The sequence below is a fragment of the Photobacterium halotolerans DSM 18316 genome, assembly GCF_000425165.1.
GTDB lineage: Bacteria > Pseudomonadota > Gammaproteobacteria > Enterobacterales > Vibrionaceae > Photobacterium > Photobacterium halotolerans.
Genome location: NZ_AULG01000023.1, coordinates 1 through 57,293, shown reverse-complemented (window position 1 = coordinate 57,293; position 57,293 = coordinate 1). Strand labels below are relative to the sequence as shown.

Here is a 57,293-nt window from a genome sequence, read left to right as displayed (position 1 = left end):
ATTCGCGAAGCCGCGCTGGCCTTTGGTGGTGATGTGGAAGTCGAGAATTTTTCTGCCCTGAAAGGCATAGGTGTTGATCAGGTCCGCCGCAAACTCGATACCTGGTTTGCCCCGGAACTGGCCCGCCAGCAGGCGTTGCTGGAAGCCGAGAATATTGAACAGGACGGTATTGAGCCGGACGCAGAATAACAAGAGTCAATATGCCTGATCGCCCGATCAGGCATCAACCCGCCGCTTTTTTCGCTTTCGCGCCAATCAGACCGTTTACGAACGCCAGATAAAAATGTCCCCACCGGAACGATGGGGCAACGGGAGAGAAATAGGAGGTTTTTATATTTGTTCAGAAAGGATTAATGATTTAACCAGTCAACGCAAGTTTTTTATACGAAATCTGGGCGTTTTTTCCCCCTCTGATTCCTGATTTTTCATAGCTCCCTTCCGACATAACATTCACTTTTGCCCGACTCATTCCAAAAACCCGGCCAATTGTTTCATTCTGCAAATTAAGTCAGTCTCGATGCACCTGACGTTACTATTTGGAACTTTATTACAGAAACATGGCAAAATGACAAAAAAAAGCCACCCAAAAGACGGGTGGCCGGATCATGGATATCGGCTGGCGATGTACTCACTCAGCCCGACAAATATGAACAAGAAGCAGACTGCATTATAAACGTCTCATTAACATAATTAAAGTAATTACTCTAATTATTCTCCCTCGGCTCGCCCGGCAAATAATCCGCAGCAGCAGTGACGCCGGGCTGACGAGTCAGATCAGCCGCGATTCCTGGCCAAGATGCGCAGAGTATCAGCAAATACCGCCAGCAAAGGGATAGTTTGTACGGGAGAGAGTGAGCAACAGCCGGGAGATGAAAGCGGATAGTGATATGGCGGCCACAAATAAAAACGCCCTGGCCAAATGACCAGGGCGGCTAAAAAAAGCCAAATCCAATAACGTGAAACAAAAGGTCTGAAAGATAGAACATCTTACCTCTGTACCCTACGCCGTTAACTGTATATCAAGTGTGCAGAGAAAAAAAGCCCTTTTCGTAGTTTTTTTTCATGTAAGACGTAATTAAATTATACAAAAATTTGATAAACCCTGATTCAGATTGAAAAAAACCGGCCAGCAGGCCGGTTTTTGACAATTTTATTACATCTTGAGCGGTCCACGCTGAGACGGATTAATGCGCCTGATCCCAGTTGTCACCGCTGCCTGCATCAGCGATAAGTGGCACATCCAGCTCGGCTGCGGCTTCCATCAGCTCGCACACTGATTTTGCGACGCTCTCCAGCTCAGATTCTTTCACCTCAAACACCAGTTCATCGTGTACCTGCATCAGCAGACGGACACGCTCGCTGTCTTGTGTCTGAATCCAGTTATCGACGGTCACCATGGCACGTTTGATGATATCCGCTGCCGTGCCCTGCATCGGGGCATTGATCGCCGCCCGCTCCGCCGCTTTGCGGCGAATGGCATTGCGCGATTTGATGTCCGGCAGATAGAGACGACGGCCAAACAGGGTTTCGACATACCCTTGCTCGCTGGCCTGGGTACGGGTGCTTTCCATATATTCCAGCACACCCGGGTAGCGCTCGAAATACACATTCATGTACTGTTGCGCCTCGTTCCGCCCCATCCCCAGCTGTTTTGCCAGACCAAAAGCACTCATGCCGTAGATCAAACCAAAGTTGATGGCTTTGGCACGGCGGCGCTGTTCGCTGGTGACTTCTTCAATCGGCAGGCCGAGGATCTCGGCCGCGGTGGCGGCGTGGATATCTTTGCCGTGACGGAAGGCATCAAGCAGCGCTTTGTCGCCGGACAGATGGGCCATGATCCTCAGCTCAATCTGCGAGTAGTCGACCGCCAGAATCTTGTAACCTGGCGGTGCGATAAAGGCCTGGCGGATCCGGCGCCCTTCTTCGTTGCGGATAGGAATGTTCTGCAGGTTCGGATCGGTCGACGACAGACGCCCCGTTGCCGCGACGGCTTGGTGGTATGAGGTATGTACCCGCTTGGTGACCGGGTTGATCATGCGCGGCAGCTTGTCTGTGTAAGTCGATTTGAGTTTTGCCAGCCCGCGATGTTCCAGCAGCAGCTTAGGCAGCGGGTAGTCCAGCGCCAGCTCCTGCAACACTTCTTCATTGGTCGATGGGGTACCGGAAGGGGTTTTCTTGACCACCGGCAGCCCCATTTTCTCAAACAGGATAGCCTGCAACTGTTTGGGTGAGCTGAGGTTGAACTCCTCACCGGCCACTTCATAGGCTTTCGCCTGGATCTCATCTAACCGCACCGCAATTTCCTGCGACTGCGCGGTCAGCTTACCGGCATCGAGCAGCACACCTGTGCGCTCCATACGCGACAGTACTGGCACCAGCGGCATTTCGATCTCTTCCAGCACACTTTTCAGTTTAGGATCCGCATTGAGCTTGCCGATCAGCAGGTTGTGCAGGCGCAGGGTGATATCTGCATCTTCCGCCGCATAAGGGCCGGCCTGCTCCAGATCGATCTGGTTGAAGGTCAGCTGTTTCTTACCTTTGCCGGCAATGTCCTCGAAACTGATGGTTTTATGTTCCAGATAACGCAGCGACAGGCTGTCCATATCATGGCGGCCCACCACGCTGTTGTACACATACGACTCCAGCATGGTATCGAAACGGATACCCTGCATGGCCACCCCATAGCGCGCCAGAACGCTGGCGTCATATTTCAGGTTCTGGCCCACTTTGGCCTGCTCCGGGTCTTCCAGCAAAGGTTTTAGCTGGGCGATCACCCAGTCGCGGTCCAGCTGCGACGGCGCATCCAGATAATCATGGGCCACAGGCACATAAGCCGCTTTGCCTTCTTCCGCCGCAAAAGACAGCCCGACCAGATTGGCGACCATGTAATCCAGGTTGTCCGTTTCGGTATCAAAAGCAAAGACATCCGACTGCTTGAGTATCGCCAACCACTCGCTAAAGCGGGCCTCGTCCAGCACCACTTCATAGCCGCTGCGGTCAATCACAGGGGCCGGCGCCGAGGATTGCGCCGGCTCACTGTCTTGGGCGGCAATGGTGGCTGCGCCATCAGCGACAATGCGGCCATCGCTGCCGTCGAGCATTTCTGCCAGCCAACGACGAAATTGCAGCTTGCCGAACAGCCGGGTCAGCTCATCGATATCCGGAGTGCCTTTTTGCAGCTCCTGCGGACCAAACTCAAGGTCGACATCCAGCTTGATGGTCGCCAGCTCGTACGACATCAGCGCCGCTTCGCGGTTCTCTTCCAGTTTCTTGGCCATGGTTTTAGAGCCACGAAAACCCAGTGCCGCAATCGCATCCAGGTTGTCATACAGATCTTTCAGGCCGCCAATCCCGGTCAGCAAGGCGGTTGCTGTCTTGTCACCCACGCCAGGCACACCGGGAATGTTGTCGACCTTGTCTCCCATCAGGGCCAGATAATCAATGATCAGTTCCGGACCGATACCAAACTTTTCCCGCACCCCGTCAGGATCCATCACCACACCCGTCATGGTGTTGATCAGGGTAATGTTCTCATCCACCAGCTGCGCCATATCTTTATCACCTGTGCTGATCAGAACAGGCATTCCGGCCTGGGAAGCCTGACGAGCCAGCGTGCCGATGACATCATCAGCCTCGACCCCGGGTTCGCAAATCAGCGGCAGGCCCATGGCTTTGATAATGGCGTGCAAGGGTTCTATCTGAGCACGCAAATCATCCGGCATAGGCGGGCGATGCGCTTTATACTCGGGATATAGCTCATCGCGGAAGGTCTTGCCTTTGGCATCAAAGACAACGGCAATGTGTTCCGTCGCAAATTGACGCAGCATGCTACGCAGCATATTTACCACGCCATACACGGCACCGGTCGGTTCACCATCTGAGTTAGTGAAATTGGGCGAGGCATGATAGGCACGATAAAGATACGAGGAACCATCGATCAGGATCAGTGGATTTTCTGGAATAGTTGCCATAATGGATTGTCTGTATCTGGAAGATAAAAGGATCAGGGTCTTAGGATGCCATGAGATGTGCCGAGTGTTAACAGAAGTTTTTTCCTTCCTGGATCACTCCGCCTGTGGATAAGTTTGTGAGCTTTTGGAATAAGCCTGATGATCTTTTTTTGAATAACTTGAGATAGATGATTTAAATCAACTAAAAATCATACACTTAAAAGATATAACCAAAAATAACCCTTGATCCTGCGAAGATCATCAAGTGTGGAAAAAGTTATCAGATGGCGGTGTAATCGGTCAAAGCGATGCCAGATTCCCCAAGGTTGAACAAAAAGGAGGCCAAGATGAAAAAGGTTGCAGTGATATTAAGCGGTTCCGGCGTCTTTGACGGCAGCGAGATCCATGAAGCTGTGCTGGCGCTGTATGCCATAGAGCAGGCCGGTGCCAGCTGGCACTGTTTTGCCCCGAACGTGGAGCAGCACCATGTGATTAACCATATTACCGGCGAGCCGATGAATGAGACACGCAATGTGCTGATCGAAGCTTCGCGCATTGCCCGGGGCCAGATCCAGGATGTGGCTGAATTAAGCGCACGTGACTTCGATGCCCTGCTGCTGCCGGGCGGCTTCGGGGCGGCCAAAAACCTGTCAGACTTCGCCATCAAAGGCGCATCCTGCCAGATCCATCCCGAGGTCAAGCGTACCTGCCAGGAATTTGCCCGGGCGCAGAAGCCGGCCGCTTATCTGTGTATTGCGCCGGTCCTGATCCCCCAGATTTATGGCAAGGGCGCAAAAGGCACCATAGGGCATGACAAAGAAGTGGCCAGTGCATTTCGCGCCATGGGCGGCGATCATATTGACTGCCCTGTCGATGAGTTTGTGCTGGATCAGGAACGCTGTCTGTTAAGCACCCCGGCCTACATGCTGGCAGGCTCGATCTCAGAAGCGGCCAGCGGGATCAACAAGCTGGTACAGCAACTGGTTAAAATGGCCTGAAAAAGAAAAAGCGGCGCTTTATACAAGCGCCGCTCAGCAGAAGTGGTCATTGTTTTAGCCCTACACCAAAAACCTGACCAAGCTGTATTACTGGAAGCAATGTGAGCAATGTGAGCAATGTGAGCAATGTCGTGCCTTCATACGGAAGCTGTTACTGCTTATTTCCCGCTGAGTGCAAGTTAATAATAACCATTCTCATTACCTTTGCAAGCGTTAATTGATAATAATTTTCATTCATCAATAAATTCAATGCCTTCGCCTGCTTGTCACTGGCCTTGCCCATTCTCTGGCAGATAAAAAAGAAAAAGCGGTGCTTGAAAACAAGCACCGCTAAGCAAAAGTCGACAGCATATTCAGCCCTACACTCAATATCTGCCTTCGCTAAAGTACACTGGAAGCAATGTGAGCAATGTCGTGCTGTCAGACCAGAAACGCCTTGCTGTTCGTTTCTCGCTGAAAGCAAGTTAATAATAACTATTCGCATTTATTAATCAAGCATTATTTGCGAATAATTTTCATTTACACTATTTATCCCAACTTTTCACGAAATGCAGACGGTAATCCTCTATGCCGTCTTTCTTCTCCATATGCTCTATCTGATAACCGTTTCTCAATAACAGTCTCAGCATCGAAGGGTAGCGGTTACGGGATTTGACTCTCAGCTCCAGATAGCCCTGCGCTTTGACCCAGGCTTCCTGAGTGCTCATCAGAGCCTGAGCCACCCCATTGTGGCGTCCTTCGGCGACCACACCGCCAAGCCAGCTGTAATAACAGGTTTCCGACAGGCTGTAGCCAATTTTCACGCCCACCAGCTCCCCCTCATTTTCCGCCACCAGGATCAAAGGACACCGCCCGCGCACTCTGGTGGCCAGGCTGTACTCTGTCTCAGGATGATCAAATTCTTCAATTCTGGCCAGCACGCTGGCCGCCTCAGCCAGACTGGCTTCACGTATTTTCATCACAGCCCCCACTCAGATGCCACCGACAAAAAAGCCGGCGCTTGCCGGCTTTGAGTTTATGACAGCCCCTGCGAGGGCTCAAGCTGGGGGCGAAGACCTGTCAGACGCTTCACCAGATAATTGAGCAGTACACCGTACATAGGCACAAACAGGCCCAGACTGATGATCAGTTTGACGCCATAATCCACCAGGGCAATTTCCACCCAGTGTTCGGCCATGAAGGCATCCGGGCTCTGATAAAAGGCGATGGCAAAAAAAGCGATAGTATCAATGGCATTGCCGAATACCGTCGAGCAAGTGGGTGCTATCCACCACTGCTTGCACTGGCGCAGACGGTTAAATACAGACACATCCAGGATCTGCCCCAGCAGATAAGCCATAAAGCTGGCTATCGCGATCCGGGCCACAAAGAGGTTGAACTCACCCAGCGGCGCAAGCCCCTGAAAAGCGCCCTGATAGAACACCACGGAGAGGAGATAAGACACCGCCAGGGCCGGCAGCATGACCCGGGTGATGATCTTACGCGCCATGCTGGCACCGTAAATACGTACCGTGAGATCAGTGGCCAGAAAAATAAACGGAAAGGTAAAAGCGCCCCAGGTGGTGTGAACACCAAACAGGGTAAAGGGGATCTGAACCAGATAGTTGCTGGAGGCAATGATCACCAGGTGGAACATTACCAGAATCCACAGAGCCTGGCGCTGCTGGGCCGGCGAGAAAGGAGAAGTCGTCATCAACAGACCTTTTTGTCAAATGGGGGCGAGGGAACCCAAACACACCAACAGCACATTTTATGTACAGTGCTGTCACCAAAGGCGCTGATTATACAGTAACCAATCCGGCTGCCAAGACACCACAGGGTATGGTAAACGTTTGCTGTTAAAATTTGATTACTGAGTCAACTTTTCCAGCCAGCCCGCCAGAAAGGCCAGAGTGTCGCCGTCATCCCGGCTGAGCAATTCCAGCCACATCGCTGAGCTGTAGTGCTCGCCTTTCAGCATCATCCGGCAGCCTTCAAAATCGATCAGCCAGATATGTAAATCGGCATTGGCCTCTTTTTCTACCACGCTCGCCCCCAGCACAGTGACCAGTGCCAGCGCGATACCGGCAAAGCTGTCGTAGTCAAATTCCGGGGTCTGCAGATGCAAACAGCCCTGCGCGCTGTCCAGTTCGCGCACGCCAAAACGGATGTCAGTCGGATAAGTCATTGGGTGTCCTTCCCGTCTCCGGCGCTGCCGGGCAGTTATGGTGTAAGTAAGTGTGTATTAGCGTATCAAAGCATAAGCAAGGCATAGCAATGGGCGGGGATTCGTGGTCTTATCGCCCGGTTGCCTTGACGGCCAGGAGGCCTAGCCGGGTAACACTGTGGTGATGAATTGCATTCTCACCTCAATACGCAAGCTGTTTTGTAGTAAACAAAATCCTGGATTTTGTTTCTGCTACACTCTCTGCCGGATAATCGACGATTGTCCGGTATTTTTTTGCCTCCGGTTCAGACCGCTTAGTACTCAGCGGCGGCCAGCAAATGCTCTTCGATCACCGATAAAAATACCTTGCCGTATTTTTCCAGCTTCCGCTGACCCACACCGTTGACGGCCAGCAATTCACCTTCAGACGTCGGTAAACGCTCGGCCATTTCCATCAGGCTGGCGTCATTGAACACCACATAGGGCGGCAGCGATTCTTCGTCGGCAATCGCTTTACGTACCATCCGCAGTTTGGAAAACAGTTTCTTGTCGTACTGGCGTTTGAGCCGGTTGTCCTGCCGGGCATTGCCGCGCGAGCTGCTGTCAATCCGCGGCACCGCGAGCTGGAGACTGATCTCCCCGCGCAGCACAGCGCGCGCTTTCTCGGTCAGCTGCAGAGTCGAACTGTTGACTATGTTCTGGGTCAGGAAGCCGCGGTGGATCAGCTGACGCACAATACTGACCCAGAACTCATGGCTGTGCTCGCGGCCGATGCCGTAGGTGCTGAGCTTGTCATGCCCCTGCTCCCGGACTTTTGCATTTTGCAGGCCGCGCAGTACATCAACCACATGGTGAACCCCAAAACGCTGATTCACCCGGTAGACACAGGACAGCGCCTTCTGCGCCATTTCCAGTGCCTCAAAATGCTGCGGCGGATCAATACAGATATCGCAGTTGCCGCAGGCGTGCTCACTGTGCTCGCCAAAGTAATGCAGCAACACCTGGCGACGACAGGTCTGCGCCTCGGCAAACGCCCCCATGACATTGAGCTTGTGGCTTTCGACCTGCTTTTGCGGGCCTTCCTCTTTCTCATCCAGACAGCGGCGCAACCAGGCCAGATCCGCCGGATCGTAAAACATCACGGCTTCAGCAGGCAGGCCATCACGCCCGGCACGGCCGGTTTCCTGGTAATAAGATTCGATATTGCGCGGAATATCAAAATGCACCACAAAGCGGACATTGGGTTTGTTGATCCCCATACCGAAGGCTACCGTAGCGGCCACGACCTGAATATCATCACGCTGGAACCCTTCCTGTACCCGGATCCGCTCGTCGTGTTCCAGTCCGGCATGGTAGGCCGCTGCGCGTATCCCCTGCTCAGCGAGCTTCTCCGCCACCTGCTCCACTTTTTTGCGGCTGTTGCAGTAAATGATGCCGCTCTGGCCGCGCACGCTGGCTAAAAAGCGCACCAGTTGCGCCATCGGCTTGTACTTTTCCTGCAGGGTATAGCGGATATTGGGCCGATCAAAGCTGCCCAGGTGGGTAAAAGGATCATCCAGTGCCAGCCGGCTGATAATGTCCTGGCGGGTGGTATCGTCGGCCGTGGCGGTCAGGGCAATAACCGGCATAGCGGGAAAGTGCTGCTTGAGCATACCCAAAGACGCATACTCAGGCCGGAAGTCATGTCCCCACTGGGACACACAGTGCGCTTCATCCACGGCCAGCAGGCTGACCGGCAAGCCACTGAGGCGGTCAATGAAATCCCGGCTCACTACCCGTTCCGGCGACACGTACACCAGCTTGAGCGTGCCGTCTGCCATCCCCTGCCAGGTGGCCTGTATCGCGTCCGGTGACATGGTTGAATTGAGGCAACCCGCCGCGACGCCATTGGCTAGCAGCTGGTCAACCTGATCTTTCATCAGTGAAATCAGCGGAGAGATGACCAGGGTCAGTCCCTCGCGCACGAGGGCGGGGATCTGGTAACAGAGCGACTTGCCGCCCCCGGTCGGTAAGATCACCAGACAATCACGGCCAGACGCCACGGCCTCGATGACCGCCTGCTGGCCGGGCCGGAAAGACTGGTAGCCAAACACCTGCTGCAGAATCTGCTCGCTGTTGGCGGATGAAACGGCACGGCTGAGATCAGGGGTTGAGGCGGACATGACTTCACTCTTGATTAACACAGCCGGCTATTCTATACCATTCAGATCCCGGATGGGAGCGCCAGCCACACTGCAACCGGATCCGCCAAAGAAGTCGCTGGTCATTTTGTTCTGGCTGGCATTATACTGCCCGTTCGGGCATATCTAGCGCAATGCCCATACCTTCCTGTCAATATTTACCATAACGTACTGGAATAGCATGGACGAGCAAGCAAAAACCACCCAACGTGGGGTCATACTGGCGATCGCCGCCTACACCATGTGGGGCATTGCACCAATTTACTTTAAGATGCTGCAAAGCGTCAGTCCGATGGAAATCCTCAGCCACCGCATTATTTGGTCTTTCTTTTTTCTGGCGGGATTGATCTTTCTTGGCAAGGGCTGGGGCAAAGTCCGGCAGGTGCTCAAACAGCCTAAAGTCCTGCTGATGCTGCTGGCCAGCTCTGTCATTATAGGTGCCAACTGGCTGATCTTTATCTGGGCCGTCAACAGCAACTACATGCTGGATGCCAGCCTGGGCTATTTCATCAATCCGCTGCTGAACGTGCTGCTGGGCATGGTGTTTCTGGGCGAACGGCTGCGCCCGCTGCAGTGGCTGGCCGTGGCGCTGGCCGCCGGTGGCGTACTGGTGCAGTTAATCCATTTCGGCTCCCTGCCCTGGGTGGCACTGGTACTGGCTGCCAGTTTTGGTGTCTACGGCCTGCTGCGCAAAAAAGTCAATCTGGATGCCCAGACCGGCCTGCTGATGGAAACCAGCATCCTGCTGCCACTGGCACTGGGTTATGTATTGCTGTTCGCCAGCAGCCCGACCTCGGACTGGACGCTGAACAGCACAGACACCAACTTGCTGCTGATGGCGGCAGGGATAGTCACCACCTTGCCCTTGCTGTGCTTTACCGGCGCGGCCACCAAACTCAAGCTGTCGACGCTGGGCTTTTTCCAGTACATAGGTCCCAGCCTGATGTTCCTGCTGGCCGTCGCCGTGTACGGTGAGGAATTCAGTGCCGACAAGAGCCTGACGTTTGCCTGCATCTGGGTCGCGCTGGTGCTGTTCAGCTTCGATGGCATCAAGGGCCACCGCCAGAGCCGCAAGAAAGCCCAAATCGCCTGACACGGCCCGCCTCCTGGCCACTTCGCACACAGATTGCTCACACCCGCGGGCAATCTGTGTTAAAAACACCTAATCTTATTGACTGATTCCAAACCATTTTCAGAAGGATAAGCCATGAAAAGGACTTCCCTTGCGCTGGCTCTGACCTGCGCCTTGCTCTCCGCCTCGGCCTACAGCGAACAAGCCACAGATCTCATCGCCCCGGAAGGGGCCACGGGCTTTCAGCGTAACGCGCAGGTCACAGGCAAAGAGTGGATGATTGCCACCGCCAATCCCTATGCCAGTGATGCCGGCGCCGCCATTCTGGCCAAAGGCGGCAATGCCATTGATGCCATGATTGCCGCGCAGCTGGTGCTGGGCCTGACCGAGCCGCAGTCCTCCGGTCTGGGAGGCGGCGCATTTCTGGTGTACTGGGACAGCCAAAAAGAAGCCCTGACCACCTTCGACGGCCGGGAAACCGCCCCGGCCGAAGTCACGCCGCAACTCTTCCAGGACGACAAAGGCACCCCTCTGTCTTTCTATGATGCCGTGGTCGGTGGCCGCTCTGTCGGCACCCCGGGCACGGTCAAACTGATGTGGCATACCCACCAGCGTTTGGGCAAGATCCCCTGGAAAGATCTGTTTGCACCCGCGATCACGCTGGCACGCGACGGCTTTACCGTCAGTCCGCGACTGGCGCAGTTAGTTCAGCAAGACAGCGAGCGCCTGCAGCGCTGGCCGGCTACCAAAGCCTACTTTTTCCCCAACGGGCAGGCGCTGAAAGCCGGGGATACGCTGAAAAACCCGGCCTATAGCGATACCCTGCAGCAAATCGCTGAGCGCGGCGCCAGTGCCTTTTATCACGGTGATATTGCCAAAGACATAGTCAAAACCGTGCGCAGCGCCGAAGGTAATCCCGGGGTGCTCAACACCATGGATCTGGCTACCTATCAGGTCAAAGAACGTCCGGCGGTCTGCGCGCCGTATCGCCAGTATCAGGTCTGTGGCATGGGGCCGCCCAGTTCCGGGGCGCTGACACTGGGTCAGATCCTGGGAATGCTGAGTCATTTCCCGATGAAAGAGCTGGGGCCGCAAAAAGCGCTGAGCTGGCATTTGATCGGCGATGCGTCCCGGCTGGCGTTCGCTGACCGTGGCCGCTATATGGCGGACAGCGACTATGTCCCTATGCCGACCGAGGGACTGCTAGACAAGGATTACCTCAGCCAGCGCGCCGGCCTGCTGAAAAGCAACCAGGCCTTGCCCGAGGTCAGCGCGGGACTGCCGCCCTGGTCGCACGCCGTGCATTACGGCCAGGATAATGCGCTTGAACTGCCTTCCACCAGCCATCTGGTGATTGTCGATAAAGACAGGAACGTGCTGTCGATGACCACCACCATAGAGAACGGATTCGGCTCCCGCCTGATGGTGCGCGGTTTCCTGCTCAACAATGAGCTGACCGACTTCTCATTCAGTACTCATGACAATGGCATCCCGATTGCCAACCGGGTCGAACCCGGCAAACGGCCGCGTTCGTCCATGGCGCCGACCATAGTGCTGAAAGATGACCAACCGGTGCTGGCGATCGGCTCGCCCGGCGGCAGCCAGATCATCGGTTATGTCGCCAAAACCCTGATCGCTCACCTCGACTGGGGATTGAGCCTGCAGCAGGCGATCGATCTGCCCAACATGAACAACCGCTTCGGCCCGTTCGAGCTGGAGCAGGGAACCAGTGCTGAGCACTGGGCGCCGGAGCTGGAAAAACTCGGGTTTGAGGTTCAGATCAAGCCGCTCAACTCAGGGGTCCAGGCGATCGGCCTGTTCCGCGGCCAGCTCAATGGGGCCGCCGACCCGCGCCGTGAAGGGAAAGTGGTTGCTCAGTAAAGAGCTCTGGTTTGGCTCTCGATCAAACCATTACCAACAGACGTATTCGCAGTCTGTTCCGGCCTGTGTATAAGTGAAATAACTTCGCTGTTATTCCTCCCCCTTTGCAAGGGGGAGGTTAGGAGGGGGTCTATGGCAAGAAAAGCCAAAGGAAATCATCACATTGCTTCGAGCTTGGCGTACTGAGTCACCAGCCACTTGATGCCTTCCCCGTTGAAAGCCACCTGAACCCGGCTCTGGCTGCCGCTACCTTCGAAGTTGATGATGGTGCCTTCGCCGAATTTGGGATGCTGCACCCGCTGGCCCAGATTAAAACCGGTCTGATTAAAGTTATCGTTGACCTGGGTCTGGCTGAAACGGCCGCCCGTTGACGGACGCGACACCTGCGCTTTCATCCGCACTTCTTCGATAAACTCTTCCGGGATTTCCCGGACAAAACGCGACACTTTATGGAAATTGTCTTTGCCGTACAAACGCCGCATTTCGGCATGGGTGATAAACAGCTTTTCCATCGCCCGGGTCATACCGACATAGCACAGGCGGCGCTCTTCTTCGAGACGGCCATGCTCTTCGGAGGTGCGAAAGCTCGGGAACATGCCCTCTTCGACGCCCACCATAAAGACCACAGGAAATTCCAGCCCTTTGGCGCTGTGCAAGGTCATCAGCTGAACGGCATCATCGAATTCATCGGCCTGACCTTCGCCGGCCTCCAGCGCGGCATGCGACAGAAAGGCCGCCAGCGGGCTCATTTCCTGGGCTTCTTCCGGCACTTCAAACTGACGGGTGGCGGTCACCAGCTCTTCCAGGTTTTCAATCCTGGCCTGGGCTTTCTCGCCTTTTTCCTGCTCGTACATGGCCCGCAGACCCGAGGCGCGGATGACTTCGTCAGTCTGCTGATACAGCGGCAGGTCACGGGTGTCGTCTTCCAGCGCATTCACCAGCTCGACAAAGCGGCGCAGGGAATTGGCCGCACGCCCTGCCAGGACTTTTTCGTCCAGCAACTCAACACTGGCCCGCCACATAGTGATGCCGCGATCGCGGGCCGCCATACGTATGGTATCTAAAGTGCGCTCACCCAAGCCCCTGGCCGGGGTATTGACCACCCGCTCAAACGAGGCGTCATCATTGCGGTTTGAGATCAGACGCAGGTACGACAGCGCATCTTTGATTTCCTGGCGCTCGAAGAAACGCATGCCGCCATAAATCCGGTACGGCATACCCGCCTGGATCAGGGCTTCTTCCAGCACCCGCGACTGGGCATTGCTGCGGTACAGCATGGCCGTGTCATTGAGCGCGCCGCCGCTGTCCTGCCAGCTTTTAATCTTACCCACCACAAAACGGGCTTCATCCAGCTCGTTAAAGGCCGAGTAAACGGAAATCTTTTCCCCTTCGCTGCCGTCGGTCCACAGATTTTTGCCCATACGTTCATTGTTATGGGCGATCAGGGCATTGGCGGCCTGAAGTATGTTGCCGGTCGAGCGGTAATTCTGCTCCAGAAAAATACTGGAGGTATTGGTAAACTCGCGCAGGAAGCGCTGGATATTTTCGACCTTGGCACCCCGCCAGCCGTAGATAGACTGGTCATCGTCACCGACTATCATCACATGGCATTCAGGACCGGCCATCAGGCGCAGCCAGGCAAACTGGATGTTGTTGGTATCCTGAAACTCGTCCACCAGTATGTGCTTGAAGCGCGCCTGGTAGTGCTCGCGGATATGCTTATTGTATTTCAGCAGCTCAAAAGCGCGCAGCAGCAATTCGGCAAAATCGACTAAACCTGCGCGATCGCAGGCTTCCTGGTAGGCGGTATAGAGCCGCAGCCAGGTCTGCTCAACCGGGTCGTTAAAGGTTTCGACATGCGCCGGGCGCAGCCCCTCATCTTTCTTGCCGTTGATATACCAGGCCGCCTGCCGGGCCGGCCACTGCTTTTCATCCAGATTCTGGGCTTTGATCAGACGGCGCAGCAGGCGCATCTGATCGTCAGAATCGATGATATTGAAATCTTCCGGCAATTTGGCGTCGAGATAATGGGCGCGCAGCATACGATGGCTCAGGCCGTGAAAGGTGCCGTTCCACATCCCGGCGCAGTTGCCCTGCATCAGCGCATTGATGCGTCCGCGCATCTCAGCCGCGGCCTTGTTGGTGAATGTCACCGACATCAGTGAGAAAGGCGAGGCTTCTTCTACCCGCAGCAACCAGGCGATCCGGTGCACCAGCACCCGTGTTTTACCACTGCCGGCACCGGCCAGTACCAAATGATTCCCCAGCGGTGCCGCCACCGCTTCGCGTTGTTTGTCATTAAGACCATCTAACAAGAGTGAAACGTCCATCGCCTTTCTACTGGTTATTTATACACTGGCGGTGATTATAACAGCTCAGCCAGAGAATGCCTGCCCTGTCGCCGGCTTCTTTCTGCATCCCCCCTAACCGGCCCGCAATCACTTTTCAGCAAAAAATCACACCCGGCTGAAATTTATCCGCCCGCCTGCCTTTCTAGTCTTTATAAGAGGGTCTAGTCTGCAAATGAGCCACTCAGTGGTGGCCAGGTACCGCAGGACGGACGTTCGTTCACTGCTACATCTCACTGTCTACTGAAAGAGGAATGATGATGAACAAGAGCCACTTAGCCTTAGCCACCGCCGTCTCCGGTCTGTTAATTCTGGCCGGTACACTCTCTGCCCCCGTTACCGCCGCGGAAGCCAAAGAAAAATGCTACGGCGTTGCCAAAGCCGGTAAAAATGACTGCGCCACCAAAACCGGCTCCTGTGCCGGTACTGCCAAAACCGATGCTCAGAAAGACGCCTTTATCATGGTGCCCAAAGGTCTGTGCGACCGTCTGGCTGGCGGCAGCACGCAAAGCAGTTAATCATGATACGTGATCATGCCTTTGAACAGGTGGGGGTTGGCCTGCGTGCCCCCCACCTGAGTCAGTTTGCCGCGATGAACCCGCCCGAAGTGGGCTGGCTGGAAATTCACAGCGAAAACTATTTCAACCCCGACAGCCCGGCACGCCGCAGTCTCAATCGCATTGCTGATCATACCCCGATCAGCTGCCACGGCATCGGCCTGTCGCTGGGCTCTGCCGATCCGCTGGATGTCCGTCATCTGGCTCAGTTACAGCGCCTGATCGACGACATTCAGCCCATGGCCGTGTCCGACCATTTAAGCTGGAGTTCGATCAACGGCCAGTATTTCAACGATCTGCTGCCCATTCCCTACACGGAACAAGCACTCAATGTGGTCTGTGCCAAAATCCATCAGGTGCAGGAGACGCTGGGACGCCAGTTATTGCTCGAGAACCCGTCCAGCTACCTGAGCTTCAGCCATGCCACGTATACCGAGTGGGAGTTTCTGGATCTTGTCCAGCAGCGCACCGGCTGCGGCCTGCTGCTGGATCTCAATAATATTTATGTCAGCAGTTTCAATCACGGCTTTGACTGCGCCACCTATCTGGCGGCGCTGAACCCCGACGCCGTCAAGGAAATCCACCTGGCTGGCTTTACGGTCAAACAACTGGATGAAGGGGAAATCTGGATTGATACCCACAGCCGCCCGGTCAGTGACCCCGTCTGGCAGCTGTACCGGGACTGGGTGCAAACCCACGGTGCAGTGCCGACCCTGATCGAATGGGACCTCGACATTCCCCCGCTGGCCGTGCTGCTGGCCGAAGCCGACAAGGCCCGGCAGATCCTGCGTGCCACCCACCCTGGCGGAGGCGAGCATGAAAGACGACGCGCCTGATCTGGCCACTCTGCAGACGAGTTTTGCCCAGGCCCTGCAATACCGGCCAAGCGATGTCGCCGGCCTGATCACCGCCAACCATTTCAGCGCCGAGCAACGGCTGCAAATCTACCGCAACAACTTTGTGCTCAGCCTGAGCGAAGTGCTGGAAGCGACCTATCCGGCAGTCAAAGCCGTGGTGGGTGACGCGTGTTTTTCTGCGCTGGCCCGCCAGCATATTCTGACCGCACCGCTGGAACAGGGCGATGTCAGCCATTACGGCGGTGGTTTCGACCAGACGATTTGTGCTCAGCCATCACTGACTGATGCCGTGCCGTATCTGGCCGATCTGGCGGCCTTAGAATGGCTGGTCGACCGGGCGTCGATGTACGATGCGGCCCTGGCGCCGTTTCCGCTGGAAAAACTGCAGGGACTGACAGAGCAGCGTCTGGCCGAAGCCAAATTGCTCCCTCAGCCTGCCTGCTGGTTACTGGACAGCGACTATGCGGTTGCGTCGCTGTGGCTGGCGATACGCGATGAGCAACTGGACGGCTTGACCATCCAGACGAGGGAATCTGCCATAGTGCTGCCCGGACCGGTTGTGATCGCCACCACTCAGGCGGGAACCGCACTGGTGCAGCTGGCGCGGCAGCATCAGCCACTGGGACAAGCCAGCCAGGAGATGCTGACGGTGCTGGGGGAGCTGATTGCTGCGCAGGTTTTTTCCGATATCCACTATGCTGATGATATGTAATCAAAATATTCAGTTCTTCAGTGGCAACGCCACCTCAGCGCTGCACTGAAGATCAGGAGGCTGACATGCTCTACCTTATCAAAGACACAGATACCCTGTTCAGCCGCCTGCTGGCACCGCTGACCCCCCTGTTGCTGCTATTCACCCGCTTGTGGGTCGCCTGGGTCTTTTTCAACTCGGGCATGATCAAATACCAGAGCTGGGACAGTACCCTGTATCTGTTTGAATATGAATATCAGGTGCCCCTGCTGCCGTGGCGGATAGCCGCCTATCTGGGCACGGCGACCGAACTGATAGTGCCTGTGTTTCTGGTGCTGGGCCTGCTGACCCGGCCGATGGCACTGCTGCTGTTTGTCTTCAACATCATCGCCGTGGTGTCCTATCCGCTGCTGTGGGAGAAGGGCTTTTTTGACCACCAGCTGTGGGGCATGATGCTGCTGGTGAATGTGTTCTGGGGCGCAGGGCTGGTGTCGCTGGACCACCTGTCCGGCCAGGCGCGACGGCCCAGCCGCTTACTGGAATAGGCTCACACCAGTGTCAACAGCTGATCCAGAGTGTGGATTTCAACATCCGGCAGCCAGGTTGCCTTGGACTCCTGGTGCATCTGACGTGACTGATCATTAAACCAGCAGGCCTGAAAACCGCTGCGGCGGGCGCCGCCCACATCGCTGATCAGGTGATCGCCGACATGAAGAATATCCGCCGCCGACAGCCCCAACAGTGCCTGAGCCTGGAGAAATAAATCTGGCTCCGGTTTGGACAGGCCGTCACGCCCTGCCACCAGCACCCGGGAGAAATACTGGCCCAGACCGATTTTATCCGCGTCCACATTGCCGTTGGTGATCGCCAGCAGCGGCACCCGCGTGGCCAGCTCACCGAGCACGGCATGGGTCAGCTCAGGCACATCGACCTGATTTCTGACAGTTAATACTATGTGCAGCCCTTCTTCCGTAGCCTCAGCAGCCCGGGTCTGCGAATAGCCGACTCGGCTCAGGCCGGTACGCAGCATGACCCGGCGCCATTCGGTCACGTCGTGGCGCAGCATAGGATTGTCCTTCGCCAGCTGGTATTTGAGGCGCTGCCAGTCCGCCGGACTCAGGGCATGGGCCGCCGGATGCGCGGCGGCCAGCCAGTCATACATCGCCTGCTCGGCGCGCAGAATCACCGGATGGTTATCGTACAGGGTATCGTCCAGATCAAAGGTGAGTGCTTTGGGAGAACGAAAACTGCGGTAAAACTGCATGGCACCGGCTCCTTATTTGGTTTTCTTGGCACGCGGATGTGCCTGATCGTACACCTTGGCTAAATGCTGAAAATCCAAATGGGTGTAGATTTGTGTGGTACTGAGATTGGCGTGGCCCAGCAGCTCCTGCACTGCGCGAAGATCGCCGCTGGACTCCAGCATGTGGGTGGCAAAGCTGTGGCGCAGCTTGTGCGGATTGATATGGCTGGACACCGCTTGCTTCTGGCCCCATTCCGCCATGCGTTTCTGCACGTTACGGTTGGAGATACGCTGGCCCAGCTTGGACACAAACAAGGCCGGTTCACCGGGAGCGGCCAGCTGTCCGCGCATTTTCAGCCAGATCCCCACCCATTCCCGGGCCAGGCCGGCAAAAGGGACAATACGTTCTTTGTCGCCTTTACCTATCACCCGCAGATCGCCCTTGCTCAGGCTGATGTCTTTCACGTTAAGCCCAACCAGCTCCGACAAGCGCAGGCCCGCGCCATACATGAGCTCCATCATCGCCCGATCCCGCACCGACAAGGGATCATTCTCGTCGACGCTGAGCAGCTGATCCATCTCATCGACATCCAGGTTTTTGGGCAGCGGCCGGGATTTGCGCGGGGCTGACACCCCTTTGGCCGGATTGGCCTTCAGCTCTCCCTGATGGACCAGATAATCCAGAAAACTGCGCAGCGCGGATAAGCGCATCGCCAGGCTGCTGGCCTTGAGGCCGTCGCGCATACCTTTGCTCGCCACCTGACGAACCCAGGCGGCATCTAAGGTGTGCCAGTCGGAGACCCCCAGTTCGAGCAGCTGCTCCGCCACTGTGGTCAGTTGGCGCTTGTAGTTCTGTTGAGTGTGCAGGCTCAGCTCCCGCTCACTGCGCAGGTACTCGTAAAAGCGGTCAAGGGAGCGGGTCAGGCTGGCCGGCAAACTCATTCAATAACCTCACGGCTGTATTCCCAGTGGCGGATCAAGCGTCCCAGCACGTCGGCCAACTGGGTCACAAACAGGGTGTCCATCCCGGGCTGGAAATGGCCGCCATCCCGGCTGGCAAAACACAGTACGCCGTCAGGCCGTTCCGATTCACCCAGCTTGAGCACGATGAATGAGCCCAGCTGAGGGGGTTGAGCGAACAGCATTTCGCTTTCGGCACTGCGCAGGCGGCCAAGATAGACATCCTGCGGGTTGAGCCGGGCGCGCCGAAACCCTTCAAACGCCTGCCGGCTCAGCGACAGCTCGGCGTCCATGCTGTCGAACAGGCGCACACTGACCCGCAAATCCAGTTCCGTTGCCAGGGCGGTCAGCACACTCAGTGCCTGGTAAATATTGTGGGTCTGGAACAATTGCTGCTGGGCGCGAGCGAAGGCAGCAAATAACGTGCTGTTACTGGCTGCGACAGACATCATGCTCTCGATCTGCTTTTCCAGCTCCGCCACTTTATGGCGCAGCCGCTCCATCTGGCGCTCCACCAGCGAAACCGACCCGCGTTCCGCATGAGGCAGCCTGAGCTGTTCCAGCAACTCGGGCTGCTGGATAAAAAAATCAGGATTGGCCGTTAAAAAGGCCGCGATCGCCTGCGGATTAAGCGCTGCCCCCTCATCATCCGCAGGGCGTTGGTTCAGTTGGGTCATCTCAGTCATAACTTGCAGATTTGGTTAGGCTCAATGGGGCCAGACAGCCCCACCGGCAACTTGCCACTTACCACACTTCAGAGCGTGATTTGGCCATCGAACACATGAGCAACAGGCCCGGTCATATACAGCGGCTGACCCTCGCCAGCCCAGCGAATATGCAGGTCGCCACCGGGCAGGCTGACGGTCACATTGCTGTCCAGCAAGCCCTGGCGCTGACCGATGGCGACAGCCGCACAGGCTCCGCTGCCACAGGCCTGGGTTTCGCCCGCGCCGCGTTCGTAGACCCGCAGGCGCACGGCAGCGCGCGACACCACCTGCATGAAGCCGACATTCACCCGCTCAGGAAAACGCTCATGGCTTTCCAGTAACGGGCCGAGCGTCTCGACATCCGCCGTGTCCACATCATCCACCACGGTCACACAGTGCGGGTTGCCCATACTGGCGGCACCGCAGAATACGGTGTTATCTTCCGCGCGCAGTATGTAGGTTTTTTCTTCCTGTTTGGCCTTAAACGGAATTTTTTCCGGTGTGAACTCAGGAACGCCCATGTTGACCGTCACCTGATTGTCGTTCTCCAGCTGCAGCACCATCTTGCCCGATTTGGTACTGACCGCGATCCGGTATTTGTTGGTCAGCCCTTTCATGGAGACAAAGCGGGCAAAACAACGGGCACCGTTGCCGCACTGCGACACTTCGCTGCCATCGGCATTAAAAATGCGATAGTGAAAATCCGTCTCGGGATCATAAGGCGGCTCTACGACCAGAAGCTGATCAAAACCCACCCCGCGATGCCGATCCGCCAGACGCCTGATGGCGTCCGGGGAGAAGAAGATGTTCTGGGTGACACAGTCGACGACCATAAAATCATTGCCCAAACCATGCATCTTAGAAAATTGAAACTGCATCGGCGTTCTCTCGCTTATGGGTTAAGGCAACAGGCGCTCAGACTGCCACAGCTGGCTCAGCGTTTCACGCTCACGCACCACGTGAGCCTGATCGCCATCGACCATGATTTCCGCCACACGCGGACGGGTGTTGTAGTTGGATGACATCACAAACCCGTAGGCACCGGCAGAACGCACGGCGACCAGATCGCCCTGCTCCAGTTTCAGCAGGCGCTCTTTACCTATGTAGTCGCCGGTTTCACAGATCGGGCCGACAAAGTCGTATTCCAGCGGCTCACCGTCACGCGGGACGACCGGCACTATCGCCTGCCAGGCGTGATACAGGGTCGGACGGATCAGATCATTCATGGCGGCATCGACGATGGCGAAGTTTTTGTGCTCGGTATGCTTGAGGTACTCAACACGGGTCACCAGCACACCGGCATTGGCGGCAATCGCACGGCCCGGCTCAAAAATCAGCTCCAGATCCATGTGATTTTCCAGGCGCTCCAGCAACGCTTTCGCGTAATCTGAAGGCAATGGCGGCTGCTCATCGTTGTAGGTCACGCCCAGACCGCCACCGACATCCAGATGGCGGATCACTATGCCTTCTGCTTTCAGGGTATCAATCAGGGCCAGCAGGCGATCTGTGGCATCAATAAAAGGCGTCAGCTCTGTCAGCTGTGAACCGATATGACAGTCCATGCCAATCACATTGAGATGCGGCAGGCTGTGCGCCAGACGGTACACTTCCGGGGCGCGGTCAAAGGCAATGCCGAACTTGTTGTCACGCAGACCGGTGGAAATATAGGGGTGGGTTTTGGCATCCACATCCGGGTTGATGCGCAGCGACACAGAGGCCACTTTGCCCATCTCAGCAGCCACCTGATTCAGGCGCTCCAGTTCAGGCTCTGATTCAACATTAAAACACTTGATGTCCAGTTCGAGCGCCCGGCGCATTTCCGCGGCGGTTTTACCGACACCGGAGAACACGACTTTCCCGGCCTCACCGCCGGCGGCAATCACGCGCTCCAGCTCGCCGACAGAGACAATATCAAACCCTGAACCCAGCCGGGCCAGCACATTCAGTACCCCGAGGTTGGAGTTGGCTTTCACCGCGTAACAGATCAGATGCGGGTGATCAGCCACCGCACTGTCAAACGCGCGCCAGTGGCGTTCCAGAGTCGCGCGGGAGTATACATAAAGCGGCGTGCCAAAACGTTCAGCCAGGTCAGTTACTGCGATATCTTCAGCGTATAGCTGGCCGTCTTGCTGATAATTAAAATAATCCAATGTGGTCTCTTCCCTGTTATGGCCGCGGTTATTCGGTTTGCTCTGCCTGTTCGGTGTCATCGGCTGGCATATACAGCGGACCACTCTGGCCGCAGCCTGCCAATGTCAGTACTGTCAGAATAAATGTTGCTATTAAACCTGTACGCATTTTTAAAGCCAGTGATAATGATTGCAATGCCCTCTATAATCGCACCCACACTAGGAAAAGCAATAGGACTTACAGGATGAACGATACTGAATTTCATAAACTGGCTGATCAGGTACTTATGCATATCGAGGAAGGCATCGATCAGTCCGGCGCTGATATCGAATATGAGACCACGGGCAATGTGCTGACACTGGAGTTTGAAAACCGCAGCCAGATCGTCATCAACCGCCAGGAGCCGCTGCATGAAATCTGGGTTGCGTCCAAATCAGGCGGCTATCACTTCAAATATAACGACGGGATCTGGCTCTGCACCCGCAGTGGCGAAGAGCTGATTTCACTGATCAAGCGCGAGTGCTCGGTTCACGCGCAAGAAAAAGTCGACTGGTAAAAACGATGCCGGCGCCGCAGAGACATTCCTCTGCGGCGCCGGATAACCAGAGCCCGATAAGGCACACAGCCTTAAGACAAACTCATCTGGCCGCCTTTACCGGCTTCATCCATAGCGGCCTGGTTATCCGCTGCCAGCCGGCGCTCAGCCTGATAGCCGCTCTTGTAAGGTAACACCTGGCACTCACCCTCCGGGCCATAAACGATATGGTAGAACTGAGGCAGGTTAAAATTGATGAAATTCGAGCTGTAACTGAACCTGTCCTGCGCCGAGGTATAAAACCGGTTCACACCATGGACCATTTCATCCATGTTGCCGCTGCACTGGCGGTAGACCTCAATCCGGTTGGTTTCATCCAGGATATAAATATTGAAGCCGTGGTTTTCACAGTCTTCAAAGAAGAACTGGATCAGGCCTTCACTGGCATACGCATCGACAATGGACGGCGGATGCGGCTCATCGGTTTTTCCCATCACCACACTGGCACTGCCCAGCAGTTTATTACTGGAAATACAGCGGTAGAAATCGACCGAATTTTCCAGCTTCTGCACCGAAACCCCGCGACGCTCAAAGAACAAACCATGAGTCTGGCTGCCAATGCGGATCGCTTTAAAACGGCGCTGCTTCTCCTGCTGCTCCACCGGCATCAGGCGCATCTCAATGCATTCGGCCACCAGCTGGTAGACCAGGTTACGGATCATCCCGCGCATGTGCTTGCTGTAGCAAAACACATCGACCGATTCGGGCGAAATGGCATCCTGGTGCATCTTACTCAAAATGGTTTTCAGCGCATCCATCATGGCGTTTTCACCCTTGAAGTTCAGGGTACGCACTTCATTCCATGAGTTGCGGTAAACCAGATCGACGCTGCCGACCAGACAGGTCTGCTCAGGGCCAAAGCTGAAGATATCGGTATTTTTGAAATCAAACTTCACCGCCCGGCTTTTCATTTCTTCCGTCGGGTCCTGCTCCAGATTGATGAAAATCCCTAACTGACGGATTTCACACGGGCTGGACAGGGCTTTCAGGCCGGGCTTGGGACGGCGGATCGAAAAGGTATTGCGGATATCGCTCACCATCTGGTACAGCTTGTCGATATCCATGGCCGAATCGCGCACCACAGTGTGCAGGTTGGTCGTTTCGGTCAGCAGGCCGTTGAAATACGCCCAGGCCACCAGTTTACTCAGGTAGCGGTTATGCTCTAGCGACGGCTGGCCCAGAATGGCGTACGGATCCAGCGGCTGCTTGTACAGGTACCAGCCCGCGGTGTTGGTCCGCCCGGCAGGCACCTGAATAAAGGTCAGATCCCCTTCGTGCAGGTCAGGTGACACCTGCGGATTGAGCAGAGTCACTTTGCCGGGCAGTACCTCAAAGGCCGCATACAGCTTACGGGCCAGAATGCTGATATCTTCCGGGCTGATCGACGAGGTAATGTCGTTGCGGCGCGCGAACAGGATCAGGTTACGATAACTGAGCATCAGGGCATCAAGCAGTTCGTTGTGAGCGCGCTTGACCTGCTCCACCTTCCAGTTACGGCGGTTATCCAGCTCTTCAATGACCTCACGGGACCATTGCCACTCAGTGGTCAGCTCCGCCAGCACCTCACGGCGCCAGGCGACTGAGCCAATACCGGGCTCGCGGGTCAGTTTTTCGTGGGTCTTGAGATAGAAACAGCGACGCACCAGATCCAGACGACGGTGATCGTTAATCCGCTCCAGATAACGGGTCACTTTTTCCAGCATCAGGTAGTAGGCATCCATCGCGTAGTGCGACGACTGCTCGGAGAAAAAGCGCCGCTTACCGTCCACGCTCAAAAGCTGGGTATGGGGATACTCGCAGGAGTAAGCTTCCAGCAAAATAGCTTTCAGCACCGATTTATAGGGAGAGTCGATACTTTTGTACAGATGCCACAGGCTGGAGCCGAAATATTCTTCGGCCGGAATGCGGCACAGGCCGCCAAAGTCAATCCACTCATCGCGGTTGATATAACCATTGGCCGCCAGATAAGCGACATAATCGTCATAACACTCTTCCATTTCCGGCGGTACCAGATACCACAGGAAGCGCTGCCCCGCCAAATGCACGGCCGAGCGGTAAAACTCGTCCAGCAGCAGCAAATGCTGACTGGAACCACAGTTATCGCCACTCAGGGCTTCCGAGCGGTTATGGCGGAAACGGTTATCGTCGATCAGGAAAAAGTTGGCTTCCACGCCCTGTGTCTGCGCCCAGCCGGACACGGCTTTACACTTGGTCAGCAGCGCTTCACGCTCATCTGACGGCATACGGGTGCGGATACAGACCCAGATATCCAGATCACTGGTCAGGCTCTGGCCCAGCGACGAGGTGCTGCCCATCGCGTACAAACCCAGGATGTCGCCATCCGGAGAGTCATGAAAAAAAGAAGCGGGAAGATCGAAAGCAAAATGCTCACGGATCAGCGTCGACTGACGTGAAGTAGGAATGAATGACGCAATACCTTGCGGTACTTCGGCATCCTGGTAGCCAGGCAATGCGGGATGGTTAACATGCAACAGCACAGGCAGCACACTGAACACCTGCTCAGATTGTGCGTTCATGGCAAGACGCGCACGTTCAACCCGACGGTGGTTATGCTTATCCAACCTGCCTATTAAGGTATTAATATAATTTTGCAAATTACTCTTCCAAGAGCTACCAGCATCCAGAGCGGCCCGAATCTTGTCATCGTTAGGGGACTCTGTGAGCCATTCGTGAGCAAAAACGTGATCAATCTAACACTTTTCAGGCATTCCGTAAAGTCTGTACGGTCTATCGAGCGGAAACCTGCTCCGTGATGCTCAATTCCATTCTGTATCACCACAAAATAGTACAATGACTCGAAATCGCCAGCACCTTGGACTTTGGAAGCTAGATCACATTCAGTAATGTGACATATCTCCCATAAGCGATATCACAGAACCGGACAAATGCGCTTCACCGCACCAGCAACAACATCTACATTACCTTACCCGTATCGGAGTGGTACGATTAGTATATTTAGAGCAATTAGATGGACCCCCAAGCTATGACTGAGATGCCAATCCGGATCGCAACCCGAAAAAGCCCGCTCGCCCTGTGGCAGGCGGAATATGTTAAGGCCGCACTGGAGCAGGCCCACCCAGGCATTATTGTCGAACTGGTCCCTATGGTCACCAAAGGCGACATCATCCTTGATACCCCGCTGGCCAAAGTGGGCGGTAAAGGTTTGTTTGTCAAAGAGCTGGAGCAGGCGATGCTGGAAGGCCGTGCCGATATCGCGGTCCACTCGATGAAGGATGTGCCGGTCGAATTCCCCGACGGTCTGGGACTGGTCACCATCTGCGAGCGTGAAGACCCGCGCGATGCGTTCGTGTCCAACCACTACGCCGATCTGGATGCGCTGCCGCAAGGCGCCATAGTCGGCACCTCCAGCCTGCGTCGCCAGTGCCAGCTGCTGGCCAGCCGCCCGGATCTGCAGATTAAAACCCTGCGCGGCAACGTGGCGACCCGCCTGCGGAAATTGGATGAAGGCGAATACGACGCCATCGTGCTGGCCTGTGCCGGCCTGAAGCGCCTGAAAATGGACGACCGCATCCGCTGTGCCCTCGCCCCTGAAGTCAGCCTGCCGGCTGTCGGCCAGGGCGCCGTCGGCATTGAATGCCGTCTGGACGATACCCGCGTCCGGGGCTTGCTGGAGACCTTAAGCGACCCTACCACCACCACCCGCGTGTTGTGTGAACGGGCGATGAACAACCGGCTGGAAGGCGGCTGTCAGGTGCCTATCGGCAGCTATGCTGAGCTGGAAGGCGATCAAATCTGGCTGCGCGCGCTGGTGGGTGAGCCGGATGGCAGCCAGATTGTCGCCGGTGAAATTCGCGGCCCGATTGCGCAGGCGGAAAGCCTGGGCACTCAGCTGGCCGAAGAGCTGCTCGATCGCGGAGCACGCGAGATACTGACCCGACTGTACGACGAGGCAGAATGACAGTCCTGATCACCCGACCCGCCCCGCACGGCGAGGCACTGGCACAAGCATTGGCCGCCAAGGGCATCAAGGCGCTGGTTCAGCCACTGCTGACCATCGCCCCCGGTGCCGGCCTGCCGACTTTGGGTGATCAGCTCGCCAGACTGAAAAAAGGCGATTGTCTTATTGCTGTCAGCCCCCACGCGGTAAAAATGGCACATACTTACCTGACAGAAAAAGAGATTTGCTGGCCCGCTCACCTTCATTATATCGCCGTCGGCCAGCAAACCGCCGCCACACTGGCAGACGCCTGCGGTCAGCATGTCGAGGCACCGCAGCAGGAAGACAGCGAGGGGCTGCTGGCCCTGCCAGCACTGATGACACCGGCAGGGCGCAACGTACTGATATTACGTGGCAACGGCGGCCGCGAACTGATTTTCGAGACACTGGCCGAACGTCAGGCCCATGTCTCTTACTGTGAAACTTATGCCCGACACTGGCTGGCCCTCAATGGCGCTGTTTTGAGCCGGCAGTGGCAACAACAAAATGTGGACTCACTGGTGGTCACCAGTGGTCAGCAACTGGAATACCTGTACCGACTGATGCCGGCGCAGGCAAAGCCATGGCTGATGACATGCCACTTGCTGGTACCCAGCGAGCGAATTGCCCGTCAAGCCAGGGACATTGGCTTTTGCCATATAACCACTGTGGGCAGTGCCAGCAATGCCACACTGCTTGCTACACTAAGTACAACAGGCACAACGGGATAAACGGATGACTGAGAAGAAAACCAATAACGATACCCCTAAGTCAGACAAGCAGTCTGATGCCTCTTCCAAGGCCAAGGAAACGCCACACACTGCCGGCACGCCACCCAAGTCGTCTGCCGCCAGCCAGCCTGCTGCCCCCGCCGAATCTGGCAAAGGCAGCAAAACCGGCTGGGTCGCCATTGCTCTGGTTATCCTGTTGGGTGCCGGCCTGTATTATCACGGCCACCAGCAAAACCGCGACCAGCAGGCACAGGTCACTGCGCTGCAAGCGCAGCTCGAGACCCTGAAAAGCGAGCTGACGACAAGCACCCAAGATGTCAGAAGTGCGGTCGAGCAGCGCATACTCAGCGCCACAGGCAAGCTGGAGCAGCAGAGCAATGACATTGAAGGCCTGCAGCTGGCGATGTCGGAAGTCAAAGGCCGTCGTCCGAATGACTGGTTACTGGCCGAAGCCGATTACCTGACACGTATGGCGGGCCGCAAGCTCTGGCTGGAGCACGATGTAGCCAGTGCCACTGTATTACTGGAAACCGCCGATAACCGGATCGCCCAGCTCAATGATCCGAGCCTGACGACGCTGCGCAGTGCCATCAACGATGATATTACTGCCCTCAAAGCCGTGGCCCGTGTTGACCGTGACGGTATCGTATTACGCCTGACCAGCCTGCAGCAGATGGTCGCCAGTCTGCCGCTCGCCAACGCAATTGTGCCGGAGTCACTGGAACAGCCGCAGAATGAAACGGTCAGCGAGTCGGTGTCCGACTGGCAGTCCAACCTGATGACCTCACTGAAACAGTTCAGCGAACACTTTGTGACTTACCGTAAGCGCGACGGCAATGTGATTCCGCTCTTGTCCCCGGAGCAGGATTTCTACCTGCAGGAAAACATTAAATCCAAGCTGGAAACCGCCATTAAAGCGGTGTATCGCGAACAGGGTGAGCTGTACACCCAGTCCCTGACTATGGCCAAAGACTGGGCCAGCCAGTTCTACAACACTGACGATGTGAAAACGCAGAGCTTCATTAAAGGTCTCAGTGAGATGGCCGGCCAGAACATTGAAGCCAGCTACCCTGAGCAGCTGAAATCGCCTTCGCTGTTAACGGAGCTGGTAAACCAGCGCCTGCGGCAACAGATCGCTCCCATCCAGACTGAGGAGGATCCGGCATGATTAAACTTCTCCTGCTGGTCGCCGCCCTGATCGCCGGCATCGTTGTCGGCCCGATGCTGGCCGGCAATCAGGGCTATGTGCTGATCTCCGCCGCCAACCAGACACTGGAAATGAGCCTGACCACGCTGCTCTTACTGGTGATTGTGCTTTTCGGGGCGTTTTTTCTGCTCGAGCACCTGTTGAAGTGGCTGCTGTCACTGAGCAGTGTCACCCGCGGCTGGTTCTCCGGCCGCAAAACCCGCAAAGCACGTGAGCTGACTTCCAGCGGCCTGGTTAAGGTACTGGAAGGTGACTGGAAACAGGCGGAAAAGCTGGTCGTCAAATCGGCCAATCACAGCGACACCCCGATACTGAACTATCTTGCTGCAGCGGAAGCCGCACAGGGACAGGGGCAACTGCATCAGCGTGACGAATACCTGCGTCTGGCAGCCGAACAGGACAGTGACAGCCTGGCAGTGGCACTGACCCGCGCCAGACTGCAGTGCCAGCAGCATCAATATGAAGAAGCTGTCGCCACGCTGCAGGAGATGAAAAGCAGCCATCCGCGCAATCCGCTGTTACTGGAACTGCTGAAGCAATGCTATATGCAGCTGGAAGACTGGCCAGCCCTGCTGGGCCTCATTACCCCGCTGAGAAAGTACGGCAGCCTGAGCAGCGAGCAGCTGGATAAATTAGAGGTGCAGGCCGAGTGCGGCTTGATGACCCAGATCAGCCTGCACAGCGGCAGCGATGGTCTGATGGGGCACTGGAACAGCCTGAGCCGGAAAGCCAAACAGAACCCTGAACTGGTTGCCTGCTTCGTCCGTGAGATGTGCGCCCGCAATGCCGACAGCGAAGGCTACACCATACTGCGCGAAGCGCTGCGCAAAAAAATTGATTCCCGTCTGATCAGCCTGATGCCGACGCTGAAACTGACCGATTATCACCCCGCCATTGTGACATTGCAGGATTTGCTGAAATACGACAGTAGTAATGCTGCCACCCACAGTGCGCTGGGACAATTGTATCTGCGTGACGGTAAACCCAAAGAAGCCCGCACGCACCTTGAGCGGGCAATTGAACTGCACCCGACTGTCGCCGATTACGGCTATCTGGTCGAGGTGCTGGAAACCCTGAACGATAAAGCCGCTGCCGCCCGCTTATCGAAAGAAGGATTAACCCTGGCCCTGCCGGCTAAAATCTGACCTGACAGACATACCTGTTACTAAACGTAAAAAAGCGCCGGAACAGGCGCTTTTTTGTTCTATTTAACATTGTATTAACGAGATTTAATCCGCTTTTGTATCCATCTGTTAATAGCCATTTCATCATATATATTTGCTATTGATGGAAGTATCTAAAAACTATTCAATGTGGCCTCTTTTAGCGCTATAGATGGAAGTAAGGCTATGCTCCCTTGGTTAATTGTTTCTGGCATTATTGTTGCGGTAATCACTTGCCTGATGACAGCTGTGCTGATTAAAGAATCCTGATTGATTCAGTTCCCCCTGAAACCAAGAAGCCTCCGTTAACGGAGGCTTCTTTTATCTGTCGGCGACTGGCCATGATCAGGCACTGGCTTTATAGATCAGCTTGTCGAACTTGCGCTGTATCTGCTCGGATTTTTTCCGGTACTTTTCCGCCTTCTTCAGGTATTTGTCGGTTTTCTTGAGCCGCTTACGTTTCTTTTTCGCCAGCTTGCGCAGTTTCTTGTCCAGTTTCCTGACCGACACGCTCAGCAACCCCGCCGGCAGCCCCACCATGGCACCGCTTTCCAATCGCTCACCCACTGGCGGCAATACCGGATCCTGACCCGCGACAGACTGCGGAGCCATCACAGATGCCACAGTGACCGATGGGATCGTCGCTGGCGCCCGCTGGCCCTGCACGGGCAAGCGGCCCGGTTTGCAGAGAGACGATTTGCCGTTGGCAACCCTGGCACAGCTGCGACAAAAATACTGGGGCGCGCTCACCAGCTCAGCAATAGAGGCAATCTTTTCGCTGATCTCTGAACGACGGTACTTACACAATGACCTGGTCATTTCGGCTTTCTCCAACCTGCAACAGCCAGCGGCTACTTCATGGCCGCTTTGACATACACATCAAAGCGGTTCTTCTTGGTAGTGATCACGGTTGACGGCGACTGACCGTCCAGCCAGGGGGCATAATCAGGGCGCTTGACCACCACACGTTTGTTCGCCAGCGTCAGCGCCGGCGTCAACAGCTGATCGGCATCCATATCGGCACCAACCAGACTCTGGAACACCCGCATTTCCTTTTTCACCAAAGCCGATTTCTTTTTATGGGGAAACATAGGATCCAGATACACCACATCCGGCAGTATATAACCAGGTTCGGCCGCCAGATCCGCCAGTGCGTGCTGACTGGTGGCATGCAGCAGGCTCATCCGCTCACGCACCCAGCCGCCGATTTCCGCATCGGCACAAGCGCGGCGCAAACCGTCTTCCAGCAATGCCGCCACCACAGGGTGGCGCTCCACCATCTGAACCCGGCATCCCAGAGATGCCAGCACAAACGCATCACGGCCCAGCCCTGCCGTGGCATCCAGTACAGTCGGCGTGACTCCGCTTTTTAAGCCCACAGCTTTGGCGATAGCCTGACCACGGCCGCCGCCAAACTTGCGTCGGTGCGCGGCGGCGCCCCCGGCCAGATCGACAAAAACCGCCCCTAGCCTGGGTTCATCCTGCTTGAGCAACTCCAGGCGCTCTGCCGTCAGAGACAGCGCAAACTGCGCCTGATCATGATGCTCCAGCCCCCAACGGGCAGCCAGTTCAGCCAGCTCGGCATGGCGTTCAGGTTGATCACAAAGTAAAGCGATTTGCACGGGTGTCTCCGCAAAACAATGTCCGCCCGGCACGGGGCCGGCAGACAGGAATCCATATATTGTGGTGGATTATACCCAATCGGGATCGGTTATTGGTCTACTTTTTGATGAGGAAGACAAGCGGCAGCCAGGCGGCAGGTAAAGTGGCCGCTTCCCCCGGACATGCTAGCCGGCTTATCAGGGCGGATTTACAGGATCGCCTCTGTGGCTGGGGACAGGTTTAAACTCTCGACCAGCCGGGCCAAAGGCATAGGTTTACCAAATTGATAACCCTGCGCATAATCCACGCCCAGTTGCTCCAGACGCCGTAAAATGGCTTCGTTTTCGACAAACTCAGCGACTGTCTGCTTACCCATTTTCTTGGCCAGATCGTTAATGGCTTTCACCATGGCAAAATCGACCTCATCATCGGCAATGTCACGCACGAACATACCGTCAATTTTAATCAGATCAACGGGCAGGCGTTTCAGGTAACCAAACGATGACAGACCGGCGCCAAAATCATCCAGCGAAATCAGGCACCCCAGCCCTTTCAGCCGGGTGAATAACTCAATGGCTTCACTCATATTGCCGATCGCCGCGGTTTCGGTAATTTCCAGACACAGCTTGCTGGCCGGCACACTGGATTGACCAATACGCGTCAGCAGAAAATCGACAAAATCAGGATTGCCCATCGACTGTCCGGACAGGTTAACAGAACACAGCTTGAGCGGCGCAACGGCTTCCGGGTGTGCTTCCAGCCACAGGAGAACCGCGTTGACCACGTACCGGTCGATCAGGTGCGCCAGGTTGTAGCGTTCAGCCGCTGGCATGAACAGCCCGGGCGGTATCATTGCCCCGTCGCTGCTGCGCATCCGGATCAGAATTTCATAGTGATGGCCGGTGGATGCGGTTGCCAGCGGTGCAATCGCCTGGGCATAGAGCTCAAACCGCTGTTCATCAAGCGCACGCCGGATATGGTTGACATACGCCATTTCCCGCTCGCGCCGTTGCAGTTCCTCATCATCCGGACGGTACAAATGCAGGCGGTTGCGGCCTTCATCTTTGGCGGCATAGCACGCCGTATCGGCCTGGGCATGTACCTGCTGAGGGGAGCCGGCAGTATTGTCAATCAACCGGATGCCGATCGAGGCACTCAGGCTGAAACGGGTGTTCTGCCAGTAGAACTCGCTTTCTTCCAGCAGATGCAGAATTTCTGCGCCCAGACGCAGCGCCCCTTCCACTTCACAGTGGCTGAGAATGATGGCAAATTCATCGCCGCCCAGCCGTGCCAGTGTCGCCTTATGCGGCATGATCCCCCGCAGCAGCCAGGCCACTTGCTTGAGCGCTTCATCGCCGGCTTCATGACCTGCCGTGTCATTGATGACTTTAAACTGGTCGAGATCCAGATAGAGCATGGCATGGCGGGCACCTTTGTCTCTGGCTTCGGATAGCGACACCTCGAGCTGGCGCTCGAAATAGCTGCGGTTGAACAAACTGGTCAGGTAGTCATGATTGGCCTGGTATTCCAGTTTGGCTTCCAGCTCGCGGGTGCTGGTAATGTCCTCGCCAACCAGCAGCAGCTGATGCTGAGACAGGGAAGAGCGTATGGTTTCCCGAATCCAGACCGCTTTGCCGCTGGCGCTGGTATAGCGCAACTGGCGTCGCCAGACGTTCTGGTCATCTTTGCCCTGGTGAGCCGAGATAAAATGCTGGGGAATGTCTTCATCGTCCAGGTAAAAGTCGGTCACTTTATGGCCCAGCATCTCCCGCTTGCTGTAGCCCAGTAACTCGGTGGCAAACTGATTCACAGACTGAATACGGCCATGCTGGTTGATCGCCAGCAAGATCACCGGCTGCTGTTCGTAGAGCAGGCGGTAGCTGATTTCCCGCTCCCGCAGTTTTTCTTCCATATGATGGCGGGAAGTCACATCCCGGGCTTCAAGCAGCAACTGCCCCTCGACACCGTCTGTGTGGGGCAGGGGTTTGATAGAAATATCCAGGATCCGCGTGCCGTCTTCACTGCTGTTGATGCCGGTTTCAAATCTCACCAGCTGACTGCAGGTCGCCGACAGGAAGGACTGCTTTAACTGCTCGGTGCTGGTGCGCTCCCAGCAGCCCCAGTCCCAGAAGGGACGGTCATACTTGATCACTGAGCGGCCGAGCAAATCCTGCAGCGCCAGGTTGGCCGATTGCAACTGACCGTTCGGGTGTAAGATGGCAATGAACTGGAAACTCTGATCAAACACCCCTTCGAACATTGTCCGGCTCTGGGTCAGCTTTCTCTCACTGCGGCGCAGGCGCCGGATAATCACAATCAGCAGCAGGATCACCGAGAGCATCACCGCCAGCACCAGGCTGAACAGCCTGACCTGGCCGGCGTACTTGTCAAACCAGCTCAGCGGCTGGTTCACCAAGAGCGCCTGCTCCCTGTCTACCGTGACTTTCCAGCGATGCAACGCCGGATAATTAAACATCACCTGGCGGGGGCTGTTGAGAAACACAGGATAGTCGGTATCCGCAGCGTTCAACACCCGCTTTAACAGCTGCCCCAGCATCATGCCCTGATCATAACCCCGGCTGACCACCCCACCCAGCGCGCCGCCTTCCAGCAAAAAGCGGTACGACACATACACAGGCGCACTGGCCTTGCGGGTCAGGGTCTGCATCAGCTCACGGCTCGGCATATACACGCCGTTACCATCGACAAAATAGCTGAGGAAAACAATCGCCGAGTGAGGTGGCAGCTGGCTGACCGCTTCAAACAAGTCGGCAAACGACTGCGGGCTGAGATAGGTGTAATCCAGCTCGGGATGCTGGCTGAGATAGCGCTGGGCATCCTGCCAGAGTTCACGGCCGGTTGCGGTGTGATCGGTAATAAAGTAATACTGCCGGACATCGGGCTGAATGGTCTGGATTAAGTTAATATTGGCCGAAATATCATTGGCTTCCAGTACGCCGCCCACTCGGGTCAGATTGGCATGCTTGGCAGGCTTGTAGGTATTAATGCCCGACATCAGCACAGGGGTCGGGCCGATTTCATCTGACAGCTGATTGACCAGCCATAAAGCGTTATCGTCGGTCACCAGGACGGCATCAAACTGCTCACTGCTGAGCTTGGCGCGGTATAAATCCACCAGCTGATCCAGATACCAGGGCGACTGGTAGCGCTTGCTGTCCATATAATCGACCTGCAGACGCACCGATTCAGAACGCACAGCGGCTTCCAGCCCGGCCTGCTGGGCATCCGTCCATTGCATACCTTGATGATAGGAATGAATCACCAGCACGTTAGCTTCAGCCAGCGCCAACCTGGGTATGATAAGTACCAGTAGCAAGAGAACTAAGCGCATGAAGAGACAGTGATATCCTTTATTTATGCCGTGATTGTGATCCAATCCTAATCCGTGCGTCATGAGTCAAGCCAGTATATGATGCAGTAGTTGCGAACTACCACGGAAAGATGCCATGACCCCGCTACCTCGTCTTGATGATTTAGACCGAGATATTCTGAATGCCCTGATGCATGACGCCCGGATCCCGTATGCCGAAATGGCCAAGCGCTTCAATGTCAGCCCGGCCACCGTCCATGTCCGTGTCGAAAAAATGCGCGCCGCAAACATCATTACTGGAACTGAAGTGATTATCAACCCTAAGCTGCTGGGATATGACGTCTGTTGCTTTATTGGTATCAATCTGAATGCGGCCAGAGATTATCATTCCGCTCTGGCAAAACTCAATGAACTCGACGAAGTGGTGGAAGCCTACTACACCACAGGGGCCTACAACATCTTCGTCAAGCTGATGTGCCGCTCGATTGAAGAGCTGCAGTATGTGCTCATCGACAAGCTCCAGGCCATTGATGAAGTGCAATCGACAGAAACCCTGATCTCACTGCAAAACCCGATCAATCGCAACGTTAAGCCCTGATCATCAGGCAAGAAAAAAGCGAGCCGGGCTCGCTTTTCTGAGGCGTTTATTTCCTGTCGGCCACACTGGCCTGACGTTCTGCCGCTTCCGCCGTCAGCCATTCGGCCACCGACTTGGCAAAGTAAGTCAGAATACCGTCGGCACCGGCACGCTTGAAGCACAGCAGAGATTCCATCACGGTGTCTTTTTCTTTCAGCCAGCCATTCTGGATCGCCGCCATGTGCATGGCATATTCACCCGAGACCTGATAGGCAAACGTCGGCACCTGCAGTTCTGTCTTGACCCGGCGCACCACATCCAGGTACGGCATACCCGGTTTCACCATCACCATATCCGCCCCTTCCTGCACATCCATTGCCACTTCGTGCAGGGCTTCGTCTGTGTTGGCCGGATCCATCTGGTAGGTTTTCTTATCGCCGCCTTTGAGGTTGCTCGCCGAGCCGACCGCGTCACGGAACGGGCCGTAATAGTTAGACGCATACTTGGCCGAATACGCCATGATCTGGGTATGGATGTAGCCCGCTTCTTCTAACGCTTCACGGATAGCCCCGATACGGCCGTCCATCATGTCAGACGGAGCAACGATATCGGCACCGGCTTCCGCATGCGACAAGGCCTGCTTGACCAGAACTTCCGTCGTTTCATCGTTGATCACATAGCCGTTGTCATCAATGATGCCGTCCTGACCGTGGGTGGTGAAGGGGTCCAGCGCCACATCCGTGATCACTCCCATCTGAGGCACATGCTCTTTCAGCAGACGCACGGCGCGCTGTACCAGGCCTTCAGGGTTATAGGCCTCGGCGGCGCACACACTCTTGAAGTCCTGCGACACCACAGGGAACAAGGCAATGGCCGGTACACCCAGCTTGGACAGGTACTCAGCTTCCAGCAGCATCAGATCAATTGACAGACGCTCCACACCCGGCATGGATTCCACCGGCTCGCGGCGGTTTTTACCCAGCAGGATAAACATGGGATAGATCAGGTCGTTCACTGAAATCTGATTTTCTGCCGTCAGTCGGCGGCTGAAATCTTGCTTGCGCACACGGCGCATACGACGGGCCGGAAATGCCCCCTGAATAGATACAGACACTGCTCACTCCTTGTTGGTTATGCGGCAACGGGTACCGCAGTCAATCACAGTTGCGTTTCATATTATCATCGAACAAAGATTTACGCTGGCTCGATCTGAAAAAATGCCCGGCTGGTCGCTGATACCGCCGCCATCAGATCGTCGGCCGACTGTTGCCGGCACGCTGCCACCGCCTGTGCGATATGGGGCAAATATGCCGGTTCATTGCGGCTGGACTTGGGTTTGGGCCGCAGATCGCGCGGCAGCAGATAAGGGCAGTCCGTTTCTATCATCAGCCGGTTGTCCGGAATATGCCGCACGATATTGCGCAGCCCGGTGCCCCGGCGCTCGTCGCAGATCCAGCCGGTGATGCCAATGTGCAGATCCAGCGCCAGGCAGTCTTTCAGCTCCTGCTCGCTGCCGGTAAAGCAATGCAGCACCGCCGCCGGCAGTTTATCGCGCCAGGGTTTTAGTATCGCCAGAAAGCGATCATGGGCATCCCGGCAGTGCATGAACACCGGCTTTTGCAGCTCCGCTGCCAGTGCCAGCTGCGCCTCAAACACCGCTTCCTGCTGCGGACGGGGTGAAAAATCACGGTTGAAATCCAGCCCGCATTCGCCCACCGCGACCACAGCCGGATCGGCCGCCAGTTCGCGAATCACGGGGAGAGAGAAGTCCGACACCGATTTGGCATCGTGCGGGTGCACCCCAGCGGTACTGAAGCAGTAGCCCGGCCACTGATGCGCCATCGCCAGCGCCTGCAGGCTTTCATTCTCACTGGTGCCGGTCAGGATCAGGGCTTTGACACCGGCCTGCTGCGAGCGGGCGATGACAGCTTCCCTGTCTTTATCAAAACGGCTGTTGGTCAGGTTGACGCCAATATCTATCATCACTGTGCTATCCGCAGAAAAAGAACCCATTCTACACACCGGGCGGTGGCAAAGAAAAACCGCGGAAACAAAAACAGCCGCACCGGGCGGCTGTTTTTCGGCAATCAGTCAGCAAAAAGCGACTTAATCTTCTTCGGACGGTGCCTGCTCATTGGTGCGAATATAGAAGCGCGAGAAGAACAAGCCGACCTCAAACAGCAGGCACATAGGAATCGCCAGCAAGGTCTGGGAAATAATGTCCGGCGGGGTCAGCAACATACCCACCACAAACGCCGCCACTATGATATAGGGCCGCTTCTGACGCAGGCTCTGCGGATCGGTCGCGCCGGTCCAGCACAACAGAATAATGGCGACCGGAATTTCAAAGGCGATGCCAAACGCCAGAAACAGCGCCAGGACAAAGTCCAGATAACTGGCAATATCGGTCGCCACCTGCACCCCTTCCGGGGCAATGCTGGTAAAGAAGCCGAACACCAGCGGGAATACCACAAAATACGCAAAGGCCACGCCGCAATAGAACAGCAGCGAGCTGGAAAACAGCAGCGGCATCACCAGACGGCGTTCGTGCTTGTACAAACCCGGGGCGACAAACGCCCAGATTTGATACAGGATCAGAGGCACGGCCAGAAACACAGAGGCAACCAGCGTCAGCTTGATCGGCGTAAAGAAAGGCGAGGCCACATCGGTGGCAATCATGCTGGTGCCTTCCGGCAGTCTCTCCACCAGCGGGGCGGCCAGCAGACTGTAAATGTCATTGGCAAACCACACCAGGCAGAGAAACACCACCAGGACACTCAGGATAGAACGGAGCAGCCGGTTACGCAGTTCCAGCAGGTGGCTGAACAAAGGCTGGGTGTCTTCCACACTCGACATGAGGCGTAATTAATCCTGTTTTTGCGATGACGCTGGATGCGGCTGCACCGGGTCATCCTGATGAGAACCAGCCGGCGGACGATGATCTGGCGCCGCACCGTCAGGGGTGATCTGAGGCTCAGACTCAGGTTCCGCCTTGGCGTAAGGGCGCTGCACCGATGCCGCGGCCTCTTTCAGCTCGTCGACTGACCTTTGCAGCTCCGGAGACAGATCCTTCATTCCCGCCTGCTCGGCCTTTTTCAAGTCCTGCTGCAGTTCGTGAATTTTCAGTTCCTGAGACAGCTCAGTCTTCACCGCACTGGCCATGTTTCTGGCCGCATTGACCCACTGCGAGACTGAACGTATTGCCACAGGCAGCCGCTCCGGCCCAAGCACGACCAGACCGACGATGGCAATTAATATCAGCTCCCAGAACCCGATATCAAACACGCGTTAAACCTGCTCTTTATCTTTCGGATTTTTCTGTGGCTCAGCGGCCTCTTTTTTATCCGCCAGCGACTTTTGTTCAAAATCGGCATCGGCCTTATTTTTCGCTTCGTCGTCATCACTCAGGGCTTTTTTAAAGCCTTTGACTGCCGATCCTAAGTCACCGCCCATTGAGCGTAACTTCTTGGTGCCGAATAATAAGACGATGATCAGGGCAACGATTAAGAGTTGCCAGATACTGATTCCACCCATGTTTACCTTTCCTCAATAAGATTCATAAAACGCGGTGCCGCACAGCAGCACAGCCGTTGTTATTTCGTGTAAGCCCGCCAGCCAAACAGCCAGCACATCGCACCGGCTGTGGCCGATACGACCGGATAAACATCCACCTGATTACCAAAAAGTATGGCAGAGCATATAATCAGCGTCGCCCCAACCCCAAAACAGAACCTGGCCTGGGCTTGCTGGCGACGGCTGGTCATGAAATTGTCGTACAGTTTATCAATCCGCTGATTCATCACTTTGCCCTGGCGCAAACTGTCATAAAGAAGTTCCGGTAATTCCGGTAATTTCTCGGCCCAGAAAGGCGCCTTGTCCCGTACTGCGCCAATAATAGCCTGCGGCCCGACCTGGCGCGACATCCAGTCTTCCAGAAACGGCTTGGCGGTATCCCAGAGATCCAGCTGCGGATACAACTGCCTTCCCAACCCTTCAACATACAGCAGGGTTTTCTGCAGCAGCACCAGCTGAGGCTGAACTTCCATATTAAAGCGCCGTGCCGTATTGAACAGGTTCAGCAGCACGTGGCCAAAGGAGATATCTGCCAGCGGTTTCTCGAAAATCGGCTCGCACACGGTACGAATCGCAAATTCAAACTCGTCGACATTGGTATCGGGCGGCACCCAGCCTGAATCCACGTGCAGCTCAGCCACTTTGCGGTAATCCCGGTTAAAAAACGCCAGCAGGTTTTCGGCCAGATAGCGCTTGTCGTCCCGGTTCAGGGTACCCACGATACCAAAATCCAGCGCAATCCACTGCGGATCAACCGGATTCTTGTGCGACACAAAAATATTGCCCGGATGCATATCCGCATGAAAAAAACTGTCACGAAAGACCTGAGTGAAGAACACATTCACGGCTTTTTCAGACAGCAGCTTCATGTCTGTGCCGTTGGCTTTCAGCGCCTCGACATCAGAAACCTGGATACCATAGATGCGTTCCATGACAAGAAGATTACTGCGCGAATAATCGGTAAAGACTTCAGGCACATAGAGTGAGTCGCTGCCGTCGAAGTTGCGTCTGAGCTGAATGGCATTGGCCGCTTCACGCATCAGATCCAACTCATCGAGCAAGGTTTTTTCATATTCCCGGATCACTTCCACCGGTCGCAGACGACGCGCTTCCGGCATAAAGCGAGCCAGCAAACGGGCCATACGGTACATGAGTTTGATGTCGGCCTGAATCACCGGCAGGATGTCCGGGCGGATCACCTTGATCACCACTTCCCGACCGTTCTCTTTCAGTGTAGCAGTGTGGACCTGAGCAATGGATGCCGAGGCCAGCGGCGTCTGGTCGAAACCGGCAAACCAGGTATCCAGCGGCCCGCCCAGCGATTTTTCAATCTGCTTTCGCGCCAGGGCACCGTCAAAAGGGGCCACCCTGTCCTGCAGCAACGCCAGCTGATCAGCAATGTGCGGCGGAAACAGGTCACGTCGGGTCGACATCATCTGACCAAACTTCACCCACACCGGCCCCAGCGTTTGCAACGCCAGCCGCAGGCGCTCACCCAAAGGTTTGTCCGGATGCTGGTTACGGATCCAGAACAGGCTCTTGCGCATCAGTTTCGGCAGCCGGGTACGCGGATCGTCCGGCAATAAATCGTCCAGCCCGTAGCGCAGCTGGACGGCAGTAATCTGGTATAGGCGCTTAATTTCGGAAAAACGGCTCATGAGTTATCAGGACGGGTCGTGGGTGACGCCAGCCGTTCAGCCAGCTTGTGAATCCGGGCTTCGAGACGGGCCAGCTGTGAGGCGGCTTCGTCGACCTGGTCGGCAAAATGGGCAATTTCCAGCGCCGGCGGGGCCAGCCGCCATTCTTCAGTGACAATTTCGCCCAGATCGCGGCGGCGCTCGCCCAGCAGATGCTGCAGTCCCGCCAGCTTGTGCCGGGCACCGCTCACAACGGTATGGGCAACCACATCCCCGCTGTAGCGAGACAAGCGTTCCGCCACATCCGGCTTCAGGCCGCTGAGCAGTGCGGAAAACTGCTGGGCAAGCTGAATATCCCCTTCCAGAGCCAGCTTATCGGCTTTGATCAGCTGGGTGAGATTGGCCTGCTCACGCAGCTCAGGCAGCGCGGCCAGACTCAGGGCCAGGCGGCAGTCCGCCTCGCCTTCATAGGCGGCCAGCACGTCAATTTGCTGACTGAACACAAAGAACAGCTGCTTGCCGAAATCGTTAATCTGCACGCTGATCACTTTGCCACGCAGACGCGCCAGACGGCGCTGGCTGGCCTCTTCATCTTTCAGCAAAGCATTCAGGGCGGTTTCCACCACTCCGGTGACTAAAGCATCAACTGGCATCCGGACCTCAGAATTTATAACCACGGTGCAGGGCAACAATGCCGCCCGTCAGGTTATGGAAGCTGGTTTGCTCGAAACCGGCGTCCTGCATCATAGCTTCCAGTGTGGCCTGATCCGGGTGCATACGGATAGATTCGGCCAGATAACGGTAGCTGTCCGCATCCCCCACCACCATTTCACCCACGCGCGGCAAGATGTGGAACGAATAGGCGTCATAAATTTTTGACAGCGGCGCTATCACTGGCTTGGAGAATTCCAGCACCAGCAGGCGACCGCCGGGCTTGAGCACGCGGAACATGGAGCGCAGCGCTTTGTCTTTGTCGGTCACGTTGCGCAGACAGAAACTGATGGTAATGCAGTCAAAGTAGTTATCCGGGAACGGCAGCTCTTCGGCGTTGGCCTGCACATAGGCCACGTTGCCGACGATACCGCGATCGCGCAGTTTGCTGCGGCCCACTTTGAGCATAGAGTTATTGATGTCCGCCAGCACCACCTGACCGTCTTCACCGACCATGCGCGAAAACTTGGCCGTCAAGTCGCCGGTACCGCCACCCAGATCCAGCACCCGCTGACCGCGGCGTACGCCGCTGCAGTCCACGGTGAAACGCTTCCAGATACGATGGATACCCATAGACATCAGGTCGTTCATCAGATCGTATTTGTCCGCTACCGAGTGAAACACTTCCGCGACCAGCTGCGCTTTCTCATCTTTAGCGACCTTGCGGTAACCAAAATCAGTGGTTTGTGTGGGTTCAGTCATGCTCGTTCCATCAATTCTCATCTAATTGCCGTAGTTTACTTGAAGCGCTAAGGTGTGTCATTCACCGTCTCGGCCAGCCTGTGGGCAGTATCACTGTCACGCTGGGCCTGCTCAGTCAGCGCCGGGGGCAAATCCCGTTTCACCTCAACGCCCAGCTGCTTGAAGCTTTCGGCCTGACGGATGATATTGCCCCGTCCGGTCGCCAGCTTGTTCATTGCACCCTGATAGCTCTGGCTGGCTTTCTCCAGCGCCGTGCCGATATTGTCCATGTCGGTGACAAACAGCCGCAGCTTGTCGTACAGCTTGCCGGCCCGTTCCGCTATCTGTTTGGCATTCTGATTTTGCCTTTCATTGCGCCACAGGTTATTGATTGTGCGCAAAGCCACCAGCAATGTAGTCGGGCTGACCAGCATAATATTGCTGTCCATGGCATCGCGGATAAGCGCAGGATCGGCTTCGACGGCCGCCTGGAACGCCGGCTCCACCGGGATAAACATCAGCACATAATCCAGGCAGCGAACGCCGTCCAGCTGATGGTAATCTTTGCGGCTCAGGCCGCGGATATGGCTGCGCAGCGAGACCAGATGCTCGCTGAGCGCTTGGTCGCGCTCTTCCTGGCTCTCGGCATGAAAATAGCGCTCATAGGCAACCAGCGACATTTTGGCATCAACCACGACGTCTTTATCCTGCGGCAGGTGTACCACCACATCCGGCTGATAGCGCTTGCCGCTGCTATCTTCCAGGTTCACCTGGGTGTGGTATTCATGGCCTTCCCGCAGACCGGACTCACTCAGCACCCGGGCCAGCACCACTTCGCCCCAGTTGCCCTGTGCTTTGTTATCGCCTTTCAGCGCCTGGGTCAGATTGACGGCCTCACGGGCCATCTGCTCATTGAGCTGCTTCAGGCTGTTGATTTCGTGGACCAGGGTATGCCGCTCTCTGGCCTCATTGCTGAAACTGTCGTTGATCTGCTTGCGAAAGCCTTCCAGTTGCTCTTTGAGCGGACTGAGCAGGCCATCCAGACTCAGCTTGTTCTGCGCGTCCACGCTGCGGCTTTTTTGTTCGAACAGCCGGTTGGCCAGGCTCTCAAACTGCTGCTGCAGCCGGTTCTCGGCATTTTCCAGCAGGGCGATTTTTTCCTGCGCGGCTTTTTGCTCTTCACGGTAACGGGTTTGCAGCTCACGCAAATCGGCAGCCAGGCCGGATTCCGCCTGCCGGGTGGTCTCCAGCCGCTCGGTCAGTTTCAGGTTTTCCTGCCGCAAGGTTTCCAGGTAACGCAGCTTTTCTACCGCCGCCGCCAGCCGGGCGTGCATCTGCCGCAGTTCATTGCTGAGGCGATCGCGCTCGACATCCAGGCTGTCGAGTTCCTGCTGCTGCTCTTGCAGATCGTGGCGCAGCTGCTGCTCCTGCTGCCGGGCCAGCCGGGTTTCTGCGTCCAGCTGCTGCTGCCAGATCGCCGCCTGCTGCCGTAAACGCCCCTGAAACCACAGGGCCGTGGCACCGCCGGCGATCGTCGCACCGGCAATCGCAGCCGCCAGCCACTGGCCGTTATCACTGAGCCATTCACCCATCATAGATCTGTTTCCTGCATGCTTTTGTATTTATACAATAAGGCTAAAAAGATACTGGATAAATGTCCAGATATTGTCATCAATTAAGACACGCTGATACCGAATTTCAGGCTGGCTGAGTAAGCACAAATGGCATAAACTGGCCCCTTTATGACGGGCAGCGGTTCACCCTGCCAGTCACACTGACACCAGCAGCAGGAAGCCGCAGTATGCAGGAAAAGAAAGCGATCGGGTTCGGCCTCGCCGCCGTGCTCTTATGGTCAACCGTCGCCACCGCCTTCAAGATCACCCTGGATTATTTTTCACCGATCCAGATGGTGGCGGCGGCCAGTGCGGTATCCGCCCTAGCCTTGCTCGCCATCGCCGGTTATCAGGGCAAACTGAACCAGCTGCTGCCAACCCTGCGCGCCCGCCCGCTTTACTACCTGATGCTCGGGCTGATCAATCCCTGTATCTATTATCTGGTGCTGTTCAAAGCCTATGACTTGCTGCCGGCCTCTCAGGCCCAGCCGCTCAACTACAGCTGGGCTATCACACTGACGCTGATGGCCGCCCTGTTCCTTGGCCAGAAAATTCGCCCGCAGGACTGGGTCGCCTGTGTGTTTGGCTATCTGGGTGTGGTGGTGATTGCCACCAAAGGCGACATCATGGCCTTGCAGTTCGACAGCCCGCTGGGGGTGGCACTGGCGCTGGTGTCCACCTTATTGTGGGCGCTGTTCTGGATTATCAACACCAAAAACCAGGCCGATCCCGTGGTCAGTGTGTTGCTGGGTTTCGTGCTGTCGCTGCCTTTTTCCGTCGGTCTGAGCCTGTACATGGGCGCCTGGCAGCCCATTCCGTGGCAAGGCTGGCTGGCGGTCAGTTATGTCGGGCTGTTTGAAATGGGCATCACCTTTGTGCTCTGGCTCAATGCCATGAAACTGACCCGCAATACCGCCAAACTGAGCAACCTGATCTTCCTGTCGCCTTTTATCTCGCTGATCCTGCTGGCGACCATTATCGGTGAAACCATTCATCCGGCGACCCTGGTCGGGCTGGTAATGATCATCATGGGCCTGCTGATCCAGCAATGGCGGGGCAGAGCCAAAGCCGACGACGCCAGCGCTTCGTGCTGATCCCTTCTCTGCAAACGAAAAAAAGCCTGTCACAGCAGTGACAGGCCAAGCGAGAGTTCAAAGGGTTGTCGAGACCCGGCGCCTTTGCGGCGTCTAGTTATGAGCGAAAAAATCGCAGGCTGCCGCTTAATCCTGCGCCGGTGCCGGATGCCACTGGCGGCCTTTCCGTGACAGTAAGATCAGCAGCCCGGGTAACAGCAGCAGCATCTGAAAGGTCAGCAATAACGGCGGTGACAGCTCCATCCGCTGAGTCAGGCTGACCATCAGGCCGGCACCGCTCATCTGAAACAGACCCAGCATCGCCGCTGCGGTGCCTGCTCTGTCACCGAATGGCGCCAGCGCTTTACCGGCCGCCGAACCGAGTACAAAAGCAAAACCAAATGAGCTCATAAAGATAGGCACCATAAAGGCCCAGGCCGCGGCGATCTCTTTCAGTGCCAGCATCATCACGCCCGAAACCACCAGCATCGCCAGCCCCGACATCAGGGTGCGGCGGGTGCCCATCTTATCCATGCATTTCGGCGCCACCATACAGGCGATAATGTTCAGCACCGCATTGACACCAAACCAGGCGGTAAACTGTCCCATATCCAGACCCAGATGCACCATCAGCCACATAGGGGCGGAGGTCACATAGGCCAGAATCACCGCCATCGCCAGCATAGACATAGAGGCATGGAAGACAAAAACCGGCTCGCGCAGGACTGAAAAATACCGTGCCGGGCTGAACATCGCGCCGCTGACAAAAGTCTCCGCCGGGCGGGTTTCACGGAAAAACACACTCAGCAACCCACCGGCCACCAGCGCAAAACCGGCCATAAAGCTGAAGTTCGCGCGCCAGCCAAACTCATGAGTCAACCAGGAGCCCAGCAAAGGCGCCAGGGCCGGAATAAAACAAATCGCCCCGTTCAGGTAGCTGATCATCCGGCCGCTGCGCTCAGGGCCGAAGCTGTCGCGGGCCGCCGCAAACGCGGCCACTGAGGTGGCACAGGCGCCGAAGCCCTGCAAAAAGCGCGCAAGCAGCATGATATCCAGCGACTGGGCGGTATACGCCAGTGCCGAGCTGAAGGCATAGACAGTGACACCGGCCAGCGCAATCGGGCGACGGCCGAAACGGTCTGCCAGCGGGCCGGCAAAAACCTGTCCCAGTCCTAAACTGAACATGAACCAGGTGACGGTATCCTGCACCAGAGTCGGGTCGACGGCAAAGCTGTCGGCCATCGCTGGCAAAGCAGGCAGATAAATATCGATGGCCAGCGGGCTGAACAGCACCAGCAGGACCATTAACGCCACAATACGGCGGTGAGACGTTGTCGTTTCAGGCTTCATTCACTCGGTTTCCTATCAGAAGACGGCGCCAGTCTAAGGCCTTAGTGATATGAATCAAAATGGTTTATATTCACTACTAAATTTCCATAGCGGAATATCACTGCTAAACTAACGGACAGAGTATGACTGTTGATAAATTAGCCCGCCTCGATCTCAACCTGCTGGTCTGCCTCCATGTCCTGCTGCAGGAATGCAGCGTGACCCGGGCAGCCCAGCGTTTGTTTCTCAGCCAGTCGGCGGTGAGCAAAAGCCTGGCCCGGCTGCGCGAGCAGTTCGATGATGCGCTGTTTGTCCGCAGTGCCCACGGCCTGCTGCCGACCCCGCGCGCCAAAGTGCTGCAACCGGTGCTGGAAAAACTGCTTCAGGATATTGAAAACCTGACCGAGCCGACTGAGTTTGTGCCGCAAAACAGCCACCGCCACTTCAAAATGTCGCTGGTAGAGAGTGCCTACCCGCTGTTAATGCCGCGTTTTCTCGGCGAAATCTTCACTCAGGGCCCCCACATACTGCTTGATACCCACGCCTGGGAGCCGGACACTTTCGACAAGATGCTGCGCGGGGAAATCGACTTCGGCATTACCGGCAAGGATCTCAATCCGCACGACGCCCAGCTCACCCTGATGCCGCCCAAGGGGATCATTTTTCAGGAGCTTCACCGCGACACCCAGCGCTGTATCGTCCGCCCCGGCCACCCTGTGCTGGCGCTGGTTGAGCAGGGCGAATGGACTCAGGCCAATTATCTGCTGCAGCGCCATATCCAGGTGCGCTGCGGCCGCGATGACCGCTGGCTGCTGGACTACAAGCTGGCGGAACAAGGCCTGCAGCGCGACATCGCCATGTATGTGCCAGACTTTAATAGTGCCGCCAGCTTGTGTACCCATACGGATCTGATTTTTACCGCGCCGAGCCATTTTGCCGACTATGTCGCCGCTCAGCTCAATCTGGTGGTACTGCCGCTGCCGACCCCGCTGCCGGCCATGGCCTACACCCTGTTCTGGCCGCAGCATCAAGAGAATGATCCTGGTCATTGCTGGTTACGGCAGATAATCATTAACGGGTGCCGCGAATTGTCCAGTCGATAATTGCAGCCTCACTTTAAAAGCGCTACCGTTACCGGATCGGCCTGCTGCTGCCGTCAGGGTGACCAAGGGGCAGGTTTAGAGCATCCCCATTCGGATGACAACAACAGAAAGGAATATAGACAGATGCAATCAGTGATCTCACAACGCGTGGCACAGATTCGCCAGTGGCTGGAAGCGGAACAGCTTGACGCCCTGGTGATCCCGCATGAAGACGAATACCTGGGTGAATACATTCCCGAACACAACGAGCGCCTGCTGTGGGCCACCGGTTTTACCGGCTCGGCCGGCGCGGCAGTGATCAGCCGTGACAAAGCGGCCATGTTCGTCGATGGCCGCTATGTGGTTCAGGTTCGCAAGCAAGTGCCGGGCGATGTGTTTGAATACCGTCATCTGATCGAAGAGCCCCCTATGCACTGGGTGCAAGCGCATTTGCCGGCCGGCAGTAAAATCGCGGTTGACCCCCGGCTGCACAGCGGTGCCTGGCTGGCACGCGTCCAGCAACATCTCGACAAAGATCAGCAGCTGGTGCTGATCAGCAGCAACCCGATCGACGACCTGTGGCACGACCGTCCGGCCCCGACTCTGTCCGATGCCAGACTGATGGGCCTGGATTATGTCGGCCAGAGCAGCAGCGACAAACGTGCCAACATAGCGGCCAGCCTGCAGAAACAAAAAGCCGATGCCGTACTGCTGACCCAGCTCGACAGCATCGCCTGGCTGCTCAACGTGCGCGGCAGCGATGTGCACTGCCTGCCGGTACTGCTGTCAGCGGCAATTCTGCACCAGGACGCCAGCGTCGATTTCTTTATCGATCAGGCCCGCCTGCCTGCTGAGTTTGCGGCGCATGTCGGCGAAGGCGTTCGCGTTCAGGCCCCGGAAACCCTGAAAAATAGCCTGGCAGCCCTGAGCGGCAAGCGGGTGCTGCTTGATCCGGCCACCAGCAATGCCTGGGCCGGGCAGACCCTGCGCGACGCTGGCGCCATCATCCTTGAAGGCGCCGATCCCTGCATGCTGCCAAAAGCGGCGAAAAACGCCACTGAAGTGGCCGGCATGAAAGCCTGCCACATCCGTGATGGTGTGGCCGTGTCCAGATTCCTGGCCTGGGTCGACCGTCAGGTAGCGGCCGGCAACCTGCTGGACGAAGCGACACTGGCCGATCAGCTGTGGCAGTTCCGCATTCAAGACCCAAGCTGCACGGATGTCAGCTTTGACACCATTTCCGCAGCCGGCGGCAACGCGGCCATGTGTCACTACAACCACAACAACCAGCCTGAGCCGGGCGTTCTGCAAATGGACAATGTCTACCTGGTCGATTCAGGCGGCCAGTACCCGGACGGCACCACAGATATCACCCGCACCATCGCCATTGGTGAGCCGGATGCCGAAGTGAAGCAGACTTTTACCCTGGTGCTGAAAGGCCATATCGCGCTGGCAACCGCCCGTTTTCCCCGCGGTACGACAGGCTCACAGCTCGATGCCCTGGCGCGCCAGCACCTGTGGGCCCATGGCTTTGATTTCGACCACGGCACCGGCCATGGTGTCGGCCATTTCCTCAACGTGCATGAAGGGCCGCAGCGCATTTCAAAAGCGCCGAATCCGACCGCGCTGCTGCCGGGTATGGTGCTGTCCAACGAACCGGGTTACTACCGTGCCGACGCATTCGGTATTCGTATCGAGAACCTGGAGCTGGTGGTGGAAGTAGAAACCGAGGGTGACATGACAGTGCTGGGCTTCGAGTCGCTGACCCGTGCCCCGATTGACCGCCGCCTGGTGGATCTCAGCCTGCTGACCGAGACAGAGCTCGACTGGCTGAACCGTTACCATCAAACCGTGTTCGATGTCATCAGCCCGTCGCTGCAGGGTGAGGATCTGAGCTGGCTGCAGCAAGCCACGGCGCCGCTCAGCCGTTAATCCGGTCACGCGATTTCATCCTCTGAGCCCGGCCATCTGTGCGCCGGGCTTTTTTATCACTGTCAGGCTCACACTTCAGTTAATCAACCGCATAAAAGCCAGATAACCCGTAACAACCACCGTTATTGATTGTTTTCACAACATTATAATGCCGCTAGCATCCCTGATGAAATTATACTCATTAATGTTCATAAGGTTTGCTATGAAAAAATATCTTCTCACTGCGGCGTTAGGCTGTCTCTCTTTTATCGCCTTCGCCAATACCAACCCGCACCTGGACAGCTATACCAAATCGGTCAGCCAGACCTTAAGCAAAGGCCAGCGTGTCAACGTTACCGTTAACTTTTCCCTGCCCGCTGACCGACGCCATCTGGTCACACTGGGCTTTGATAACAACCAACCCAACGCCATGGACTGTAAAATCAGTATTTACAATGCCGCCAGCCAGAGGCTGCATTATCTGGACTGTCGTCCGGGCTGGGGAGAATTACATTTTGATACGCCAAACGAGTATTACCAGAATGGTTACCGCGCCGTTATCTCCCTCTATAACGCCGATTTCAGCAAGCCGAGCCAGCGCTTTGACGGTAACTTCCGCTTTAACTTTGGCGAAAGCAGCAGCATAGACAATGATCGCCTGCCTGCCTGGTGGAAAAAAACCTATGAGGTTGTCGGGCTGGATGCCTATACCGACTATGACGGTGACGGCTTCACGCTGATGCAGGAATATTTCGGTAACAGCAAACCCAACGATGCCGCCAGCTTCCCGGATCACGATCCGGTGATCGATTTTGATGAGACGCTGGCCGCAGGCACTTCAATCTATGCCAGTTTTGGTAAGCCTGTGACCAAATGGCTGGAAATCACGCCTTACAACAATAAAAAAGTGAAGTCGCTGGAACTGATTGTCGATACCACAGCCAATGCCCGCGGTCAGTCTGTCGTGGCCTTTTTCTACAACGAGAACAATGAGCGTATTTACCCTACCTACCTGAAATATCCCTCCGGCAATCTGTCGGTCTTTTTTGACCAGCCGGTTGAAGTGCAGACGCTGAAAGTGGAGCTGACGGCCAGTCATTACTCATCCGGTATCACCGCCCGCTTTGACGCCAAAGTCAATGCGGTCTTTACCGAATAAACCACGAAAACAATCAGGCTGATGGTTCTCATCAGCCTGATTCTGTCATCAACACCAACCCGAGTACCGACTTAGAGCGGCAGTCCGGAATACGCGTGATGCCAGTCTTTCCACACCACCTCAAAACCGTGCTGCTTCACCGCGTCTGCCACCTCGGCCACGGCGCGTTCATCACTGATCGCAAACTGCTCCAGCTCTGGCTCATCATCGGCATAGCCGCCAGGCTGGGTTTTGGAGCCCGCCGACATACTGGTAATGCCCAACGGCAGCACATTATCGCGAAAATGCGGCGACTCCCGGGTCGACATCGACAGCTCGACTTCAGGATTAAACAACCGGTAGGCACAAATCAGCTGTACCAACTGGCGATCGCTCATCACAGATTTCGGCTCCAGGCCGCCTGTGCAGGGGCGCAGACGCGGAAACGAAATCGAATAACGGCTCTGCCAGTACGTGCGTTCGAGATAGTCCAGATGACTGGCGGTAAAAAAGCAGTCGGTACGCCATTCCTCCAGACCAATCAGCGCACCGATACCGATTTTATCGATCCCGGCACGTGCCAGTCTGTCCGGCGTGGCCAGCCGGTATTCAAAATCCATTTTGTTGCCGCGCAGATGATGCCTGGCGTATGTCGGGGCGCTGTAGGTTTCCTGATACACCATCACCGCATCCAGCCCCAGAGTTTTCAGCTCGGCATACTCGTGCTGATCCAGCGGCTGCACTTCCATCGACAGATAACTGAAGTGGCGTTTAATCGCCGGCACACATTCGCGGAAATAGGCCATGCCGACCTTGCGCTCATGCTCACCGGTAACCAAGAGCACGTTGTCGAAGTGTAACGCCTTGATCGCCGCACATTCCCGTTCAATCTCGTCAAGATTTAAGGTTCGGCGCTTGATCTTGTTTTCCATGGTAAAGCCGCAATAGGTGCAGCTGTTGGCACAGAGGTTCGACAGGTACAAAGGGACATAAAACCCGATGGTCCGGCCAAAACGCTGCCGCGTCAGTGCGGCCGACTGCTGCGCCATCTGCTCGAGATACGGCTCTGCCGCAGGCGAGATCAGCGCTTTGAAATCCTCCAGATCGCGCTTGCGCTTACTGAGCGCCCGCTCGACATCCGCGGCCGTTTTACTGTAGATAGACATCCGGACATCATCCCAGTCCAGCTGCCGCCATACATCGACATAACTCATGGCGTCTCCTTACGCGCTGGCGTCTAAAAACGCCGTTAACGGGCTGGACGCCACGGCATGGCTGACTGTACCGGCCAGGCCGGCTTCATACGCCATCCGGCCGCTCTCCACTGCCAGTTTAAAGGCCAGCCCCATCGCAACCGGATCCGCTGCTGCCGCAATCGCCGTATTGACCAGCACAGCATCAGCCCCCCGCTCCATGGCTTCAGCCGCATGTGACGGGGCACCGATCCCGGCATCCACAATCACAGGCACCCGGGCCTGATCGATAATGATGTCGAGAAAATCCCGCGATGCCAGTCCTTTATTTGAACCTATCGGTGCACCCAGCGGCATCACGGCTGCACAGCCCACTTCCTCCAGCCGCTTACACAACACAGGGTCAGCATGACAGTAGGGCAGCACAATGAAGCCTTGTTTGACCAGCGCTTCGGCTGCCGCCAGCGTTTCAATCGGATCCGGCATCAGGTATTTCGGGTCTGGATGGATTTCCAGTTTCAGCCAGTTGGTGCCCAGCGCTTCGCGGGCCAGCTGCGCGGCAAAAATCGCTTCTTTGGCATTCTTGGCTCCCGAGGTATTAGGCAGCAGATTGACCCCGGCTTCGCGCAGCGGGGCAAGAATGTCGTCATCACGGTTATCAATATCGACCCGTTTCAATGCCATGGTCACCAGCTCAGAGCCGGATGCCAGGATTGACTGTGCCATTATATCCCGGCCGGCATATTTGCCCGTTCCGGTGAAAAGACGGGATGAAAAGGTTTTATCGGCAATGGTCAGCATGTCAGCCTCCTGCTATGGCTTGAAACAAGGCGATCTCATCGCCGTCATTGAGCCGCTGATCGGCCCAGAACTCGCGGCCCAAAATGGCCTGATTGAGCGCAACGGCTGTCGCATCCAGCGGCATCGCCAACTGCTCCAGCAGCTGTTGCAGCGAGCTTTGCGCCGCCAGCTGCATGGCTTTGTCGTTCACCAGAACGGTTATCGTGGTCATAAAGATTCCTTACTGCATACAGGACATTGAGGATTGGCTGGCAAGGTAAACTGCTGCCATTGCAGGCTGAGGCCGTCGAACTGGCGGAACTGGCGGACACAGAGATCACCGCTGTCGGTGATGGCTTTCACCGCCTGCAGCGCCTGAAAGGCTCCCATAATGCCGACGACTGGCCCGGCAATCCCGGATTCACTGCAATTTTGCGGTGCTGGCATTTCTGCTTCAGGAAATAAGCAGTGGTAGCAAGGCCCCTGCCGGGTGCGAAAATCAAAGCTCATCAGTTGTCCCTGCCAGCGAATCGCCGCCGCCGAAATCAGCCGTTTTTCGTGTTCGAAGCAGGCCTGATTAATGGCATGACGGCTGGCAAAGTTATCGGTGCAATCAAGCACCACATCAGCCAGACTGATTTCCATCGCCAGTTGCAGCTTGGCCAGCCTGGCCGTCACTGCGCGGGCACGGATCAGCGGGTTGAGCGCTTTGACCTGCGCCACGGCGGCCTGCGCTTTGCTCTCACCCTGATTATCATCACGGTAGATAATCTGGCGCTGGAGGTTGGAGCGCTCGACACGATCGCCATCGGCAATCACCAGGCTGCCAACGCCCGCCGCCGCCAGATATAAGGCCGCCGGTGCACCAAGCCCGCCGGCACCGATAATCAGCACCCTGGCCTGTTGCAGGGCCTGCTGGCCCTGCTCGCCGATTTCAGGTAGCTGCACCTGGCGCTGATAGCGCAAAAAAGACTCGTCTGTCAGCATGACTCCCTCACCAGCTTGTCTGCAAATGCCGCCAGTGCCTGCTCGAGATCCGCAGCGGCTGTCACGGCGCGCACCACAGCCACACAGGACACACCTGTCTGCCAGACATTCGCAACATTGCTGAGATCAATACCGCCAATGGCAACGGTCGGATAACGGCCGGCCACAGTGTCCAGGTGCTCTTTTAACTGAGCGACACCCTGCGGCGGGGTCGGCATGTCTTTGGTCGGGGTCGGGAAAATATGGCCGATCGCCACATAGCTGGGTGCCAGTGCCAGACCGCGTTGCAACTCAGCCGCCGTTCGGGTCGATACCCCCAGACGGATATTCGCCTGACGCAACGCATCGAGATCCGCGATAGCCAGATCTTCCTGTCCCAGATGCACACCATAAGCACCGTGCCTGAGCGCCAGCTGCCAGTAGTCGTTAATAAACACCTGGGCGTTGTGCTCCCGGCCCAGACGAATCGCTTCAATAATCTGCGCTTCCAGCTCAGGATGGGCAGGATCTTTGATCCGCAGCTGAACGGTTTTCACCCCCAATGGCAACAACCTGGCAATCCAGCGGACATGGTCAACCACAGGATAGAGCGGCCCGATGCCGCCCTCCATCACAGGAAATGACTGTTGCATCACACCACTCATGCCTGCTCTTCCTCGTGAGTTTTAGCCTTGTGGTAGAGCTCGCTGCCCTTGTCACGAAATTCCTCCGCTTTCTGGCGCATCCCTTCCAGCGGATCATCGAGCATGTGAATCACTTGGGCATCTTCTTGCGCTTTGGCGTAGTCCCGCACTTCCTGGGAGATCTTCATGGAACAGAATTTCGGTCCGCACATCGAGCAGAAGTGGGCCACTTTGCCCGATTCCTGCGGCAAGGTTTCATCATGGAAAGCGCGCGCGGTATCCGGGTCCAGTCCCAGGTTGAACTGATCTTCCCAGCGGAATTCGAAACGGGCTTTGGACAGGGCATTATCACGCACCTGCGCACCAGGATGGCCTTTGGCCAGATCTGCGGCGTGGGCACACAGCTTGTAGGTGATCAGACCGGTTTTGACATCGTCTTTGTTCGGCAGACCGAGGTGCTCTTTCGGCGTGACATAGCACAGCATGGCACAACCAAACCAGCCAATCATCGCCGCGCCTATGCCTGAGGTAATGTGATCGTAACCCGGGGCAATGTCGGTCGTCAGTGGGCCTAAGGTATAGAAAGGCGCTTCATGGCAGTGCTTGAGCTGTTCATCCATGTTTTCTTTGATCAGGTGCATAGGCACATGCCCCGGCCCTTCAATCATCACCTGAACATCGTACTCCCAGGCTACCTTGGTCAGCTCACCCAAGGTTCGCAGCTCACTGAACTGGGCTTCATCATTGGCATCAGCGACCGAGCCGGGACGCAGGCCGTCACCCAGCGACAGGGAAATATCGTATTGGGCGCAGATCTCGCAAATCTCGCGGAAGTGCTCATAGAGAAAGCTTTCTTTGTGGTGCGCCAGGCACCATTTCGCCATGATAGAACCACCGCGGGAAACAATCCCGGTTACCCGCTTGGCAGTCATAGGGACAAAGCGCAGCAGCACACCGGCGTGGATGGTAAAATAGTCGACGCCCTGCTCGGCTTGCTCCAGCAAGGTGTCGCGGAAGACTTCCCAGGTCAGGTTCTCGGCAACACCGTTCACCTTCTCCAGCGCCTGATACATAGGGACAGTCCCGATGGGCACCGGGCTGTTGCGGATGATCCATTCGCGGGTTTCATGAATATTTCGGCCGGTCGACAAATCCATCACGGTATCGCCGCCCCAGCGAGTCGACCACACCAGTTTTTCCACTTCTTCTTCGATTGAAGAGCTCACGGCCGAGTTACCAATATTGGCATTCACTTTCACCAGGAAGTTGCGGCCAATGATCATCGGCTCGGATTCCGGGTGGTTGATGTTTGACGGAATAATCGCGCGGCCTTCAGCCACTTCCCGGCGCACAAACTCGGCTGTGATATCTTTGGGCAGATTGGCACCGAAGCTGTGTCCCGGATGCTGCTGGTTCAGCACCTCATCACGGTATTGAGCACGTCCCATGTTTTCCCGGATCGCAATATATTCCATTTCCGGGGTGATAATGCCCTGCCGGGCATAGTGCATCTGAGTCACACACTGACCAGCTTGAGCACGGCGTACACGGGCTCGGTGGGCAAAACGCAGCTCTTCAAGTGTGTCGTCGGCCAGACGCTCTTTGGTATAGGCGGAGCTCAGCTCATCCAGCAGTTCGGTATCGCCGCGCTCCTCAATCCAGCTTTCACGCAGTTTCGGCAGACCGTTATAGATATCAATGGATTGATCCGGGTCGGTATAAAAGCCTGAGGTGTCATAAACGCGGATCGGTTCATTAGGCTCAAAGATAGGGTTGTTTTTATCGCCGCCGACCAGGGAATCGGCCTGAGCGATTTCACGCATGCCGACACGGATATCATCCCGGCTGCCGGTGACATAGACTTTACGTGAATTGGGGTAGGCTTGGGTGGTGAGTGAATCAATGAATTGTTTCGCTTCCAGTCTCGCTTGCTTGCGACTCGACATAGCAATTTCCTTTTTCAAAGTTAGGGAAGTTGCTTGACGGATGGGCGCGTAAACAAGAGGCGGACACATGTAGGGCGTGTCGCATCGTCTGATACAGCAGCAGTACGCTAAAGGTACAGCTAGGCAGAAGATTTTCTCTTGTTCCCTTCGCAGATACTAATCTGATCAGGTTCAACGGATCCCGCAATGCGGTCTCAGCCAGTTGGCACTCCGACAAGTTTCAGTCAAAGAGTATAAGGAAGCATCACCCGCTCAGCAAGTCGTCTTTTTCATCCCCACACCACTACAGCGTTTTCTGCTGGCAGATCAGCACATCACACTTCAGGTGCTGCGCCAGCTCATAGCGTATATCACCCAGCCAATGCATTCCGGGTTTGTAGTTACCTGTGATCACTAAATCGGCTTTAATCGCCTTTCCCAGCGCAATCAGATGCTTGGCAACATCGCCATCGGCCAGATGGATAGCCGCAACCGGACGTGGTGAATGCTTTGCCAGATCAGACAACTGAGCCATTCTTCTCAGCTCCTGCTCATTATGTGCCTCGTCGAGCTGTAAATCGATATCCAGAAAGCTGACATTTCCTACACCAGGTTCTACGTATGCCAGATGCAGATCCGCATTATTTTGCTCTGCAATCACACCTGCTTTTGCAACCAATTGTTTTACATTCAAATCATCAGGGTTGATTGCCAGTAAAATGGTATGGTACATACCCATAATCATCTCTACTCCTGCTAGGATTAGTGCACAATGTAAACCTTCATATGAATAAAGTACGTTGCTTTGTGGTATCAGGTTTTAACCCTGCCTTTTCACCATAGCATGTAATGATTCTGTCACCATCTGGACTCTCTATGAACCAACTGATTATTCTGGGCTATGTGGCCATTGGCGGGGCGGTCGGCGCCTGCTCACGCTACCTGATTGCTGAACTCTCGGTGATTTTATTGGGCAAGGGGTTTCCGTACGGGACACTGGTTGTCAACATCGTCGGCTCATTGATTATGGGGATGCTGAGCTCGGCACTTAACCAAGGCATGATAGAGGCGACTCCTTGGCGCCCATTAATTGGCATTGGCATGCTGGGTGCTTTAACGACTTTTTCCACGTTTTCGATGGATAACCTGATACTGCTCCAGCAAGGCGCCTATATCAAGGCTGGCTTAAATATTGTGCTGAACTTGTCTCTGAGCTTATTTGCTTGCTTCGTTGGATTTCAGTTGCTTCAGCGTGGATAAGCGGATGAATTGCCTATTGCGTCTAAAAGGGAAGTGAGATTCGCTCCAAGCCCTAACATATGCCTGTGAGTGAAATTGAGGCATAAAAACCTGTCTGATGACGAGGTCTTTAGAACTGCAGCGGATGACGGATCGACCGGGCTGGCGCTCCAGCCGCCGACATCAGCGCATCGCGCTGACCTTCAGAAACAACAAAGCCCCGTCCGAAGACGAGGCTTTTGTATTTGGCAGGGGATGACGGATTCGAACCGCCGACATTCGGTTTTGGAGACCGACGTTCTACCGGGCTGAACTAATCCCCTAGAATTGGTAAGTATTGTATACAGCTGAACGAGAATTACCAGTCTTAGAGACTTAAAATGACTTACAGTTTTCTCAACCGCTTATTAAAACATCAGTATATTCAATGTTTCTGCCTTATTTACTGATATTTGTCCTGTTACTACAGAAACCATTACTAATAGTGTCACTGGAAATACTTGAAAAGCAAAAAGGCCACCCGTAAGGTGGCCTTTTCTTAATGGGGAGCCTGGCGATGTCCTACTCTCACATGGGGAGACCCCACACTACCATCGGCGCTGCTGCGTTTCACGTCTGAGTTCGGCATGGGATCAGGTGGGTCCGCAACGCTATGGTCGCCAAGCAAATGCTTTATCTACCGCCCTCAGGCGATAAATTACAATCTGGGAAAGGTAACTAGTGTTCTCAGCACATCATTCAAGTGCTCATGGAGTCCGTAAAACCCCTTGGGTGTTGTATGGTTAAGCCTCACGGGCAATTAGTACAGGTTAGCTGAGCGCCTCACAACGCTTACACACCCTGCCTATCAACGTTCTAGTCTCGAACAGCCCTTCAGGAGGCTTAAAGCCTCAGGGATGACTCATCTCAGGGCT

54 protein-coding genes, 1 tRNA gene, 2 rRNA genes and 1 riboswitch (1 of these 58 running past the window's edge) are annotated in these 57,293 nt (G+C 55.9%); of the genes, 19 read left to right on the top strand and 38 right to left on the bottom strand.

Features of this window, described 5'->3' with window-relative positions; all coding sequences use genetic code 11:
* A protein-coding gene (gene yihA / locus H511_RS0106135; RefSeq protein ID WP_027251505.1) for a ribosome biogenesis GTP-binding protein YihA/YsxC crosses the window boundary here: on the top strand, positions 1–189 show its final stretch. 486 nt of this gene lie to the left of the window's left edge; 189 of the gene's 675 nt are visible here — the last part of the coding sequence; its start codon lies off the left edge, out of view; it ends in the stop codon at positions 187–189.
* Positions 190–932: 743 nt separating this feature from the next.
* Here the strand turns inward: yihA and spfP are convergent.
* Both spfP and polA read right to left on the bottom strand, forming a co-directional pair.
* Positions 933–986, bottom strand: coding sequence for a small protein SpfP (spfP, locus tag H511_RS25250; protein WP_442957015.1), 54 nt, complete (start codon positions 984–986; stop codon positions 933–935).
* Between the two features lie 198 nt (positions 987–1,184).
* Positions 1,185–3,971, bottom strand: coding sequence for a DNA polymerase I (gene polA / locus H511_RS22745; protein WP_036758970.1), 2,787 nt, complete (start codon positions 3,969–3,971; stop codon positions 1,185–1,187).
* Between the two features lie 326 nt (positions 3,972–4,297).
* Here polA and elbB point away from each other — a divergent pair, with 326 nt between their 5' ends.
* Positions 4,298–4,948, top strand: coding sequence for an isoprenoid biosynthesis glyoxalase ElbB (elbB, locus tag H511_RS0106115; protein ID WP_027251504.1), 651 nt, complete (start codon positions 4,298–4,300; stop codon positions 4,946–4,948).
* 151 nt (positions 4,949–5,099) lie between these two features.
* Here elbB and H511_RS0106110 read toward each other — a convergent pair whose 3' ends face one another.
* From H511_RS0106110 to recQ, 5 genes are all read right to left on the bottom strand, one after another.
* Positions 5,100–5,432, bottom strand: coding sequence for a hypothetical protein (locus H511_RS0106110; RefSeq protein WP_027251503.1), 333 nt, complete (start codon positions 5,430–5,432; stop codon positions 5,100–5,102).
* Positions 5,433–5,472: 40 nt separating this feature from the next.
* Positions 5,473–5,907 (bottom strand): GNAT family N-acetyltransferase, encoded by a 435-nt coding sequence (locus H511_RS0106105; protein WP_027251502.1) that lies wholly within the window; start codon positions 5,905–5,907, stop codon positions 5,473–5,475.
* Between the two features lie 56 nt (positions 5,908–5,963).
* Entirely contained in the window at positions 5,964–6,641 is a 678-nt protein-coding gene (locus H511_RS0106100; RefSeq protein WP_036758967.1) for a 7-cyano-7-deazaguanine/7-aminomethyl-7-deazaguanine transporter, read from the bottom strand.
* A 156-nt stretch (positions 6,642–6,797) separates the two neighbouring features.
* Positions 6,798–7,115 carry a DUF3630 family protein gene (locus H511_RS0106095; protein WP_027251500.1) on the bottom strand — a complete coding sequence of 106 codons (318 nt, stop codon included), beginning with the start codon at positions 7,113–7,115 and terminating at the stop codon, positions 6,798–6,800.
* A gap of 293 nt (positions 7,116–7,408) precedes the next feature.
* Complete coding sequence (recQ, locus tag H511_RS0106090) at positions 7,409–9,256, bottom strand: ATP-dependent DNA helicase RecQ (RefSeq protein ID WP_027251499.1); 1,848 nt, start codon at positions 9,254–9,256, stop codon at positions 7,409–7,411.
* 199 nt (positions 9,257–9,455) lie between these two features.
* Here recQ and rarD point away from each other — a divergent pair, with 199 nt between their 5' ends.
* Positions 9,456–10,367 (top strand): EamA family transporter RarD, encoded by a 912-nt coding sequence (gene rarD, locus H511_RS0106085; protein ID WP_027251498.1) that lies wholly within the window; start codon positions 9,456–9,458, stop codon positions 10,365–10,367.
* A 114-nt stretch (positions 10,368–10,481) separates the two neighbouring features.
* Positions 10,482–12,227, top strand: coding sequence for a gamma-glutamyltransferase (gene ggt, locus H511_RS0106080; RefSeq protein ID WP_027251497.1), 1,746 nt, complete (start codon positions 10,482–10,484; stop codon positions 12,225–12,227).
* A 158-nt stretch (positions 12,228–12,385) separates the two neighbouring features.
* On the opposite strand, the gene uvrD is transcribed toward ggt, so the two are convergent.
* Positions 12,386–14,557 carry a DNA helicase II gene (uvrD, locus tag H511_RS0106075; RefSeq protein ID WP_027251496.1) on the bottom strand — a complete coding sequence of 724 codons (2,172 nt, stop codon included), beginning with the start codon at positions 14,555–14,557 and terminating at the stop codon, positions 12,386–12,388.
* 278 nt (positions 14,558–14,835) lie between these two features.
* On the opposite strand from uvrD, the gene H511_RS0106070 reads away from it, so the two are divergent.
* From H511_RS0106070 to H511_RS0106055, 4 genes are all read left to right on the top strand, one after another.
* Entirely contained in the window at positions 14,836–15,093 is a 258-nt protein-coding gene (locus H511_RS0106070) for a BufA1 family periplasmic bufferin-type metallophore (RefSeq protein WP_027251495.1), read from the top strand.
* Positions 15,094–15,095: 2 nt separating this feature from the next.
* The gene (gene bufB, locus H511_RS0106065) at positions 15,096–15,968 is read left to right on the top strand and encodes an MNIO family bufferin maturase (RefSeq protein ID WP_051287940.1); all 873 of its coding nucleotides are present in this window, start codon (positions 15,096–15,098) and stop codon (positions 15,966–15,968) included.
* The gene (locus H511_RS0106060; RefSeq protein WP_027251493.1) at positions 15,949–16,701 is read left to right on the top strand and encodes an HvfC/BufC N-terminal domain-containing protein; all 753 of its coding nucleotides are present in this window, start codon (positions 15,949–15,951) and stop codon (positions 16,699–16,701) included. Before bufB ends, H511_RS0106060 begins: the two co-directional genes overlap by 20 nt.
* Before the next feature lie 65 nt (positions 16,702–16,766).
* Positions 16,767–17,225, top strand: a complete 459-nt coding sequence (locus H511_RS0106055) for a DoxX family protein (protein WP_027251492.1) — start codon at positions 16,767–16,769, stop codon at positions 17,223–17,225.
* Positions 17,226–17,227: 2 nt separating this feature from the next.
* Here the strand turns inward: H511_RS0106055 and yigB are convergent, their stop codons facing one another.
* The 6 genes from yigB to lptM all read right to left on the bottom strand — a co-directional run bounded on the left by yigB (position 17,228) and on the right by lptM (position 21,888).
* Positions 17,228–17,944 (bottom strand): 5-amino-6-(5-phospho-D-ribitylamino)uracil phosphatase YigB, encoded by a 717-nt coding sequence (gene yigB / locus H511_RS0106050; RefSeq protein ID WP_027251491.1) that lies wholly within the window; start codon positions 17,942–17,944, stop codon positions 17,228–17,230.
* 12 nt (positions 17,945–17,956) lie between these two features.
* Positions 17,957–18,865, bottom strand: a complete 909-nt coding sequence (xerC, locus tag H511_RS0106045; RefSeq protein ID WP_027251490.1) for a tyrosine recombinase XerC — start codon at positions 18,863–18,865, stop codon at positions 17,957–17,959.
* Complete coding sequence (locus tag H511_RS0106040) at positions 18,862–19,569, bottom strand: DUF484 family protein (RefSeq protein WP_027251489.1); 708 nt, start codon at positions 19,567–19,569, stop codon at positions 18,862–18,864. The genes xerC and H511_RS0106040 overlap by 4 nt, the downstream gene beginning before the upstream one ends.
* A gap of 68 nt (positions 19,570–19,637) precedes the next feature.
* Positions 19,638–20,468 carry a diaminopimelate epimerase gene (dapF, locus tag H511_RS0106035; protein WP_027251488.1) on the bottom strand — a complete coding sequence of 277 codons (831 nt, stop codon included), beginning with the start codon at positions 20,466–20,468 and terminating at the stop codon, positions 19,638–19,640.
* A 21-nt stretch (positions 20,469–20,489) separates the two neighbouring features.
* Positions 20,490–21,740 carry a diaminopimelate decarboxylase gene (gene lysA, locus H511_RS0106030; protein WP_027251487.1) on the bottom strand — a complete coding sequence of 417 codons (1,251 nt, stop codon included), beginning with the start codon at positions 21,738–21,740 and terminating at the stop codon, positions 20,490–20,492.
* A 28-nt stretch (positions 21,741–21,768) separates the two neighbouring features.
* Entirely contained in the window at positions 21,769–21,888 is a 120-nt protein-coding gene (gene lptM / locus H511_RS22740) for an LPS translocon maturation chaperone LptM (RefSeq protein WP_036758963.1), read from the bottom strand.
* Between the two features lie 76 nt (positions 21,889–21,964).
* On the opposite strand from lptM, the gene cyaY reads away from it, so the two are divergent.
* Positions 21,965–22,276: an iron donor protein CyaY gene (gene cyaY / locus H511_RS0106020; protein WP_027251486.1), complete on the top strand. Its 312-nt coding sequence runs from the start codon at positions 21,965–21,967 to the stop codon at positions 22,274–22,276.
* A 71-nt stretch (positions 22,277–22,347) separates the two neighbouring features.
* Here cyaY and H511_RS22735 read toward each other — a convergent pair whose 3' ends face one another.
* Complete coding sequence (locus H511_RS22735; RefSeq protein WP_051287938.1) at positions 22,348–24,930, bottom strand: class I adenylate cyclase; 2,583 nt, start codon at positions 24,928–24,930, stop codon at positions 22,348–22,350.
* 389 nt (positions 24,931–25,319) lie between these two features.
* On the opposite strand from H511_RS22735, the gene hemC reads away from it, so the two are divergent.
* Genes hemC through H511_RS0105995 form a run of 4 tightly spaced genes read left to right on the top strand, consistent with a single transcriptional unit; the run spans position 25,320 to position 29,356 of the window.
* Entirely contained in the window at positions 25,320–26,255 is a 936-nt protein-coding gene (gene hemC, locus H511_RS0106010; protein ID WP_027251485.1) for a hydroxymethylbilane synthase, read from the top strand.
* The gene (locus H511_RS0106005; protein WP_027251484.1) at positions 26,252–27,004 is read left to right on the top strand and encodes a uroporphyrinogen-III synthase; all 753 of its coding nucleotides are present in this window, start codon (positions 26,252–26,254) and stop codon (positions 27,002–27,004) included. Before hemC ends, H511_RS0106005 begins: the two co-directional genes overlap by 4 nt.
* 4 nt (positions 27,005–27,008) lie before the next feature.
* Positions 27,009–28,172 (top strand): uroporphyrinogen-III C-methyltransferase, encoded by a 1,164-nt coding sequence (locus tag H511_RS0106000; protein WP_027251483.1) that lies wholly within the window; start codon positions 27,009–27,011, stop codon positions 28,170–28,172.
* Positions 28,169–29,356, top strand: coding sequence for a heme biosynthesis protein HemY (locus H511_RS0105995; RefSeq protein WP_027251482.1), 1,188 nt, complete (start codon positions 28,169–28,171; stop codon positions 29,354–29,356). Before H511_RS0106000 ends, H511_RS0105995 begins: the two co-directional genes overlap by 4 nt.
* Before the next feature lie 363 nt (positions 29,357–29,719).
* On the opposite strand, the gene H511_RS22730 is transcribed toward H511_RS0105995, so the two are convergent.
* The 3 genes from H511_RS22730 to H511_RS0105980 form a co-directional block, all read right to left on the bottom strand.
* Positions 29,720–30,193, bottom strand: coding sequence for a hypothetical protein (locus tag H511_RS22730; protein WP_051287937.1), 474 nt, complete (start codon positions 30,191–30,193; stop codon positions 29,720–29,722).
* Positions 30,194–30,225: 32 nt separating this feature from the next.
* Positions 30,226–30,996, bottom strand: coding sequence for a class I SAM-dependent methyltransferase (locus tag H511_RS0105985; RefSeq protein WP_027251481.1), 771 nt, complete (start codon positions 30,994–30,996; stop codon positions 30,226–30,228).
* Positions 30,997–31,184: 188 nt separating this feature from the next.
* A complete protein-coding gene (locus tag H511_RS0105980; RefSeq protein ID WP_027251480.1) occupies positions 31,185–34,328 on the bottom strand; it encodes a bifunctional diguanylate cyclase/phosphodiesterase in 3,144 nt (1,047 codons plus the stop codon).
* A 115-nt stretch (positions 34,329–34,443) separates the two neighbouring features.
* Here H511_RS0105980 and asnC point away from each other — a divergent pair, with 115 nt between their 5' ends.
* On the top strand, positions 34,444–34,905 hold the full coding sequence (gene asnC, locus H511_RS0105975; RefSeq protein WP_027251479.1) for a transcriptional regulator AsnC: 462 nt from the start codon (positions 34,444–34,446) through the stop codon (positions 34,903–34,905).
* A gap of 46 nt (positions 34,906–34,951) precedes the next feature.
* On the opposite strand, the gene hemB is transcribed toward asnC, so the two are convergent.
* From hemB to rmuC, 9 genes are all read right to left on the bottom strand, one after another.
* Positions 34,952–35,998: a porphobilinogen synthase gene (gene hemB, locus H511_RS0105970; RefSeq protein WP_027251478.1), complete on the bottom strand. Its 1,047-nt coding sequence runs from the start codon at positions 35,996–35,998 to the stop codon at positions 34,952–34,954.
* Positions 35,999–36,078: 80 nt separating this feature from the next.
* Complete coding sequence (gene tatD / locus H511_RS0105965; protein WP_027251477.1) at positions 36,079–36,867, bottom strand: 3'-5' ssDNA/RNA exonuclease TatD; 789 nt, start codon at positions 36,865–36,867, stop codon at positions 36,079–36,081.
* 123 nt (positions 36,868–36,990) lie between these two features.
* Positions 36,991–37,740 (bottom strand): Sec-independent protein translocase subunit TatC, encoded by a 750-nt coding sequence (tatC, locus tag H511_RS0105960; protein ID WP_027251476.1) that lies wholly within the window; start codon positions 37,738–37,740, stop codon positions 36,991–36,993.
* A gap of 9 nt (positions 37,741–37,749) precedes the next feature.
* Positions 37,750–38,169 (bottom strand): Sec-independent protein translocase protein TatB, encoded by a 420-nt coding sequence (tatB, locus tag H511_RS22725; RefSeq protein WP_027251475.1) that lies wholly within the window; start codon positions 38,167–38,169, stop codon positions 37,750–37,752.
* 3 nt (positions 38,170–38,172) lie between these two features.
* Complete coding sequence (tatA, locus tag H511_RS0105950) at positions 38,173–38,418, bottom strand: Sec-independent protein translocase subunit TatA (RefSeq protein WP_027251474.1); 246 nt, start codon at positions 38,416–38,418, stop codon at positions 38,173–38,175.
* A gap of 59 nt (positions 38,419–38,477) precedes the next feature.
* Positions 38,478–40,115: a ubiquinone biosynthesis regulatory protein kinase UbiB gene (gene ubiB, locus H511_RS0105945; protein WP_027251473.1), complete on the bottom strand. Its 1,638-nt coding sequence runs from the start codon at positions 40,113–40,115 to the stop codon at positions 38,478–38,480.
* Positions 40,112–40,747: a ubiquinone biosynthesis accessory factor UbiJ gene (locus tag H511_RS0105940; RefSeq protein ID WP_027251472.1), complete on the bottom strand. Its 636-nt coding sequence runs from the start codon at positions 40,745–40,747 to the stop codon at positions 40,112–40,114. Before H511_RS0105940 ends, ubiB begins: the two co-directional genes overlap by 4 nt.
* A gap of 7 nt (positions 40,748–40,754) precedes the next feature.
* The gene (gene ubiE, locus H511_RS0105935; RefSeq protein WP_036758961.1) at positions 40,755–41,507 is read right to left on the bottom strand and encodes a bifunctional demethylmenaquinone methyltransferase/2-methoxy-6-polyprenyl-1,4-benzoquinol methylase UbiE; all 753 of its coding nucleotides are present in this window, start codon (positions 41,505–41,507) and stop codon (positions 40,755–40,757) included.
* Positions 41,508–41,554: 47 nt separating this feature from the next.
* Positions 41,555–43,078, bottom strand: coding sequence for a DNA recombination protein RmuC (gene rmuC, locus H511_RS0105930; RefSeq protein WP_027251470.1), 1,524 nt, complete (start codon positions 43,076–43,078; stop codon positions 41,555–41,557).
* A 209-nt stretch (positions 43,079–43,287) separates the two neighbouring features.
* Between rmuC and H511_RS0105925 the strand changes: the two genes are divergently transcribed.
* Positions 43,288–44,193: a DMT family transporter gene (locus tag H511_RS0105925; RefSeq protein ID WP_027251469.1), complete on the top strand. Its 906-nt coding sequence runs from the start codon at positions 43,288–43,290 to the stop codon at positions 44,191–44,193.
* Between the two features lie 126 nt (positions 44,194–44,319).
* On the opposite strand, the gene H511_RS0105920 is transcribed toward H511_RS0105925, so the two are convergent.
* On the bottom strand, positions 44,320–45,522 hold the full coding sequence (locus H511_RS0105920; RefSeq protein ID WP_027251468.1) for a multidrug effflux MFS transporter: 1,203 nt from the start codon (positions 45,520–45,522) through the stop codon (positions 44,320–44,322).
* A 122-nt stretch (positions 45,523–45,644) separates the two neighbouring features.
* Here H511_RS0105920 and H511_RS0105915 point away from each other — a divergent pair, with 122 nt between their 5' ends.
* From H511_RS0105915 to H511_RS0105905, 3 genes are all read left to right on the top strand, one after another.
* Positions 45,645–46,604 carry a LysR substrate-binding domain-containing protein gene (locus H511_RS0105915; RefSeq protein WP_027251467.1) on the top strand — a complete coding sequence of 320 codons (960 nt, stop codon included), beginning with the start codon at positions 45,645–45,647 and terminating at the stop codon, positions 46,602–46,604.
* 123 nt (positions 46,605–46,727) lie between these two features.
* The gene (locus H511_RS0105910) at positions 46,728–48,515 is read left to right on the top strand and encodes an aminopeptidase P family protein (protein ID WP_027251466.1); all 1,788 of its coding nucleotides are present in this window, start codon (positions 46,728–46,730) and stop codon (positions 48,513–48,515) included.
* Between the two features lie 202 nt (positions 48,516–48,717).
* Positions 48,718–49,653 (top strand): hypothetical protein, encoded by a 936-nt coding sequence (locus tag H511_RS0105905; RefSeq protein ID WP_027251465.1) that lies wholly within the window; start codon positions 48,718–48,720, stop codon positions 49,651–49,653.
* 71 nt (positions 49,654–49,724) lie between these two features.
* Here H511_RS0105905 and thiH read toward each other — a convergent pair whose 3' ends face one another.
* From thiH to H511_RS0105870, 7 genes are all read right to left on the bottom strand, one after another.
* Positions 49,725–50,846, bottom strand: a complete 1,122-nt coding sequence (gene thiH / locus H511_RS0105900; protein ID WP_027251464.1) for a 2-iminoacetate synthase ThiH — start codon at positions 50,844–50,846, stop codon at positions 49,725–49,727.
* Positions 50,847–50,855: 9 nt separating this feature from the next.
* Positions 50,856–51,626: a thiazole synthase gene (locus tag H511_RS0105895; protein WP_027251463.1), complete on the bottom strand. Its 771-nt coding sequence runs from the start codon at positions 51,624–51,626 to the stop codon at positions 50,856–50,858.
* Position 51,627: 1 nt separating this feature from the next.
* Positions 51,628–51,837, bottom strand: a complete 210-nt coding sequence (thiS, locus tag H511_RS0105890) for a sulfur carrier protein ThiS (protein WP_036758954.1) — start codon at positions 51,835–51,837, stop codon at positions 51,628–51,630.
* Positions 51,834–52,592, bottom strand: coding sequence for a HesA/MoeB/ThiF family protein (locus H511_RS0105885; protein WP_027251461.1), 759 nt, complete (start codon positions 52,590–52,592; stop codon positions 51,834–51,836). The genes thiS and H511_RS0105885 overlap by 4 nt, the downstream gene beginning before the upstream one ends.
* A complete protein-coding gene (gene thiE, locus H511_RS0105880) occupies positions 52,586–53,236 on the bottom strand; it encodes a thiamine phosphate synthase (protein WP_027251460.1) in 651 nt (216 codons plus the stop codon). The genes H511_RS0105885 and thiE overlap by 7 nt, the downstream gene beginning before the upstream one ends.
* A complete protein-coding gene (gene thiC, locus H511_RS0105875) occupies positions 53,233–55,161 on the bottom strand; it encodes a phosphomethylpyrimidine synthase ThiC (protein WP_027251459.1) in 1,929 nt (642 codons plus the stop codon). Before thiC ends, thiE begins: the two co-directional genes overlap by 4 nt.
* A 125-nt stretch (positions 55,162–55,286) precedes the next feature.
* A riboswitch (TPP riboswitch) is annotated at positions 55,287–55,384 on the bottom strand.
* Between the two features lie 60 nt (positions 55,385–55,444).
* A complete protein-coding gene (locus H511_RS0105870; RefSeq protein ID WP_237582887.1) occupies positions 55,445–55,885 on the bottom strand; it encodes a universal stress protein in 441 nt (146 codons plus the stop codon).
* Between the two features lie 131 nt (positions 55,886–56,016).
* Here H511_RS0105870 and crcB point away from each other — a divergent pair, with 131 nt between their 5' ends.
* On the top strand, positions 56,017–56,400 hold the full coding sequence (gene crcB / locus H511_RS0105865; RefSeq protein WP_027251457.1) for a fluoride efflux transporter CrcB: 384 nt from the start codon (positions 56,017–56,019) through the stop codon (positions 56,398–56,400).
* A 225-nt stretch (positions 56,401–56,625) separates the two neighbouring features.
* Here crcB and H511_RS0105860 read toward each other — a convergent pair.
* From H511_RS0105860 to H511_RS0105850, 3 genes are all read right to left on the bottom strand, one after another.
* Positions 56,626–56,702, bottom strand: a tRNA-Trp gene (locus tag H511_RS0105860).
* 225 nt (positions 56,703–56,927) lie between these two features.
* A 5S ribosomal RNA gene (gene rrf, locus H511_RS0105855) occupies positions 56,928–57,043 on the bottom strand.
* A gap of 114 nt (positions 57,044–57,157) precedes the next feature.
* Positions 57,158–57,293 (bottom strand): 23S ribosomal RNA (locus H511_RS0105850); the annotation flags it as partial.

What these genes read in the sequence shown, in the direction of transcription:
- H511_RS0106110 (WP_027251503.1), bottom strand. Translation starts at nt 5,432, where the DNA reads ATGCGAATAGTTATTATTAACTTGCTTTCAGCGAGAAACGAACAGCAA.
- H511_RS0105905 (WP_027251465.1), top strand. Translation starts at nt 48,718, where the DNA reads ATGAAAAAATATCTTCTCACTGCGGCGTTAGGCTGTCTCTCTTTTATC.
- tatC (WP_027251476.1), bottom strand. Translation starts at nt 37,740, where the DNA reads ATGTCGAGTGTGGAAGACACCCAGCCTTTGTTCAGCCACCTGCTGGAA.
- H511_RS0105980 (WP_027251480.1), bottom strand. Translation starts at nt 34,328, where the DNA reads ATGCGCTTAGTTCTCTTGCTACTGGTACTTATCATACCCAGGTTGGCG.
- H511_RS0106095 (WP_027251500.1), bottom strand. Translation starts at nt 7,115, where the DNA reads ATGACTTATCCGACTGACATCCGTTTTGGCGTGCGCGAACTGGACAGC.
- H511_RS0105925 (WP_027251469.1), top strand. Translation starts at nt 43,288, where the DNA reads ATGCAGGAAAAGAAAGCGATCGGGTTCGGCCTCGCCGCCGTGCTCTTA.
- cyaY (WP_027251486.1), top strand. Translation starts at nt 21,965, where the DNA reads ATGAACGATACTGAATTTCATAAACTGGCTGATCAGGTACTTATGCAT.
- lptM (WP_036758963.1), bottom strand. Translation starts at nt 21,888, where the DNA reads ATGCGTACAGGTTTAATAGCAACATTTATTCTGACAGTACTGACATTG.
- xerC (WP_027251490.1), bottom strand. Translation starts at nt 18,865, where the DNA reads ATGAGTTTGCCGGCCAGCCTGACCCGCTCCCTTGACCGCTTTTACGAG.
- tatA (WP_027251474.1), bottom strand. Translation starts at nt 38,418, where the DNA reads ATGGGTGGAATCAGTATCTGGCAACTCTTAATCGTTGCCCTGATCATC.
- bufB (WP_051287940.1), top strand. Translation starts at nt 15,096, where the DNA reads ATGATACGTGATCATGCCTTTGAACAGGTGGGGGTTGGCCTGCGTGCC.
- hemC (WP_027251485.1), top strand. Translation starts at nt 25,320, where the DNA reads ATGACTGAGATGCCAATCCGGATCGCAACCCGAAAAAGCCCGCTCGCC.
- rarD (WP_027251498.1), top strand. Translation starts at nt 9,456, where the DNA reads ATGGACGAGCAAGCAAAAACCACCCAACGTGGGGTCATACTGGCGATC.
- thiS (WP_036758954.1), bottom strand. Translation starts at nt 51,837, where the DNA reads ATGACCACGATAACCGTTCTGGTGAACGACAAAGCCATGCAGCTGGCG.
- H511_RS0106070 (WP_027251495.1), top strand. Translation starts at nt 14,836, where the DNA reads ATGAACAAGAGCCACTTAGCCTTAGCCACCGCCGTCTCCGGTCTGTTA.
- crcB (WP_027251457.1), top strand. Translation starts at nt 56,017, where the DNA reads ATGAACCAACTGATTATTCTGGGCTATGTGGCCATTGGCGGGGCGGTC.
- H511_RS0105940 (WP_027251472.1), bottom strand. Translation starts at nt 40,747, where the DNA reads ATGCCAGTTGATGCTTTAGTCACCGGAGTGGTGGAAACCGCCCTGAAT.
- ggt (WP_027251497.1), top strand. Translation starts at nt 10,482, where the DNA reads ATGAAAAGGACTTCCCTTGCGCTGGCTCTGACCTGCGCCTTGCTCTCC.
- thiC (WP_027251459.1), bottom strand. Translation starts at nt 55,161, where the DNA reads ATGTCGAGTCGCAAGCAAGCGAGACTGGAAGCGAAACAATTCATTGAT.
- H511_RS0105920 (WP_027251468.1), bottom strand. Translation starts at nt 45,522, where the DNA reads ATGAAGCCTGAAACGACAACGTCTCACCGCCGTATTGTGGCGTTAATG.
- H511_RS0106055 (WP_027251492.1), top strand. Translation starts at nt 16,767, where the DNA reads ATGCTCTACCTTATCAAAGACACAGATACCCTGTTCAGCCGCCTGCTG.
- ubiE (WP_036758961.1), bottom strand. Translation starts at nt 41,507, where the DNA reads ATGACTGAACCCACACAAACCACTGATTTTGGTTACCGCAAGGTCGCT.
- yigB (WP_027251491.1), bottom strand. Translation starts at nt 17,944, where the DNA reads ATGCAGTTTTACCGCAGTTTTCGTTCTCCCAAAGCACTCACCTTTGAT.
- uvrD (WP_027251496.1), bottom strand. Translation starts at nt 14,557, where the DNA reads ATGGACGTTTCACTCTTGTTAGATGGTCTTAATGACAAACAACGCGAA.
- dapF (WP_027251488.1), bottom strand. Translation starts at nt 20,468, where the DNA reads ATGCAGTTTCAATTTTCTAAGATGCATGGTTTGGGCAATGATTTTATG.
- H511_RS0105915 (WP_027251467.1), top strand. Translation starts at nt 45,645, where the DNA reads ATGACTGTTGATAAATTAGCCCGCCTCGATCTCAACCTGCTGGTCTGC.
- elbB (WP_027251504.1), top strand. Translation starts at nt 4,298, where the DNA reads ATGAAAAAGGTTGCAGTGATATTAAGCGGTTCCGGCGTCTTTGACGGC.
- ubiB (WP_027251473.1), bottom strand. Translation starts at nt 40,115, where the DNA reads ATGAGCCGTTTTTCCGAAATTAAGCGCCTATACCAGATTACTGCCGTC.
- H511_RS0105910 (WP_027251466.1), top strand. Translation starts at nt 46,728, where the DNA reads ATGCAATCAGTGATCTCACAACGCGTGGCACAGATTCGCCAGTGGCTG.
- H511_RS0105895 (WP_027251463.1), bottom strand. Translation starts at nt 51,626, where the DNA reads ATGCTGACCATTGCCGATAAAACCTTTTCATCCCGTCTTTTCACCGGA.
- H511_RS0106060 (WP_027251493.1), top strand. Translation starts at nt 15,949, where the DNA reads ATGAAAGACGACGCGCCTGATCTGGCCACTCTGCAGACGAGTTTTGCC.
- thiH (WP_027251464.1), bottom strand. Translation starts at nt 50,846, where the DNA reads ATGAGTTATGTCGATGTATGGCGGCAGCTGGACTGGGATGATGTCCGG.
- H511_RS0106000 (WP_027251483.1), top strand. Translation starts at nt 27,009, where the DNA reads ATGACTGAGAAGAAAACCAATAACGATACCCCTAAGTCAGACAAGCAG.
- H511_RS0106040 (WP_027251489.1), bottom strand. Translation starts at nt 19,569, where the DNA reads ATGACTGAGATGACCCAACTGAACCAACGCCCTGCGGATGATGAGGGG.
- H511_RS0106005 (WP_027251484.1), top strand. Translation starts at nt 26,252, where the DNA reads ATGACAGTCCTGATCACCCGACCCGCCCCGCACGGCGAGGCACTGGCA.
- H511_RS0105995 (WP_027251482.1), top strand. Translation starts at nt 28,169, where the DNA reads ATGATTAAACTTCTCCTGCTGGTCGCCGCCCTGATCGCCGGCATCGTT.
- asnC (WP_027251479.1), top strand. Translation starts at nt 34,444, where the DNA reads ATGACCCCGCTACCTCGTCTTGATGATTTAGACCGAGATATTCTGAAT.
- H511_RS0106105 (WP_027251502.1), bottom strand. Translation starts at nt 5,907, where the DNA reads ATGAAAATACGTGAAGCCAGTCTGGCTGAGGCGGCCAGCGTGCTGGCC.
- thiE (WP_027251460.1), bottom strand. Translation starts at nt 53,236, where the DNA reads ATGAGTGGTGTGATGCAACAGTCATTTCCTGTGATGGAGGGCGGCATC.
- H511_RS0105870 (WP_237582887.1), bottom strand. Translation starts at nt 55,885, where the DNA reads ATGATTATGGGTATGTACCATACCATTTTACTGGCAATCAACCCTGAT.
- H511_RS22730 (WP_051287937.1), bottom strand. Translation starts at nt 30,193, where the DNA reads ATGACCAGGTCATTGTGTAAGTACCGTCGTTCAGAGATCAGCGAAAAG.
- polA (WP_036758970.1), bottom strand. Translation starts at nt 3,971, where the DNA reads ATGGCAACTATTCCAGAAAATCCACTGATCCTGATCGATGGTTCCTCG.
- H511_RS0106100 (WP_036758967.1), bottom strand. Translation starts at nt 6,641, where the DNA reads ATGACGACTTCTCCTTTCTCGCCGGCCCAGCAGCGCCAGGCTCTGTGG.
- tatD (WP_027251477.1), bottom strand. Translation starts at nt 36,867, where the DNA reads ATGATAGATATTGGCGTCAACCTGACCAACAGCCGTTTTGATAAAGAC.
- H511_RS0105885 (WP_027251461.1), bottom strand. Translation starts at nt 52,592, where the DNA reads ATGCTGACAGACGAGTCTTTTTTGCGCTATCAGCGCCAGGTGCAGCTA.
- recQ (WP_027251499.1), bottom strand. Translation starts at nt 9,256, where the DNA reads ATGTCCGCCTCAACCCCTGATCTCAGCCGTGCCGTTTCATCCGCCAAC.
- rmuC (WP_027251470.1), bottom strand. Translation starts at nt 43,078, where the DNA reads ATGGGTGAATGGCTCAGTGATAACGGCCAGTGGCTGGCGGCTGCGATT.